Raw genomic sequence first — 48,295 nt, 5'->3', positions numbered from 1 at the left:
GTACAAATATAATACTTTTCATCGCCAAAAGCAAGAAGTGTTAAAACCGAAAAAGGGCGTTGGGTGTGGAAAAGGTTGTTCACCTCCTATTGCCATTTCCTGTTTTACGTTCGTCACGTTCGTTACGGACGATTCATTCGCGTTCATTCGTTCCATTCGCGAGATTCGTGTTCAAAAACAAAATGTAGGGTTTGTGTTCCGCTTCGTGTATAGTTTTGCGAACGCTCGCTGTGTAGGGTTTGTGTTCCGCTTCGTGTATAGTTTTGCGAACGCTCGCTGTGTAGGGTTTTGAACACTCGCTGTGTAGGGTTTTGTGCATGGTTCAATGTATAGTTTGTGTATAGTTTGCGTCTTAAACTATACATTTCGCAACGTTCGGAAAATCAACGAGATAAAGAGCAAAATGTAGGGTTTGTGTATAGTTTGTATAGTTTTTTGTTTCCCCTTTTATTTACGTATATGTACACTGTCGGAGAGTGGATGCACAGGCTCGGAGAAGTGAGAGCCAACCCAATGTCGGCGCATAGTTTTGAACGCTCCTAACCCCAAGATTTTTCAGAACATCTCTCACTGGTGACCGCGTCCCCGTTGCGATTTTTCGGGCGAATACTCGCTTCCATTTCCTCAACTCAGGGAGGGTGGGGGACGGCAATGTATCGTTAATGCCTTCAGATAAACCTCATAATTGGAAATAACTTTGTAGTTTTGTAGGCTTTTTCAAATACAAAGATAACATGGTGTCAAAGCGAATTGTGAAACTTGTGCACTCGCTGCGTCAGAAGAAAGGTCGCGAGAGCGAGCGTCTTTTTGTGGCAGAGGGTAAGCGTTTGGTGACAGATTTGGTCGCCGGCGGCATGCGCCCCGTCGCCTTGTTCGTGACGGAGGCTTCCCTTCCGCTTTTGCCCGTGTTGGCTCACTGCGGCGTGACGCCCGAAGTGTGCAGTGCTTCCGAAATGAACGCCCTTTCCGGTCTGGTTCATCCTCCCAAGGGAGAAGGTATGCTTGCTCTTTTCCCTCTTCCCGCCGATTCCGAAGACGCGCAGGCAGAAGCAAGCCTTCCTGCCCGCGAACTCTGTTTGGCTTTGGACAGCGTGCAAGATCCCGGGAATCTCGGCACCATCCTTCGCACCGCAGATTGGTTTGGCATCCGCCACATCTTTGCTTCCACCGAGACAGCCGATGTCTATGCCCCGAAAGTCGTGCAAGCCACGATGGGCGCAGTGGCAAGAGTGCGGATGCACTATGTCAATCTCCCCGCCTTCCTGGACAAAGTGTCCGAAGAGGTGCCCGTCTATGGCACGTTCCTTGACGGAGACAACCTCTACGCTCGTTCCCTTCGCTTTGAAGACCGAGGCATTTTGGTCATGGGAAACGAAGGGCGCGGCATCTCCGAGGAAGTGGCAGCGAGGGTGACGCACCGTCTGCTCATTCCGCCTTATCCTGCTGGCGGCACCGGGGCAGAGAGTTTGAATGTCGGCGCTGCCACGGCGATTCTTTGTGCCGAGATGCGTCGTAGCCTTATGTAAGGGACATTCTATGAATTACGAATAAAATAACCGCCTTTCAGTCATTTGCGCGAGATGGAAGAAATGTTTCACACCTTGAACTGTTTTCAGTGGTCCGCCGCCCATTGTGTGTGGTGGGGCATTTGGTTCGTTTGTGTGTGTCTGACGCTCGTGCTTCTGTGGCGTTTGTTCCGTTCGGTGCCCGTTTCGGGACAGCCGTCAGTTCCTGCGGAGTCAGAAACGAAAGGTTTGAGCGTCATTCTTTTGGCAGAACATTTGCTGGAAGAAAACGATGCAGAAGACTCATTAAGAGCCTTTTTGAATCAGGAAATAGAAGGGTTCTATGAGGTGATTGTGGCAGATGCCCGCGTTTCGGAAGCACAGTCTGACATGCTGTCCGCTTTGTGTGTCCGTTTGCAAACTTCGTTCAAGCGTTTGCGTTTGGTGAGTGTTCCGCCCACCACGCGCCACATCATTCCGACGGCGCTTGCGCGTATGTTGGCAGTGAAGGCAGCCTACGCTCCATGCGTCGCGGTTTGCGACATACGGATGCGTCCCCACGACACGGGGTGGGCAGCACGTTTGATGTCGCGTGTTGGCGATGGCGTTCAGTTTGTGCAGTTCTACTCCAATCACGAAGGAGACACTGCCGTCAGCCGTCGTGCCGCTGCACGTCGCTTCGTCCGTTTCTCCGCTTTGTGGCGCAGTGCGCGCCAGGGCGTACCCTCCGCTTTTTTTCGGGACGGTTTCGTGGTGAAACGCGAGTGGGTTCTTTCCTGCGGCACGCAGCGAGAAGATGTTGTGCGTCAGTGGGATGACGTGGTTTGGATGTCGGCACTTTCCGATGCGGCGTCCGGCGGAAGCGTTTGTGTCACCGCCGATGTGGACACCCGTCTTTGGCTTCATGGCGAACCCGAGCGTCGTCTCCGCGACAGAGGGAGCGACTTTGTGAAACTCCGTTCCTTTTCCGACCGATCGGCGAATCTCGTTTCCTTCCTGCTTTGGCTCACGCTTTTTCTTTCGTTGGCTTTGTTCGTTGTTTCGTTCAGTCGTGCCGTCTTTGATGAGATGTGGCTGTCACTTCTCCCCGCTATTCTGTCGCCGGTGACCTTCTTGTTCTCCGTCGGTCTCGAGTTGAAAATCATCGGTAAGAAAAGCGCACTCGCTCTGGGCGATGCCCCCTATCCTTGGTACGTTCTCTTGCAGACCACCTTGGCTGCGCTCCCCGCCGCCTTTGCCTCCCTTTGGCGTCGCCACCGTCCGCAGATTCCTGCCGACAACCGCCCCTTGCCTCGCTAAAGTCGGGAAACGATTTGCTTCGCTCAGTTCTATAGTAAAAATATTTAATACATTAAATCATAGAATTATACTAAACTTTCACATAGCCTTATGTTGCCCGTTCAGTTCATCACTCACGAAACTCCCACCTGCACCTACGAAGAGTCTGCCCTCCTTGCGCTTCGTGGCGGTTGTCGTTGGATTCAGTTGCGCGTGAAGCACGCCGGCGATGAAGAGGTTCGTCCTCTCGCCGAAAGACTTCTGAAAGCCTGCGGCGAGGTCGGTGCGGTCTTCGTGATTGACGACCGCGTCGAACTCGTGCGCTCCCTCGGAGCCGACGGCGTGCATCTCGGTGCCAACGACATGCCCGTTGAAGAAGCAAGGAAACTGCTCGGTCCGGCGTTCATCATCGGTGCCACCGCCAACACGCCCGAACAAGCATTGGCAGGAGCACGCGCCGGTGCAGACTATCTTGGCGTCGGTCCCTTCCGCTTCACTCGCACGAAAGACAATCTCGCTCCGCTGCTTGGCGCAGAAGGCATCGGCGAAATAGTGAGAAAACTGCGCGAAGCGGGAAGCGACATCCCCGTCTGTGCCATCGGCGGCATCACCCCCGACGACGTGCCCGCCCTGGAAGCCGCCGGTGCGGACGCCATCGCCGTTTCCGGTGCCATCCTCCAATCGCCCGACCCCGTGGCAGCCATGCGCCGCTTCCTCGGGGAAGAATGAATCCACTTGGTCAAACAAAAGGCAACGAACCGCCTCCTCCGTGGTCTCCATGACCGACAATGCGGTTTCGTTCGCCGTCTAATCATACCTATATATTTACTATGCAACAACATTTTCAGATTAAGTATCCAGCCAGCGATAAGGTCTATCTCCCCGGCCGTCTTTTTCCTGATTTGAAAGTAGCGATGCGCCGCGTGCGCCTCACTCCCACCGTCACGCGCACTGAAGACGGTGGCAGAAACGTGAATCCCAATGAGCCCGTGCTCGTCTATGACACCAGCGGACCCTATTCCGACCCCAATTTTGAGCACGACCTCCACAAAGGACTTCCCTCGCTGCGAGGCGCATGGATTGAACAGCGCGGTGGAGTGGAGCGACTCAGCGAATTCACTTCCGACTTCAGCCGCCGCCGTTTGGCTGACCCCGCCACCGAGTCCATCCGCTTCCCCCAGCCGCCGCTCCCGCTACGGGCAAAGGGTGGGGCAGGCATCACCCAGATGTACTATGCGAAGCAGGGAATCATCACTCCCGAGATGGAGTATGTCGCCATTCGCGAAAACATGGACTGTGAGGCGCAGGGAATCCCGACGCGCATCACTCCCGAGTTCGTCAGAAGCGAAGTCGCTGCCGGACGCGCCGTCATCCCTGCCAACATCAACCACCCCGAGGCTGAGCCCATGATCATCGGACGCAACTTCCTCGTCAAGATTAACACTAACATCGGTAACTCCGCCACGACGTCCGACATCGCCGAAGAAGTCGAAAAAGCCATTTGGAGTTGCAAGTGGGGCGGCGACACCTTGATGGACCTCTCCACGGGCGACCACATCCACGAAACCCGCGAGTGGATTGTCAGAAACTGCCCCGTGCCCGTCGGCACCGTGCCTCTCTATCAAGCCCTCGAAAAGGTGAACGGAAAGGCTGCCGACTTGACGTGGGAACTCTATCGTGACACTCTCATCGAACAGTGCGAGCAGGGCGTTGACTATTTCACCATCCACTGCGGCATCCGACTTGCCAACATCCCCCTCTCCAAGAACCGCCTCACCGGCATTGTTTCGCGTGGCGGAAGCATCATCTCCGAGTGGTGCAGGATTCACAACCGCGAAAACTTCCTCTACGAACACTTTGACGACATCTGCGAAATCTGTGCCGCCTATGACACCGCGATTTCCCTTGGCGACGGCTTGCGCCCCGGTTGTGTCGCCGACGCCAACGACGCGGCACAGTTCGCGGAACTCGACACCATGGGCGAACTCGTCACCCGTGCTTGGGAACACAACGTCCAGGCATTCATTGAAGGACCGGGACACGTCCCCATGCAAAAGATTCCCGAAAACATGCAGCGCCAAATCGAGAAGTGTCACGAAGCACCGTTCTACACCCTCGGTCCTCTCGTCACCGACATCGCTCCCGGCTATGACCACATCACTTCTGCCATCGGCGCTGCCAACATCGGTGCGCTCGGCACAGCCATGTTGTGTTATGTCACTCCGAAAGAACACCTCGCGCTGCCCAACCGAGAAGACGTCAGAGTCGGTGTTGTTTCCTACAAAATCGCTGCCCACGCCGCTGACCTTGCCAAGGGACATCCCGCGGCGCAGATTCGCGACAACGCCCTCTCCAAGGCGCGCTATGAGTTCCGCTGGAAAGACCAGTTCCACCTCAGCCTCGACCCCGACCGCGCTGAAGAATACTACCGCGAAGGACATCTCGACGGCGGAGAATTCTGCACGATGTGCGGACCCAACTTCTGCGCCATGCGCATCTCCCGCCGCCTGCAAGGAGAAGGTGCCGTGGTCAATGGCGAACACGCCGAAAACTGCGACGACCTCATCGGAAAAGATTGTTAAGTAATCCTCAAAAAATAACCTGCATCATCTTTGAAAATCTTTTCGGTCCATATTTCCTCCCTCATCAGTCACATAGTTACGGCTATGCTCCTTCTTCGGGTGAAAATCTGACCTCGAAAATGTCATTCAAATCTGACGCAACTTATTATTTTCATATTACTACGCGGCAGAGAAAGACTGCTTAGAACATTCCATAAATAAGAACTCCTTAATATAATAGGTATCCTCATGAAGAAATATGTTTTCCTGCTTCTCTCTCTCCTCTTCTGTTTCACCGGAGAACTTCATGCACGAAAAGAAAAGACGACAAGACCGGAGAAAACTTCGGCTGAAAAATCAAAAAGCGGACTCTTCGATGTCTTCCAGAAAGACGAAGAATGGTTCTTCGCTGTGCACGACAGTCTGCTCGGGCGCGAGTTTCTCGCCAGTGTTCGCTTCACCGGCACGCCTGCTTCGGTGGGAAAATATGGCGGCGAGTCCGTCATCCAGCAAACCGTCTATTTCGAGCGGGTCGGAAAAGACAAAATGTTGTTGCGCTCCCGCATCCTCATGAATGATGCAGACAGCGTGGACGCCATTGACCGCGCCGTCAGAATCAGTAACGTGAACCCCATCATCGGTGCCTTCCACATCGAATCCCGCGCAGACAACAAGAGTAAATTCAAGGTGACGTCCTTCTTCCTGGAGGACAACGGCGCCTTTGGCATCAACAGCCGCACCCGTCAGCAATACGGTTTGCAGTCTCCCATGAGAGACGCTAGTTTCATCGAAAGCATCAAGACCTTCCCCACCAACACTGAGGTACGCATGGTTAAGACTTGGTACTCCTCGGGCACGGCAACCGCAGCCGGAGCACGCACGGGGAAAGTGACCATTGGTTTCAACATCTCTTTCATCCTGCTTCCCAAAACGCCCATGCTGGCACGCTTGTTCGACCCGCGCGTCGGCTACTTCTCCGACCGTTTTGAACGCTACACCGACGCACAGCAACACGTCGAGTCCAAGCGTTTCATCACTCGCTGGCGTCTGGAGCCGAAGGACAGTGCCGACGCCGCCCGCCTCGCTCGCGGCGAACTGGTCGAACCAAAGAAACCGATTGTCTATTACATCGACCCTGCCACCCCCAAGCAGTGGCGACCCTATCTCATTCAAGGTGTGAACGACTGGCAAAAAGCATTTGAGAAAGCCGGTTTCAAAAACGCCATTCGTGCGGAGGAGTGGCCCGACAGCATTGACAGCATGTCCATGGAAGATGCCCGATTCTCCGTCATCCGTTATCTCGCTTCCCCCATCCCCAACGCCTACGGTCCTCAGATTCACGACCCACGCAGCGGAGAAATCCTTGAAAGCCACATCTGCTGGTATCACAACGTCATGAAGCTTGTGCATCATTGGTATATGATTCAAGCCGGCAACCTTGACGAAGCAGCGCGCAAGATGAAGTTCGACGAGGAACTCATGGGACAACTCATTCGTTTCGTCTCCTCCCACGAAGTCGGTCACACTCTCGGCTTGCGCCACAATTTCGGCTCCTCCTCGCTGGTTCCCGTGGACAGTCTGCGCAGCCGCAGTTTCGTGGAATGCTACGGTCACACGCCGAGCATCATGGACTATGCCCGTTTCAACTACGTCGCACAGCCCGAGGACAGCATCTCCCGCAGCGGTATCTTTCCCCGCATCGGCGACTATGACGAGTGGGCGATTGAGTGGGGCTATCGTCCCATGTTCGGAGCCTACGATTCCGAAAGCGACCACTGGGAATTGGAGAAAATCACCTCCGAGCGTCTGAAAAACAATCCGCGACTCTGGTTCGGTGACGGAGAAACCAACGCCACCCACGACCCGCGCTGTCTCACCGAAGACCTCGGCGACGATGCCGTCAAGGCTTCTCACTATGGCATCCTCAACCTGCAGCGCATGATGAAGCAACTGCCGGAATGGACTTACGAAAGCAATGACATCTACGGACGCAACCTTTCAGACATGTACTCTGAAGTGGTTAACCAGTTCTATCGTTATTGCATGCACGTCGCCAACCAAGTCGGAGGAACGTTTGCCGACTACAAAGCACCCGACCAGGAGGGCGTCACCTATTCCTACAATTCTCGCGCCGCCCAGCAGCGCGCCGTAGATTTCCTTCAGCGCGAAGTCTTGACCCTGCCGCGTTGGCTGATTGCACCGAAATGGATGATGCGTTTCTTGCCTGACCCCGACCAAAGTGTTCAATCCATCGGCATCTCTGTGGTGAAAAACCTCTACGCCCCCAAACTCCTCAACCGTCTCAATCCCAACTGGACGGCTGAAGACTATCTCGCTCATCTCACCCACCTTCTCTTTGAGAGGAGCATGCCTTCCGATGCCTCCGGTCGCGGCTATGCGCAAGCCTTGCAGCGAGAAGCCGTCACCTCACTGATTACCCTTGTTTCTTACGGTACGTTGTCTGAGGCTTATGCCGCCGCACTTGCTCAGTTGCAGCGCATTCGTCGCATCTGCCAAACCCGCAAGGGAGATGCACACAGCGAGTCCCTCGTCTTTGCAATTGACAAGGCGTTGAGCGTGAAGTAAGTAGGCTCCTCCTTCCTTTTCAGGGATGTTCTGAGAATTTAGGTTGATTTGTTTTTACTTTGTAGAGACACAACCTAATTTTTGGAACATCCCTGAACTTATTTCGGAAGATATTAAACGCCTTAGGAACGTCTCATTTTATTCTGAACCTTTCGTGTTCAATGCTCGTGATTCGTGTTCCCCAAAAAGAAACTAATGTCTTTTTGATGAATCAATTTTGACGAATCAATTCATGAACATGCGTGTTCCCCAAAGTCCCATGCACGTATTTGCTTGTTTTCAAAAAATAAAGTAATTTTGCGGGCGTTTTCCATGGTCTCTTGAAAAGAGGCTGTGGCGACATCGATTTAATCCTAAACATTTTCTTCATGTTCATATCCTACAACTGGCTGAAACAATATGTGGACTTCGACCTCACCCCCTCTCGCTTGGCCGAAGCTCTCACTTCCATCGGTCTCGAAACCGACGGAGTGGAAAAAACTTATAGCGTGAGAGGAGGACTCGAAGGGCTCATCACTGCCGAAATCGTGGAGTGTACGCCCCATCCCGACAGCGACCACCTGAACGTTTGTCGCGTTCGCACTTCCGACTCTCCCGATGTGCCTCTCCTGCAAGTCGTTTGCGGCGCGCCCAATGCTGCGGCAGGTCTGAAAGTCATCCTCGCTCCCGTGGGCTGTGTGCTCTATGCGCCCGACGGAAAAGCCTTTCCCATCAAACGCTCTAAACTCCGCGGCGTGGTCAGCGAAGGCATGTTGTGTGCTGAGGACGAAATCGGTGTCGGAACATCTCACGCAGGCATCATCGAACTGCCTTTGGACACCAAAGTCGGAGTGCCCGCCAATCAGATTTATGATGTGGGTGAGGACTATGTCATGGAAGTCGATATCACTCCCAACCGTGCCGACGCCTGTTCTCACTACGGTGTGGCACGTGACCTCTATGCTTATCTCGTGCGTCACGACATACCGACCTCTCTGCACCGTCCCGAGATGATTTCACTCGAAACTTCGGAAAACAAAGGTCCCGAAGTGACGGTGGAGAAACCCGAAGCTTGTCCGCGCTACTGCACCATCGCACTGAGCGGTTGCAAAATCGGCGAAAGTCCCGAGTGGCTCAAGCAAAGACTGACCGCCATCGGACTCAGACCGCTGAACTCCGTGGTCGATGTGACAAACTATGTTCTTTGGGCATACGGTCAGCCGCTCCACTGCTTCGACGGTGCTCGTCTTCGTGGCAACTGTCTGCGTGTGAAGACCATGCCCGAAGGCACCCCCTTCGTCATTCTCGATGGCACAGAAAAGAAACTTGACAGCAAAGACCTGCTCATCTGCGATGCGGAAGGACCTGTCTGCATGGCAGGCGTCATGGGTGGTCTGAACTCCGGCGTGACAGAAGAAACCACAGAAGTGGTGTTGGAAAGCGCCTACTTCGACCCGACTTGGGTGCGCAAGACCGCTCGCCGTCACGGCATCTCCTCCGACTCTTCCTTCCGCTTTGAGCGCGGCATTGACCCCGTTGGACAAATTTATGCCTTGAACCGCGCTGCCGCACTCATCATGGAAATGACCGGTGGTCACCTCGTTTCTCCGGTGCGCGAAGTCAGTGCCGGCACGTTGCCCGCCTCTTTCCCCGTGGATTTGAGTTATGACTATGCAGACGAACTCATCGGCAAGAAACTTGACCGCGGTTTGATGCGTCGCATCGTCGAAGCGTTGGAAATGAAAGTCGTCGAAGCAAACGAGGAAGGCATGAAACTCAGCGTTCCTTCCTATCGTGTGGATGTGCAGCGCCCCTGCGACGTCGTTGAAGACATTCTCCGCATCTACGGTTACAACCACGTGGAGATTCCCTCTGCCGTCACCTCCTGTCTGACACTTGCCACCAAGGAAGACCGCAAACATCGCATGGAGAACCTCCTCTCCGAACAACTCGTCGGAGAAGGCTACCGCGAAATCATGAACAACTCCCTCACCCGTGAGGCATATTATACTCCGCTGAAGACCTACGCTGCAGAGCGGCTCATCCGTCTGCTCAATCCGCTGAGTTCTGACCTCGGCGTGATGCGTCAGTCCTTGCTCTTCGGAGGCTTGGAAACCATTGCGCGCAACATGAACCGCCAGTCTCCGAACCTGAGACTCTTTGAGTGCGGCAACTGTTACTGCGTTTCCTCCAATCCCGAACTTCCTGCCGACGAAACACGCCAGATTGGACTCTGGCTGACCGGCAAGAAAGTGACGGGGGCTTGGGCACACGCCGACGAGCCCACCTCGTTCTACGTGTTGAAAGCCACGGTGATGAACCTCCTTCGCCGTGCCGGACTGAGTGGGGATGACGTGGTTTGCGAAGCCGGCGAAAACGACCTCTTTGCCCAGAGCCTGGCGGTGAAGAGTGCGAAGGGAGTGCTCCTTGCTGAGTTGGGTGCCGTCAGAAGCGACCTGTTGCAGAGTGCCGGCATCAAGCAGGCAGTTTATTACGCTGAACTCTCTGTCTCTGCGCTTCACGAAGCCGCCTCCGGTGTGCATCGTGAAATCCGCGACCTTCCGCGCTTCCCGGCAGTGAGCCGCGACTTGGCGTTGCTCGTGGACAAAGGCGTTGAGTTTGCTCAGATTGTCAAGGCAGCCCGCGGTGCTGAGCGCAAATTGCTGAAGCGCGTCGAACTGTTTGACGTCTATGAAGGAAAAGAACTTGAGGCAGGCAAGAAGAGTTATGCCGTGAACTTTGTGCTGCAGGACGAAGGCAAAACCATGAACGACCGTCAGACCGATGCTGCCATGAAGCGCATCTTCACCGCGCTTGAAAAAGAAATTGGTGCGAAACTCAGATGAGAAATGCTCCAACGAAAATCAAAATCATACAGCGAGAATCATAATCATACATATAATATATAAACACAAAACACCATGGGAAGAGCTTTTGAATACAGAAAAGCTGCGAAATTGAAACGCTGGGGTCACATGGCCCGCACGTTCACCAAACTTGGCAAACAAATCGCTGTCGCTGTGAAGAGCGGCGGCCCCGAACCCGAAAACAACCCCGCACTCCGTGCCATCATCGCTACTTGCAAGCGCGAGAACATGCCGAAAGACAACATCGAACGCGCCATCAAGAACGCCATGGGCAAGGACCAAAGCGAATACAAAGTGATGACCTACGAAGGCTACGGACCTCACGGCATCGCCATCTTTGTGGACACGCTGACTGACAATCCCACCCGCACCGTGGGCGACGTGCGTTCCGTCTTCAACAAATTCAACGGAAACCTCGGCACGATGGGATCGCTCGCCTTTCTCTTTGACCACAAGGCTGTTTTCACTTTCAAAAAGACCGACGGACTCGACATGGACGAGATGATTCTCGACCTGATTGACTATGGCGTTGAAGACGAGTTCGATGAGGACGAAGAAGAAGGCAGCATCACCATCTATGGCGACCCGAAATCCTTTGGTCAAATCCAAAAACACCTGGAAGAGTCCGGATTCGAGGTGCTCGGCGCTGAGTTCACCTACGTTCCCAACGACCTCAAAGACGTCACTGCCGAAGAGCGCGAAAGCATCGACAAGATGGTGGAACGACTCGAAGAATTCGACGATGTGCAGACCGTCTATACGAACATGAAACCCGCCGAGGAATAAAAATTTGTTCCCCATCAATTTATCTTCATCTCCTCATTACCTGTTTGTCAGTTCTGTTTCTTAAGGAAAGAAGCAGAGTGGCGAGCAGGATGTGACGGAGAAGGATTCTACACCTAATCAATGTCAGAATATCTGAACAATGACCAGCGAAAGGTGACTGCAAAGCGCCTTTCCGAAATGAAAGCCGAGGGCATTCGGATTTCCATGCTGACCGCCTACGATTTCACCACTGCCGGTCTGCTTGATGAAGCGGGTGTCGATTCCATCTTGATTGGCGACAGCGCTGCCAACGTGAAGGCAGGGTTTGAAACCACTCTTCCCATCACGCTCGACCAAATGATTTATCATGCCGCCTCCGTGGCTCGAGCCGTGAAACGTGCCTTCGTCGTTTGCGACATGCCCTTCGGGACCTATCAGGTCTCTCGCGAGGAAACCTTGCGTAACGCCATTCGCATCATGAAGGAGACCGGAGTCGATGCCGTCAAACTCGAGGGCGGAAGTCATTTGGCTGACACCATCCGCACGCTCGTTCAAGTCGGCATTCCCGTGGTGGGACACCTCGGACTGACACCCCAGAGTATTCATGCGTTCGGTAACTACGGTGTACGAGCGCGCGCCGAGGCAGAAGCCGCACAACTGCTCCGCGACGTGGAGGTGCTGACCGAAGCCGGATGCTGCGCCATCGTGTTGGAAAAAATCCCTGCTGCACTCACAGAAAAAGCCGTCAAACTGACACCCCTCCCCATCATCGGCATCGGTGCCGGTGCTGCCGACGGACAAGTACTCGTTTCTGACGACATGTTGGGCATGAACAAAGGTTTTTCACCCAAGTTCCTCCGACGCTACGCAGACCTCCACGATGTAATTACCAAAGCCGTCGGACACTATGTGGAAGACGTGAGAAGCGGTGACTTCCCCTCCGAAAGTGAGTGTTATTGATTCTTGCCTCCTTTCGTTGATGACCAATTATACTTATATAAAGAATCCATCTAACTCAGTCTGCCCGGGCAGACACTTGTCATATCTATGTCTTCATTCAAACAACATCAGAATTTGAACCTCAGTGAAGTGAACCAAGACGTGCTCAAGGCGTGGGACGAACAGGATTTGTTCCACCGCAGCATGACGGAACGCGAGGGTTGCCCCTCCTTCGTCTTCTTCGAAGGTCCTCCCTCCGCCAACGGACACCCCGGCATTCACCATGTCATGGCGCGCTCACTCAAAGATGCTTTCTGCCGCTACAAAACCATGAAGGGTTTTCAAGTGAAAAGAAAAGCAGGATGGGACACGCACGGACTGCCCGTCGAACTTGGCGTGGAAAAAGAACTGAACATCACGAAAGAAGAAATCGGAAAGAACATTTCCATCGCTGACTACAATGCGCACTGCCGTCGCAACGTGATGAAATATACCCAGGAGTGGACGGAACTCAGCCGTCAAATGGGCTACTGGGTAGATATGGAGAACCCCTACATCACCTACGACAACTCCTACATCGAATCCGTTTGGTGGTTGCTCGGACAACTCTATGAAAAGGGGTTGCTCTACAAAGGCTACACCATTCAACCCTATTCTCCCGCCGCAGGTACCGGACTCAGTAGCCACGAACTCAATCAGCCCGGCTGTTACAGAGATGTGAAGGACACCACCGTGACGGCGCAGTTCCGCATCGTCAATCCGAAACCCGAGATGCAAGGGTGGGGCGATGCCTTCTTCCTCGCTTGGACCACGACTCCTTGGACCCTGCCCTCCAACACCGCACTTTGCGTCGGTCCTTCCATTGATTATGTCGCCCTCCGCACTTTCAATCCCTACACGGGACAACCCATGACTGCCGTCATGGCTTCCGTTCTTGTGAACTCCTACTTCAACAAGGAAGGAGAAAATGCAGATTTTGAGGCGTATAAGCAAGGTGATAAAGTCGTGCCTTATCAAATCGTCGGCTCCTGGAAAGGCAGTGAACTCGTTGGCATGAACTACGAACCCCTCATGCCGTGGGTGAAACCCTGCGAGAAAATCTCTGACCAAAGTTCCGCCGAAACCGTGCGCTTTGCCGAGGCGCATCCTGAGAAATGTTTCAGCGTGGGCGATGACCGTTTCGTCGAACTCGCCGAGGCTGCCTTCAGAGTTATCCCGGGCGACTATGTCACCACGGAAGACGGTACGGGCATCGTACACATCGCCCCGACTTTCGGTGCGGACGACGCCAAGGTGGCGAAAGCCGCCGGCATCCCCTCGCTCTTCCTCGTCAATCAAGCCGGCGAGACGCGCCCCATGGTTGATTTGACCGGAAAATACTATCTCATTGAAGAACTCGCTCCCTCCTTCCTCGAGACCTGCGTGGATAAAGAACTCTACGCTCACCACGCCGGTGCCTTCGTCAAGAACGCCTATGCACCCGAGTTCAATCAGGGAGGAAAATATGACGAAAAAGCAGCCCAGAAAGCAGAGGACCTCAACATCATCCTCTGCATGGAACTCAAACAGGAGGGCAAGGCTTTCAAGATTGAGAAACACGTCCACAACTATCCGCACTGCTGGCGCACCGACAAACCGGTGCTCTACTACCCGCTTGACAGTTGGTTCATCCGCAGTTCTGCCCTCAAAGAGCGCATGATGGAACTGAACGAACAGATTCAGTGGAAACCTGCTTCCACCGGAACGGGACGCTTCGGCAAATGGCTTGAAAACCTCAACGACTGGAACCTCAGCCGTTCCCGCTACTGGGGAACGCCGCTGCCCATCTGGCGCAACGCCGACACGAAAGAGGAAATGTGCATCTCCTCTTTGGAACAACTCTATGCAGAAATCGAAAAGAGCGTGCAGAGCGGATTCATGAAATCTAATCCTCTGAAGGAGAAAGGTTTTGTTCCCGGAGACTTCAGCCGAGAGAACTATGACCGCATTGACTTGCACCGCCCCTACGTCGATGAGATTGTGCTCGTTTCTCCCTCCGGTGCTCCCATGCGCCGCGAGGCTGACCTCATTGACGTATGGTTCGATTCCGGCTCCATGCCCTACGCTCAGTTGCACTATCCGTTTGAGAACAAGGAAGAATTTGACAAGGGCAACCTTTTCCCCGCCGATTTCATCGCAGAAGGTGTGGACCAGACCCGTGGTTGGTTCTTCACGCTCCATGCCATTGCCACCATGGTCTTTGACCAGGTCGCTTTCAAAACGGTCATCAGCAACGGTCTCGTGTTGGACAAAAACGGTAACAAAATGTCCAAGCGCCTCGGCAATGCCGTTGATCCGTTTGAAGTGATTGCGGAACACGGTTCTGACGCCGTGCGCTGGTACATGCTCACCAACTCCTCGCCTTGGGACAAATTGAAGTTTGACGTGGACCGCGTTCGTGTGGTGTCTCGCTCCTTCTTTGGCAAATTGTTCCAGACCTATTCCTTCTTCTCGATGTATGCCAACATCGATGGTTTTGACCCCAAGGCACCCGCCGTGCCGATGGAGGAACGCTCCTCGCTTGACCGTTGGATTCTCTCCGAACTGAACAGCCTCATCTTGGACGTCACCCGCGACTTTGATGAATATGAACCGACACGTGCCGGTCGCCGCATTCAGAACTTCGTGACCGTGCATCTTTCCAACTGGTTCGTGCGTCTCTCCAGAAAGCGCATCTGGGGCACCGGTCTCACGACGGACAAACTCAGTGCTTATCAGACGCTCTACACCTGTCTGCTTGAAGTGTCCCGTCTCATGGCTCCCATCGCTCCGTTCTATGCCGACCGTCTCTATCTTGACCTCACGGCAGAGAACCACCGCGCCGACAGCGTCCACCTCGACTCCTTCCCCGTGGCTGACGAGACCTTGATTGACAAAGACGCAGAGCGCCGCATGGAACTTGCCCAGCGCGTTTCCTCCATGGTGCTCTCTCTCCGTAAGAAGGAACGCATCATCGTGCGCCAGCCCCTGCGCTGCGTCGCCGTGCCCATCACCGAGCCGAGACTCAAAGAAGACCTTGAGTGCTATCAGCACATCATCCTCGAAGAGGTCAATGTCAAGGAACTTCATTTTGCTGACGCCAATATGTTGGAAAAGAAAGTGATGTGCAACTTCCCTGTCATGGGCGCTAAGTTCAAAAACCTCATGAACTCCGTCAATGCTGCCGTCACCGCACTTTCCACCGACGAAATCAACCAACTTGAACGTGACTCCCGCCTCTCTGTCACTCTTGCCGACGGAGAAGTGGTGGAAATTGAACGTGGCGATGTGAAAATCATCACCAGCGAGATGCCGGGTTGGGCTTTCGTCACCGATGGCAATTTGACCGTGGCGCTTGACCTCACCGTGACGCCCGAACTGAAAAACGAAGGTGTCTCCCGCGAGATTGTGAAGCGCATTCAGAACCACCGCAAAGAAAGCGGCTTTGAAATCACCGACCGCATCCGCGTCACGCTCTCCAATCATCCTGAAATTGAAGAGGCTGTGAACAGTTTCCACGACTACATCGCCGCTCAGGTGCTCGCCGACGAACTCCGTTGTGCAGAAATCCCCGCAGGCACGGATGGTGCCGTCACCTTTGACTTTGGCGACTTCACCATTGAAGCGGTCATTGAACGATAAGACAAAACGGTACACCGTGAGTAGTTACCACAAACGTAATTGCTCACGATGTACCTATTATTATATCGTATATACCTTAACCTAAAACTTACGGCTTTGCCGTTTTCGACCATGGAAGAAAAACCTCGTTATTCCGATCAAGAATTGGAAGAATTCAAGCAAATCATTCTCTCTAAACTCGAACTGGCTCGTCGCGACTACGAACAACTCATGGATGCCATCTCCGGCAAGTCTGCCACCGGTGCCGATGACACCATGCCGACCTATCATGTGCTGGAAGAGGGTTCGCCCACCCAAAGCAAGGAAGAACTCACTGCCATGGCTCTCCGCCAGCAGAAGTTCATCACCGCGCTTCAGGCTGCTCTCGTCAGAATTGAGAACAAAACCTACGGCGTCTGTCGCGCCACCGGTAAACTCATTCCGAAGGAACGCCTCCGCGCCGTGCCTCATGCCACTCTCAGCATTGAAGCCAAACAAAATCGTCGCTGAACGGCAGTTCACCTCTATTACTCATGACATTCAAGAATCCTTTCATCGTGCGCAGCCTCACCGCTTGGGCGGTTGCTCTCCTCATTGTGGTAGCAGACCAAGTGGTGAAGTATGTGGTAAAAACCAACTTTTCGCTCTTTGAATCTGTGAAGGTCACACCGTGGTTCCACATTTTCTTCACCGAAAACACCGGCATGGCATTCGGCATGCAGTTCATGGCAACCGCCTTCCTCGCTGTCTTTCGGGTCGTGGCGATAGCCTATTTCTCCATTGTCCTGCGCCGCATCATCCATTCCCAACTGTCGTGGGGCATCCTCGTCTGCTTCTCCCTCATCATTGCCGGTGCTGTGGGCAACCTCATCGACAATGCTTGCTACGGTCTCATCTACACCGAGAGTCTGCCGTTTGGTGAACCCGCCGCGCTCACCGCGTGGGGAGAGGGATATGGCAGTTTCCTGTCGGGCAGGGTAGTGGATATGTTCTACTTCCCGTTCTTCACCTGGCCCGAACAGTTGCCTTGGATTGGCGGTCAGACCTTCTTTGGCGCTGTCTTCAACTTGGCGGATGCCGCCATCAGCGTTGGTTTTGTCTGTCTTTTGTTTTATCACAAGACCATCCTCGAACATCACCTTTTTCGTCTGCCGGCATTCCGCAAGACTGAGGCTTCCTGATTTCAGAACATCCCCCTTAAAAAAGTCCCCTTTGACTTTCTCAATTCATTCCTTCCGCAAGATGTTTCGTGCAGTTTTCTGCATCTTCTTCCTTTCTCTTTTGTTGCAGGCACTCTTCTCCTGCCACTCCGGAAAGGAAGAGAAAGTGTTGTCGGAAGGAGTCATGGGTGAAGTCTTGTATGACCTTCAGTGGGCAGACGCCATGGCTCGTGTCAAAGGTGGGAACTCCGTGGACAGTTTGCGCCTTCGCTATCGTCAGGCTGTGTTCCTCAAACACCATGTCAGCGAGGAGGATTTCCGTCGCTCCATGGAATGGTATGGTGCTCACGCCGACAAACTTTTGGCTGTCTATGAGAACATGGAGAACGACAATTCCGGCTCAGGAAATTCTGCGCAGAAAGGCGTGGATGCCCAAAAAGCAGACAGCAACCTCTTGTGGAAAGCTCCCGATGCCATCTTGCTCACCTCCAACGGAAAAGCTCACTACAGTTTTTCTTTCATACCTCCTCCCAACGACTCCATAGCAGATCGTGTTCTCACTTGCAGTTGGTCCTCCTCTTGGCACAGCGCAGAGGGACCGCGTCAAGCCACCGTCCAACTTTCAGTCTGGCTTGAAGGAGATTCCGTTCTCACCGTTCATCAAACCATCTACGGAAAAGGCGACGGAAAAATGTTCCTAAATGTTCCCGGCGATAGAAAAATCCTGAAAATCACCGGCTTCTGCTATCTCCGTATTTCACAAGCCATCCGTCCCCGCCTCCTCTGTCTTTCCCGGCTGCGCTTGACTTGCGACTACCGTCCCGCACGTTCACTCACGCCGGAAAACGAAGGCACGCTCATCCGTCCCGACGGTGCAGACTCCATCTCGGGAGAGCGGCGTGTGCCTCGTTCATTGCTGCACTCCATGCGTGACAGTCTTCACGCAGCAGATGCCATGCGTGAGAAAGCACCGCATTTCAAATGATTATTTGCGTGTTCTTATAGAATTACGGGATGTCCTATAATTTGCTGTTTGTTCTTATTATTATGGAATAAGGAACATTCGCTCCCACTTCATGTCTTTATCCTCCTTTCCTCCCTCACATTTTCGCCGCGTTGTCTTTTCCCTTGTCCTTCTTTCTGATGGCACGGAATTGCCTCGTGAGATTGTCGTCTTTGACCGTCTCACGAACCGTCCCGTTGCCCATTTTCCCTTCTCGGGCATTGAAGAGCCTTTTCTCGAGTGGCGCGATGAATCCTTTGTTTTTTTGGAGAAGTAGTTTGGTCTGCGTGGCGATGCTCCATCACGTCAGCAAAAGATTTTGGACGGCAAAGAAAATGTAGGGTTGCGCGCGGTTCGTTTTTATCACTATATACGTATATAAAAGGGAAAACGAAAAAAAATATACAAACTATACACAAACCCTACATTTAACCATGCATCTCGCTGATTCTCAGTCAGTTGCAAAATGTATAGTTTGCGGTGCAAACCCTACACAAACTATACACAAACCCTACATTCAAACTATACACAGATCCCAACACAACGGCGTCCAAAACTCTACACAGAACCCAACACAACGGTGTCAAAAGCACTGCGCAAAACTATACACAAACGATACATTCTTTTGTTGAATACTTGCTGTCCGCTAAACGCAATTAAGGAGAACAGCCCTTCCCTTTAGAGAGGGGTTGGGTAGGCTTCCACGGAGGTATCATAAACCCTCATATATAACCTCATATCAAAGTTTGAAAAGCCCTTCCCTTTAGGGAGGGGTTGGGGTAGGCTTCTTAGCCTGGAAGGCTGTACGCCAGCGAAGATGGCGGCGGAGCCGCCGCGCCGGAGGCGCACACACTCCTAAAGATGAAGCAGACGGCATGCACCTCTACCGAGAAAAGGGGTTGTCATTCCTTCAAAGTGCCTCCAAAATTTTCCACACCCAAGGCGGTTTTTCGGTTTTAACACTTCTTGCTTTTGGCGATGAAATGTATTATATTTGTATAGAGATATGGGAGGAGCCTCGGCTCCCCCCTTTTTTCGTCACTTTCCCTTTAAAATCGGGGTTTTAGAAGCGCTTCCGGGAAAAATTTGCCTTCCTCTAATTTTTCTTTGCCTTCCTCTAATTTTAATTTGAGGAAGGCAAAGGAAAACTGCACGCCGAATAGGCAAAATTGGGAGGCGGAAAGTGTTCTCGAAAGTTAAAAATGTTAATGTCGAATCGCTGAAAAAACGCTCAAAATTGTTGGATTTTTCGGCTCGCTCTTTCCTCTTTCCTCTCCATCAATGCTCATGAATGGGTTCATCAAAGCGGCTTTCATTTTTTGGGGGGCACGAATTGTTTTTGTTGGGGAGACACGAATTGATTTTGTTTGAACTTGAATTGTTCACGAATTGTTCAGAAATAACGAGACAGTTAATGGGAATTAATGGAGAAACATTTCTTCCTAGGAGAGCACCTAAGTAAAACTGGGAGCGCACCTAAGTAAAACTGGGAGCGCACCTAAGTAAAACTGGGAGCGCACCTAAGAAAAACTGGGAGCGCACCTAAGAAAAACTAGGAGCGCACCTAAGAAAAACTAGGAGCGCACCTAAGTAAAACTGGGAGCGCACCTAAGTAAAACTAGGAGCGCACCTAAGAAAAACTAGGAGCGCACCTGGTTAAAATTTGCCTTCCTCAAAAAAGCGACGCTAAACCCTACTCAACGACGCAATGTACCCTACACAGGCAGCGTTCATCTCCGCCGTCGTGTAGGGTCTGTGTAGAGTTGCAATGTATAGTTTTGTGTATAGTTTGTGTATAGTTTGTGTATAGTTTGAGGCGCAAACTATACATTCCGTAACGCGCGGTAAATCAGCAAGATGTAGGGTTTGATGTAGGGTTAGTGTATAGTTTGTATAGTTTTTTCTTTCCCCCTTTTATTTACGTATAGTGTAGGGTTGAAACGCTGTGACAGTAAACGCTACACAGCGGCGAATGAGACTCCGCGAAAGTCTTATCGTTCACTAATATCTAAGAAATTGTTTTCTGCTTAGGTGCTCGCTTGCAAAAAATCCGGTTTGGAGTGTGGGCTCCAAACCGGATGAAGTGTTTCCCCGGATGCAGATTGAATTCTGCGGGGGTGAGGTCTTGTTTAGTGATGTTCGCGGCGGATTAGTTGAACCAGCGAACGTAGCACATGTCTTGACGATTGGCAAGCTGCGGGTGCTTCGGATAGAGGCGATAAGCCACCTTGTAGCTGCCGGCGAGGTCGATGCTTGCGGTGAGCTCAAAGGTGTGGAGGTTTCCTTCACGAGAAACGAGTTTCATCGGGAGCACTTCGCTGACATGTTCGTTGCCATCGGTGCCGGTCATGACCACGAGGTCGATTCCGACTGCATCGTCAAGTCCTTGTTCGTCCACCACGTGACGCACGGTGAATTCCTTACCGCTGATGAGGGATGCGCTCTGGAGGTTTTCGCTGCGTGTGCTGCTGACCACCTTGATGCTGTCCCAACGTTCTGCCACGCTTTCCTTCCAGGCTGCGATGTCGCGAGCGATGCGGTTGTTGTCAGCGGAGATGGCGTGGAAACGTGCGGCGAGGGGATTGTAGAAGCGGGTGTAGTAGTCGTCGAGCTGACGCTTCATCGTGTAGTGCGGAGCGATGTGAGCGATGGAGTTCTTGACGGTGCGCACCCAGTTCTCTGAGAAGCCCTGACGGTTGCGAGCGTAGTAGAGAGGAATGATTTCCTGCTCGAGCATGGAGTAGATGGTGGAGGCGTCGAGTTTGTCCTGATGGTCTTGGTTTTCGTAGGTGCGACGGTCGGTGAGAGCCCAACCTGCGCCTTCGCGATAGCCTTCATACCACCATCCGTCGAGTACGCTGAGGTTTACGACACCGTTCATGAGTGCCTTTTCACCGCTAGTACCGGATGCTTCGAGCGGACGGGTCGGCGTGTTCATCCAGATATCTACACCGGAGACGAGGCGGCGTGCGAGTTGCATGTCATAGTTGTCCAAGAAGAGGATTTTGCCCATGAACTCGGGACGCTGAGAGATGTCGTAAATCTTCTTGATGAGACCTTGACCTGCACCGTCGGCGGGGTGAGCCTTGCCGGCGAAGAGGAACTGAACGGGATATTTCGGGTTGTTGACAATCTTGCTCAGACGGTCGAGGTCAGAGAAGAGGAGGTGTGCGCGCTTGTAGGTGGCGAAGCGGCGTGCGAAACCGATGAGCAGGGCGTTGGGGTTGATTTTGTCCAAGAGGCTTACGACCATGGAGGGGTCACCCTGATTTTTGAGCCAGTTTTCGCGGAAGCGACGGCGGATGTAGTCAATGAGTTTGTTCTTGAGTTGAACGCGTGTGTTCCAGATGACTTCATCGGGCACTTGGAGAATCTTTTCCCAAATTTTCTCGTTGCTCTGGTCGTGATAGTACTCAGCACCGAGATATTTTTTGTAAACTGCCTGCCATTCCTTGGCACACCAAGTGGGGAGGTGAACACCGTTGGTGACGTAGCCGACGTGGCTTTCTTCGGGGTTGGGATTGTAGATTTCTTCCCATTCGTCGTGTGTGCGTTCAGCGTGGTCGAGTCGTTCGGGAGAGGGCAGGTAGCCCGGCCAGATTCCGCGGAACATCTGTTGGCTGACACGTCCGTGGAGCCAGCTGACGCCGTTGACTTCCTGGCAAGTTTTGCAGAGGAAGGTGGACATGCAGAACTTCTCGTTCTTATCACCGGGGTTGGTGCGTCCCATTCCCATGAAGTCGTCCCAACTGATGCCGAGGCGTGCGGGGAACTGGTTCATGTACTTGTTGAAGAGACCTTCGTCGAAGTAGTCGTGACCGGCGGGCACGGGAGTGTGAACGGTGTAGAGAGAGGAGGCGCGAACGAGTTCGAGAGCCTGGTTGAAGGAAAGTCCGCTTTCCACGTATTCAGCGAGGCGCTGCACGTTGCAGAGGGCGGCGTGACCTTCGTTGCAGTGGTAAACGTCCTTCTTGATGCCGAGTTTGTTGAGCGCGAGCATACCGCCGATGCCGAGGAGATATTCCTGCTTGATGCGGTTTTCCCAGTCACCGCCATAGAGGCTGTGAGTGATGCGGCGGTCGTATTCGGAGTTGAGTTCGTTGTCAGTGTCGAGGAGGTAGAGAGAGATGCGACCCACGTTGGCTCTCCAGAGTGTGGCGTGCACCATGAAGTTGGGGTAGGGCACATCCACGATGACCTGATTGCCGTCGGCGTCGAGGACGCGTTCGATGGGGAGACGGTCAAAGTCCTGGGGTTCATAGTTCGCAATCTGCTGTCCGTCCATGGAGAGAGACTGAGTAAAGTAGCCGTAGCGATAGAGGAAGCCGACAGCCACCATGTCCACGTTGCTGTCAGAAGCCTCCTTGAGGTAGTCACCGGCGAGGATGCCGAGACCGCCGGAGTAAATCTTCAGCACGTGAGAGAGACCATATTCCATGCAGAAGTAAGCCACGGAAGCGCGTTTGGGATCGGGCTTCACGTCCATGTACTTGCGGAAGTCTGCATAGACCTTGTTCATCTTGCGAATGATCTCCTCGTTTTTGGAGAGTTCGATGAGACGGTCGTAGTCAATGCTGCGGAGCAGGTCGATGGGGTTACGACGCACCTTGTGCCAAAGCTCTGTGTCCAAGGAAGAGAAGAGGTCAAGTGCTTCTGTGTTCCAGCACCACCAGAGGTTGTGGGACAGTTCGTCAAGTTTCTTGAGCGCCTCGGGAATGTGGCTTTTCACGTTAATCACTTTCCATGAGGGCTGGTTAGAGTTACTGATTGTGACGTTCATTGTTTTTTATGTGAAATAATGAATGATTTTTCGATTCTCGGTAAATTTGTTTTCTCGTTATTAACGTTTCTAACGTTCCTAACGTTTCTAACGTTACTTACGTTTTTCTCGAAAATTCCTTTATATATTATATATGTCTCGTTTTGTTCACGCCTGTTTTTTGCGCAGTGCGAAGTCCCAGGCTTGATAGTAGTGTCGGATGAAGTTTGTCCAGCGCGCTTTGTCAGACAACTCTGCGGCACGGCGGCGCACTTCGGTGCGGCGGCGCGGCGCGAGGGCAATCATGTCAAGGATGACGTCGCACATGGCTCGGGTCACCTCCCAGTAGTTGCTGTCGTCGCGGTGAAGCACGCTGACGCCGTCTTCCAATTTGCCTTCATGTCCGAGTGTCTCGTTCACCCACTGTCCGAAACCGCTCAGGTCGGTGGTAACACAGGGGGTGCGGAAGGCACAACTCTCCAGCGGCGTGTAGCCCCAGGGCTCATAGTAAGAAGGATAGAGCGCGAGGTCGTTGGCGGCGAGGAGGTGATAGTAGGGCATGTTGAAGATGCCGTCGTTGCCGTCCAGATAGCACGGCACGAGAAGAATCTTCACCGGGTCGCCGGGCAGGTTACGGAAACCGAGTTGCCAAATCTGACGCACGATGCGGTCATCGTTGAGATTCCAAAGGTCGTGGGTGATGATGGGATTGGGCAGCGGAGTCTCCGATTTTTCTTTGCCACTCAAACGAGTTTGCAGGTCTTCACGCGGACCTTTCAGCCAGCAGGGCACTTCAATCAGTGCCAACACTGAGGGCGACTTGCCGTCTTCGCAGGGAAGGGCAGAGCGGAGTTGGGAGATGGTGTCGAGGAACACGTCAAACCCTTTGCAACGATAGTCGTTGCGACCGCTGGTGGAGACTATCAGTGTGTCGTCGGAGAGTTCAGAGCCGGTCAGAGCCGATGCCACTTGCAGAATTTGCTTGCGGGCGGCGCGGCGCACGGTGTTGAACTTGTTTCCGACAGGTACGAAGTCGGGTTCAAAGCCATTGGGAAGCACCACATCGGCGGGTTTGTCAAGCAGTTGTTTGCATTCTCTGTCGGTGAAGGTGCTGACGGTCGTGAAGCAGTCGGCACGATGTGCGCTCTGCTTTTCGATGCTGTGTTTGGCATCCATGTGGAGTTCCTCAGCCATTTGGTCTCCGTGATAGCCGGAGAAGTAGGCGTAGAGTTCCTTGTTGTTGCCGGCGATGGAGCGTCCGATGCTCGTGGCGTGGGTGGTGAAGACGGTGGCGACTTCGGGGCAGGCATCTTCAAGGAAGAGCATGCCGAGACCGGACATCCATTCGTGAGCCTGATAAATCACCTTTCCTTTCACCAAGCCTGCTTTCACCCAGGCTTCCACGGCGCGTCCGGCACAGACGGAGAACATGGAGGCTTCGTCATAGTCGCCGTAGGCACGGATGGAATCTACGCCAAACTTTGTCCAAGCATCAGCGTAGATTTGGTCTTTTTCTGCAAAAAGTGGGGTGAAATCAACCAAGACTGCCACAGGGTTTCCGGGCACGTTCCAGCGTCCGATGCGACAATTGATGCCGCGTTCAGCAGCAGCCTTCTTCCAGCGTGGAAGAAGTTTCTGGTCTTCAACAAAATCAAGGTTTTTGTGGTCAGAAAGAAGGTCGGGACCGATGAAAACGTTTTTATCGCCGAACTCTTCTTGAAGGGTCTTTGCCCGAGAAGATAATACAGTGTAAATACCGCCGACCTTGTTGCACACCTCCCAACTGGTCTCAAAGACATAGTCGGGATGCAGCAATTCGGTCGTCACAGATGCTTCGGACTGTGATGCCGAAGTGTTTGTTTTCTTTGCCATAAAATTATTTATCCCCTGTATTTCGGTGAATCCATCGTCGTCAAGATTCAGAAGGGGCGTTTTCTCTTTGTTTCGGGTGCAAATTTAGTGTAAAGTATGTAAAAATCAAAACACAAGGTGCGAAAACCGACTGAAACGAGCGCTTGCGGCAATGACTGTGAAGTCGGTGTGACAAAATTGCTGCTTCACCGCGGTTCGTTGCATTCTCATCGCTGTTCGTTGCACTTTTTGTGCGGTTCAACGAGATTTCATGCGTTTCATTTGTGAATAGGCTTGTCGGATGCCGAGTTGTCCGGCGCGGCTAAAGTCTTCTCCGGCACCTGTGCGATCTCCGCTTTGGAGGCGGAGCAATCCGCGGTTGTAGTATGCCTCTGCCAAATCGGGGTCATTTTCAATGGCCTTGCTGAAGGTTTCCATGGCTTCTTTGGAGGCATTTCCGGCGGCAAGCGCGCAGCCGAGGTTGTAGAGCAGGCAGGCGTTGCCGGGATGGGTGCGGCAGGCATTTCGCAGCAGGTTTTGACAGAGTGTCAATTGCTGGTTGCGCGGTGTGGCACTTTTCTCTCCGCTCATTTCTTCGGATGCAGAGGTGCGTGAGACGAGGAAGAGGGTGTGAGTGTATTGCAACAGGGGGAGCAGTGCCTCCGGTGCGGCAGCGTGTGCTTTGCGACTCAGTTCGAGTGCGGTGTCAAAGTCATAGTTCTCCACGGCGACCACGGATTGCAGCACGAGATTGAGCACGGAGTCCGTCGATGCTTTGAAATCGGGTGTTTTCTGCACGATTTTTGCGGAGTCCGCGGTGGAGGTGGCAAGGGAGAGACGACGAACGGAGGTCTTTGTGGCAATTTGTTTGGAGAGTTTTTCCACTTCGGGAAGATAAGCCCACCCCGTGGTGCTGCCCGTGACGGTGTTGCGGAAGGCAAGGGAGAACATGGGGAAGAGGCGATCGTTCACTTTGACGTTTTGCACCTTCCCGTAGAGTGTGCCAAAGATGTTTCTGACAGTGTCTTCCTTTTCTTCGACGGGTGCTTTGTAGTTGTCCAATTCATGGGCAGAGCCTCTGGGCACTTCCCTTTTTCGTGTGGTTCGTTTCTTTCCGAACGCCATGTCGAGTTCAAAGCGAGCGATGACAGTTTCGTCGTTCTGTGCACCTCTGATGTCGCCAATTTTTCTGCGGCAGAGTGCGCGTTGCTGATAGCCGTAGAGAAAGTCGGGATAGGCTTTGAGCAGAGCGGTATAGTCTTTGATGGCACCTTGATAGTTTCCAACGGCAGCACGAAGTTCGGCACGATTATATCTTGCCAAGACGTTTTCCGGCTCTTTCTCCAAGACAAAGTCAAAGTCTTCGATGGCGCGGTTCAAGTCGCCGGTGAAGGAGCGGAGCAAGCCGCGATTATAGTGTGCCACAAAATGCTCGGGGCAGAGTCGAATGACCTCGTCATAGTCATTGGTGGCATCTCCGAAGCGCCCCTGGGCGTGTCGGATGGCTGCTCTGAGCAGGTGGGAGCCGTAGTCTTCCGGCTGTTGTTGAATGGCAAGTGTGGCGAAGGAGTCCGCCGCGGCGTAGTTCTCTTTGTTGAAAAGATGTCGTGCTTTGAAGGAAAGGGCGTCAAAGTCTTTGGGCACGTAGGTCAGCCATTTATCTACAAAAATGATGGCGCCCGTGGTGTCTTTTTGTTCAAGGCGTGACTGCGTGGAAGCAGAGAACGCTCTGACATAGACATCGGGAGGCGTCATCAAGGTTTGCAGGGCAGAATCCGCCTGCTCATAGCGTTTGAGTTGGAGAAAGCAGAGAGCCTGATTGTAGCGCACGCCTTGGTCGTTGGGCTCTTCTGCAATCACGCGGACATAGTCGTCCACAGCGCCTTCATAGTTTTCGTTGTGGATGCGACAGATGGCGCGGAGTCGATAGACATCCGCAATGAAGGGGTTGCGTTCGATGCTGAGGTCGCAATCCTTTTCTGCTCCCACGAAGTCTTCGAGCGTGAACTTGGCGTAGGCTCTATAATAATAAGGTGCAGCGAGAAAAGGCTTTGCGTCAATGGCGTGGTTGAAGTAGCGAACGGCTGCAATGTAGTCGTCCGCACTGAGGGCATTTCTGCCCATTCGGACGGCTGCATCAGCATTCACCTGTGCCCTCCCTTGAAGGAAGAAAAACGCACAAGCCATCCACAGAAGCAGACCTTGCAACCGGCTCTTGTCCATTGATTAATTTTTGTGTTTGAATCGTTTCTTTCCGTGGAGTTCGGGAAGAAACTTTATTTCGGACTTTTCACCTTGTAGGCGCAACGGAACTTTCCTTTCAGCAGATTGGAAGTTTTGCTGCGTGACATTTGTTTGCGCAGAGGGGAGATGCGGTCGATGAAGAGTTTGCCTTCAAGGTGGTCAAACTCGTGTTGCATCACTCGGGCAAGATAGCCCTCCACCCATTCCTCGTGGGGAGTGAAGTCCTCGTCAAGATAACTGACTTTGATGCGGGTGGGGCGACGCACAGGCTCGTGGATGCCGGGCAGACTCAGACACCCCTCTTCGGAAATGGCTGTTTCAGAGTCGTCATATTCCAAAATGTGGGGGTTGATGTAGGCACGGTTGAAGTCAGCATATTCGGGAAAGTCGTCTTTCAGCACGTCAAGAGTGATGACAACCACGCGAATCGCCTTGCCGATTTGTGGGGCAGCGAGTCCGACTCCGTCGCTGTGGTACATGGTCTCAAACATGTCGCTAATCAACTCCTTGAGGTTGGGAAAGTCGGGGGTGATGTCTTCCGCTTTTTTGCGGAGCACGGGCATGCCGTAGGTATAAATGGGTAGAATCATATTTCTTGTTTTTGGGTTCTATGACCTCTCACAATCCGGCTGCTCCGAATTGTTTGCTGTCCATGTAGGATTGCAGGATGATGCAGGCACTGATTTCATCGACCAGCCCTTTGTCCTTTTGTCGGCGCATTTTGGAGACTCCGCTTTGAAGGATGGCTTGGTGAGCAAGCACGGAGGTGAAACGCTCGTCCCATTGCACGATGTTCAGCGTTTTCGGTAGTTTTGCCTCAAGTTTTTGGATGAACTGCGTCACTCGGGTTTGGTTCTCTGAGGGCTGTCCGTTCATCTGCACGGGCATCCCGATGACCACCGTTTCCACGTCTTCTCGGGTGACATAGTTCACGACAAAGTCCAACAGTTCGTGGGTGGCAACGGTGGTCAAACCGTTGGCAATCAACTGACACACGTCAGTCACCGCCAGTCCGGTGCGTTTTTTTCCGTAGTCAATGGCAAGGATTCTGGACATGTTTTTCGCAGCGGGAATTTTTAGGTCAGCGAATCATGTCTGTGCCCATGTAGGGTTGCAGGGCATTGGGGATGCGGATGCCTTCGGGAGTCTGGAAGTCTTCCAACAGGGCTGCCACGATGCGGGGCAGGGCGAGGGCAGAGCCGTTGAGCGTGTGGCAGAGGTGAATCTTCTTGTCGTTGCCACGATAGCGACACTGGAGACGGTTTGCCTGATAGGTGTCGAAGTTGGAGACGGAGCTCACTTCCAGCCAGCGTTTCTGTGCTTCGCTATAGACTTCAAAGTCATAGCAGATGGCAGCGGTGAAACTCATGTCTCCGCCGCAGAGTCGGAGGATGCGGTAAGGGAGTTCCAGTTTCTTCAGCAAGCCTTCCACATGGTCAAGCATCTCCTGATGAGATTCCTGAGAGTGTTCCGGCGTGTCGATGCGAACGATTTCAATCTTGGAAAACTCGTGCAGACGGTTCAGACCGCGCACGTCCTTGCCATAGCTGCCGGCTTCGCGACGGAAGCACTGTGTGTAGGCGCAGTTTTTGATGGGCAGCTCGTTTTCGGAGAGAATCACGTCGCGGTAGATGTTGGTCACCGGCACCTCGGCGGTGGGGATGAGATAGAGGTCATCCATTTCGCAGTGATACATCTGACCTTCTTTGTCGGGCAGCTGTCCTGTGCCATAGCCGGAGGCTTGGTTCACCACGGTGGGCGGCATGATTTCAGTGTAGCCGGCGGCGCGTGCTTCATCCAAGAAGAAGTTGATGAGGGCGCGTTGCAGACGAGCACCTTGTCCGATATAGACGGGGAAGCCTGCTCCGGTGATTTTCACGCCGAGGTCAAAATCAATGAGGTTGTATTTCTTTGCCAATTCCCAGTGTGGCAGGGCGTTTTCGGGGAGCACGGTGTCGTGACCTCCGGTTTTCACAACGAGATTGTCTTCTGCGCAACTTCCTTCGGGCACGAGGTCGTAGGGGATGTTAGGGATGGTGTAGAGCAGTTCGCGGCGTTCGTTCTCTGCCGTTTTCATTGCCTCTTCTTCGACTTTGCAGCGTTCTTTAATGTCAGCCACTTGCTTCTTAGCCTCTTCTGCTTCTTCCTTCTTTCCCTGCTTCATGAGCATACCGATGCTCTTGGAAGTGGAATTGATTTGAGCGTTGAGGTTGTCGAGACGTGCTTGTGCTTCCTTGCGTTTGTTGTCAATGGCGAGCACCTGCTCAATCACCTGTTCCGCGTTTTTGAAGTGTTTTTTCTTGAGTCCGTTGATGACGGCTTCTTTATTGTCGATGATTTGTTTAATGGTAAGCATAGCGATTCAATATGTTAAATAATTCGGGAGATTTCGTCTTGAAGGTGCAGTTGTCAGGCTTTTCCTTTGTGACGATTCGCTCTCTGTTGTCTGATTTTGGCTTTTTTCATGGCTGAAGCAGAGCCGTGGGAGCCGGTGATGTAGGCTTTTTTCTTCGCAATGGTTTTCACTTTTTGCGTTTTGGCGGGTGCATTCAATTTTGTTCCGCTGAACTTGATGCCGCCCATCATGGCCTGCATGATTTCATCGTCTGATGCTTTGCGATTATCAGTCATAAGTGGTGGTCTGTTTAGTGGTGGAAGAGTCGGATTCCGGTGAAAGCCATGGCGATGCCATATTTGTCGCAGGTGGCAATCACATGGTCGTCACGCACGCTGCCGCCGGCTTGTGCGACGAACTCGACACCGCTGCGGTGAGCGCGTTCGATGTTGTCGCCGAAGGGGAAGAAGGCATCGGAACCGAGTGCGACTCCGGTGTTTTGTGCAATCCAGGCTTTCTTCTCTTCGCGGGTAAGCACTTCGGGCTTTTCCGTGAAGAACTGTTGCCAAGCACCCTCGGCGAGGACGTCATCGTGGTCTTCAGAAATGTAGATGTCAATCGTGTTGTCGCGGTCGGCGCGGCGAATCTTCTCCACCCAGGGGAGATTCATCACCTTCGGGTGCTGACGCAGCCACCAAATGTCGGCTTTGTCGCCGGCGAGACGAGTGCAGTGAATGCGACTTTGCTGTCCGGCACCGATGCCGATGGCTTGACCGTCCTTGACGTAGCAAACGGAGTTGGACTGCGTGTATTTCAACGTAATCATCGCTACCATCAGGTCGCGGCGTGCCTCGGGAGTGAAGTTCTTGTTGATGGTCGGAATTTGGCTGAAGAGTTCATCCGTGGCGAGGTCAATCTCATTTCTGCCTTGTTCAAAGGTGACGCCGAAGACCTGCTTGCGCTCAATTGGTGCGGGCACATAGTCCGTGTCCATTTTGAGAATGACGTAGGTGCCTTTGCGCTTGGCTTTCAGGATTTCAAGTGCTTCAGGCGTATAGCCCGGAGCGATGACGCCGTCGCTCACTTCGCGTTTGATGATGAGTGCGGTCACTTCGTCGCAGATGTCGCTCAGTGCGATGAAGTCACCGTAGGAGGACATGCGGTCTGCGCCGCGAGCACGAGCATAGGCAGTGGCGATGGGAGAGAGGGGGAGAGGAATGTCATCCACAAAGCAGATTTTCTTCAACGTGTCGCTCATGGGGATTCCGACGGCAGCACCGGCGGGAGAGACATGTTTGAAGGAAGCGGCTGCGGCAAGTCCTGTGGCTTTCTTCAACTCGCGCACCAACTGCCAAGCATTGAGAGCGTCAAGAAAGTTGATGTAACCGGGGCGTCCGCCCAGCACTTCCACAGGCAGTTCGCCTTCCTCCATAAAGATTCTTGAAGGCTTTTGATTCGGGTTGCACCCGTATTTCAGCGTCAGTTCTTTCATGGGTTTGATATGAATAATCTGATGTTTTTATTCAGGGGTATTCTATAAATTATGGAATAAGTAGCGTTCAAAAGAAAGCGTTCACGTCTTGGTGCAGAGTCTTCATGAGTAATTCAGTTCTTAGCGTACTCTTTTGTAAGTTTCGTAAGTTCCATAGTCCGCTATGCCCTTCCTTCACAGACCAGAGTACATCTCTAAGATTAAAAAATCAAATCAACTCAAACTGATTTTTAGGACACTCATTCAATGATTCCGCATTCCAGCCATTCGTTCAGCAGTTTTTGGGAGTCGGCAAGGGCATCTGCTTTGTCCACTTCATATTCTTGAAGCAGCAGTTCTGCCAAGGTTCCTGCGTCAAATTCCTTGTCTTGGATGTTTTCCCAGAGGAAGGCGGCGCTTTCGTTCAGGGAAATCATGCGACTGAAGTCAATGTTTTCAATGCCGGTGGCGATGATGACTTTTTCGCCGCACACGTCGCGCAATTCAAATCCGGTTTTGATTTTCATGATGAGTCTGTTTATTTTGGGGTAAAGGAGGTCAAAGGGGACTAAAAAAGGATGTTTCGGTTTGAGGAGTCGGAGAGGCTTTTGGGGAGGCTTCCCCCTGTTTCACACCATCACTCTTCGCCAAACGGCGAGGATGACGCGACGAAGAAGAGGAGAGGAGGGCCAGAGTCGGGAGAAGATTTTCCATTTCTTGCTTTCCACGCTGTCCGGCTTGTTCCTGCCTTTTCTGTAGAAGCCGGTGACGATGCCAATCACATCGGAAATCGTGCACTCTTCCGTGCCATAGACATTACCATCGCCTCGGAGTGTCAGTCTTTCGCCTTCTCTTTTTGTCACTCGGTGCAACACAAAGATGTCTTTGGAGATGGCTGCAAGCACCACATCGCCTGTTTGAATCTTTTCTCTTTGGGGCGGCGCCAGCACCACCTTGTCGCGGAGAGTTTCCAAGAAGGGGCGCATGCTCACTCCTTTCACTCGCAGTGTGGCGGTGTGTCCTTGTTGCAGTGCGTTTCTGATTTCGCCAATCAGAATTTTGTTAGGTATTTCCTTGTTCACCTCTTTCATTGTGCGTCCGTTTTTTCGGATGTGTGGTTTGCCACAGTTTCGTGGCAGAGGCGGGCTGCTGCTTCATCGGGCAGACAGCGGAGGAAGAACACCGACACCCTTTTCACGACCGCTTCGGAGGTACGTGTGATGGCGTCAAAAGAAGGTTTGTCCCAAATCATGGAAGAGCAAGAGGAAAGCACGGAAGAGAAGGCATGCAGCGGAGACAATCTGTTGATTTCGTTGCGCGGTGCTTGTTCCAGGCGCACAATGGCGCCGATGGGCAGTGACTTGTTCTTGTAGCATGGTGTTTTCCCGCTCCAGGGAGTTCCATAGACCATGGCACGTCCTTCATCGTCAATTCTCACGGCAGGATTGTCATCGTTCAGCAGTTCCGTGTTGGGAATGTGGCGCAGCCAGAGTCCGGAGTGCGTGCTTTTGCCTGTGCCGCTCTTGCCGAGGAAAAGATAGCCCTTTCCATCCGCCATGGTCACTGAAGCGTGCATCAGCAGGGTGCGGTGATAGGCTGCGGAGAAGGCGTAGGTAATCATCAGCGCATTGCCAAGTCCGAAATTTTTGTTGTTTTCCGAGCCAAAGAGTGACACGTCACATTTTGTGAAGTTCGCATCGGTCTTCATGGCACTGGACTGCACGTTTTCGGGGGAGGAGATGATGATTTTATAGCCTCCTTCTTTCAGACGATAGACGGCATGGTTCGTTCCGCAGCTGTCGAATTGTCCGATTTCTTCTCCTTCCGGTTCGAGATCACAGAGTCCGTCGGCTATGCGTGCTTCAAAAATCATTGAGGCATGTTCCGGAATTTGTCGGATATAGAAAGGAGCGTAGGAAGGCAGCCGTTGCTTGAGTTCTTCCGTGTTGGGAGCGGAAAGGCGGAAAAAGAGTTCTGCCACGCAGAAATCAAGAGAGTGGAGTTGCATGATTCAGAAGAGTGAGATGAGAGAAAGGTGTTTCCTCAGTTTGAAACATCAGTTTCTTCCGGAAGTTCCGGTTCGGGCTCCGGCATGACAGGACGGAATTCTTCAGCGGGAAGAATTTTGAGAGTTTTTCCGGGATTATCTTTAGCGAAACGGCGTTTGATTTTCACCAGTTTTTTCTCCAGTTTGTCCCGTTTCTTGTCGTAGAACGTGGTGGCGAAGAAAGGCTTTTTGTAGGTCTTCTGCATGTATTGTCTGAACTTTTCTGACAGTTCAGGCGCGTCGGAAAAGAACTTTCCTTTCTGTTCCAACTCAGCCTTTTCCATCCAAACCACGGTAGTGGTGTAGGCGGTGGAGTCAGTCAGACAACTGGCATAGTTGAAGACGTAGAGTCCTTTTGCCTTCTTACTCTTTGCCTGTGCTGATTGGACGGAGACTGCAAATGCCAGGAGGCAGATGAGCCATGCAAAGTGAAATTTGTGTTTCATGTTTCTGAGCGGCAGAGCCGCTGTTTAAAGTTTCAATTTTATTGGAAACAATGTCCTAATCTTCAGAGTTTCGGAGACACTGTCTCAAGTTTTAGAAGGAATGCTTCTCCTTGCTCTTTAGACACTTAGACCTTTTTGTTCTTCAATTAGTCCCATCTTCATGCCTTCTTCCAGGCGGCAAGGGAATCTCGGAGAGCAGCCATTTTGGTTTCGGTGTCTGCTTGTTTCTTGCGTTCCATTTCGACTACGGCAGCGGGGGCATTGTTGACGAATCGTTCGTTGGAGAGTTTCTTTTGAATGCCCTGGAGGAAACCTTCCAAGCGGTGAAGTTCTGCCTCAGCCTTTTCGATTTCGGCTTGCATGTCCACCAAACCGCCAAGAGGAACGGCAAACTCGGTCGTGCCCACCATGAAGGCGGTGACGTCATCGCCCTTGGAGTTCACGCTTTCAACAGCATCAATGCCTGCCATTTTCGCAATGATGGCATCGTATGCCTTTACGGGATTTTCGCCAACCACTTGCAGGTGGAGGGTCTCTTTGAGTGCGATTTGTTTCGTGTTTCTCACCGCGCGAACTGAGGAAACGACCTCGCGCACGATTGCCATTTCGCGGAGCAGCGCTTCGTCGCCGGCTTGCGGTTCTGCGATTTGCTGCGGACTCACCATGATGCTCTCTCCCTCTTTTCGCGTCTCGAGTTGCTGCCAGAGTTCTTCCGTGATGAAGGGCATGAAGGGGTGGAGCAGGTGGAGCAGGTGGTCAAAGGCTTCCAGCACGCTGCGTTGGGTAGCTGCATCGATGGGTTCGCCGTAGGGAGGTTTCACGAGTTCGAGGAACCAGCCGGAGAAATCATCCCAGAAGAGTTGATAGACCTCCATGAGGGCTTCGCTCAGACGGTATCTGGAATAGAGGTCTGCCATTGTGGCGGCACGTTGTCTGAGACGTGCTTCAAACCATCTCACCGCTTGTGCGGCGATTTCAGTTTGTGTTTTGTTTTCATCAACCTGCCAGCCGTTCACGAGGCGGAAGGCGTTCCAGATTTTGTTGCAGAAGTTACGTCCCTGTTCGCACAATTCTTCATCAAAGAGGATGTCGTTGCCGGCGGGAGCGGAGAGCATCATGCCCATTCTGACGCCGTCGGCACCATATTTCTCAATGAGTCCGATGGGGTCGGGGCTGTTGCCCAATTGTTTGGACATCTTGCGTCCGAGGTTGTCACGCACGATGCCGGTGAAATAGACATTGCGGAAGGGAACATCGCCGGTGTATTCCATGCCCGCCATAATCATTCGTGCCACCCAGAAGAAGATGATGTCCGGTCCGGTCACGAGGTCGGCGGTGGGATAGTAGTAGGCAAGTTCGGGGCTGTCGGGATGGTTGATTCCGTCGAAGAGGCTGATGGGCCAGAGCCAGGAACTGAACCAGGTGTCGAGTGCATCCTCGTCATGGCGCAGTTGCTCGGCGGTCACGTTTTCAAATCCGGGGATTTGACGAGCCTTTTCGAGTGCTTCCTCGCGACTCATTGCCACGACGAATTTCTCTTCCTGACCTTCAGCGGTGGGCAGATAGTATGCCGGGATGCGGTGTCCCCACCAGAGTTGGCGGCTGATGCACCAGTCGTCGATGTTTTCAAGCCAGTTGCGATAGGTGGTGACGTATTTTTGCGGGTGGAATTTGATGTCTCCGTTGAGCACGGGCGGCAGGGCGATGTCGGCGAAGTGTTGCATGGAGAGATACCATTGCATGCAGAGGCGGGGTTCCACGGCGGTGTCGGGGTTGCGTTCTGAGAAGCCGACTTTGTTCGTGTAGTCCTCTATTTTCTCCATGAGTCCGGCAGCCTCGAGGTCCTTGGCAATTTGTTTGCGCACGTCCATGCGGTCTTGTCCGACATAGAGTCCGGCGGCTTCGGAGAGTGTTCCGTCGGGATTGAAGATGTCGATGGTTTCGAGGTTGTGGGTTTTGCCGAGGTTGTAGTCATTGACGTCATGAGCGGGAGTGACTTTCAGACAGCCCGTTCCGAATTCAATGTCCACGTATCGGTCTTCAATGACGGGAATGACGCGTCCCACGAGCGGCACGATGACTTTGTGACCGCGTAGCCACTGGTTCTTCGGGTCTTTGGGGTTGATGCACATGGCGGTGTCGCCCATGATGGTTTCAGGACGTGTGGTAGCGACCACGGCATAGAAGCGTCCGTCGGCATCCTGGTGGAGCACCTCGCCTTCACAGCCGGTCGGTACGACGGGGTTGGTGTCGGCATCGGCGACATAGTAGCGCAGGTGGAAGAGATGACTTTGTTCTTCTTTGTAGATAACCTCGATGTTGGACAGGGCAGTTTGTGCTTTCGGATCCCAGTTGACCATGCGCAAGCCGCGATAGATGAGTCCTTTGTCATAGAGGTCACAGAAGACGCGCAACACACTTTCGCTTCGTTTCTCGTCCATGGTGAAGGCGGTGCGTTCCCAGTCGCAGGAAGCGCCGAGGCGTCGCAGTTGCTTGAGGATGATGCCGCCGTGTTCGTGGGTCCAGTCCCAAGCGTGTTTCAGGAACTCGTCGCGTGTCAGGTCTTGTTTCTTGATGCCTTGTTGTGCGAGACGGTTCACCACCTTGGCTTCGGTGGCGATGGAGGCGTGGTCCGTGCCGGGCACCCAGCATGCGTTCTTGCCTTCCATGCGAGCGTGGCGGACGAGAATGTCTTGAATCGTGTTGTTGAGCATGTGTCCCATGTGGAGCACACCGGTCACGTTGGGGGGAGGAATCACGATGGTGTAGGGTTCGCGACTATCAGGTTTGGAAGCAAACAAATGATGGTTGTTCCAATATTCATACCATTTGCTTTCGACTTCTGAGGGATTATAGTTCTTTTGGAGTTCCATTTGTATTATATATAATATGGTATAGTCTTTATTTGTTTTTGTTCTTGTTGATATCGAAGAGATAGGTGAATTTCACGATGATGGTGCCGTGATTGGAGCGTGAGAAGACGTCCTTTTTGGAGTTATTATAGATGTCTCCCAGCCCGTAGTAGTAGCGTCCTTCCAGCAGGAAGTGTCCGGCTTTGGTGCTGAGTTCGATGCCAGCGCCGCCTGTGATGCCGTAGTCAAATTTTCGGTCGATGGGCATGGAATATTGTGCCACCATGCCGTTGGGTCGGTTGGGCACTCCCTCTTCCGTGAGTGTGAACTCGGACTGTTTGGTGGTTTCGCTCAACATGAATCCCACTTGCGGACCTGCCACGATATAGCCCATCACTCCTTTCTTCTCGCGTCCCCAACCCAGTCGGGCGAGCAAGGGTAGTTGCAGGTAGTGCAGTTGACGTTCATATTGGTCGGGCAGGGGATTGGTGTTGGCGTCGATGATGTCTTCCTTCCATCCCAGCGTAGCGTAGTTGAGTTCCACCTGCAGGGCGCAGACCATGGTGAAATATTTCTCGCTGGTGATGCGCGCCGTGACACCGAAAGTCGGTGCCATCAGCATGGATTGTTTGATGGTGGGGTCAAACCCCACGGTGTTCATGGTCAATCCGACGTTTGCTCCCACGGCGAAGTTGTTGCGTGGTTCTCCAATCTGGGCGTGTGCTGCCAAGCCCGTTCCGAGCAGAACTGCCGTCAAGGCGAGGCGCAGACAGATGATGGATAGTGAACGTGAGTGGAACATGCGGGTGGTGCGTTGGAGACGCGGTTGTGGTTTGAGAAAACTTCAATCCTCGAGGGGAGGAAGATGATTTCTTAGAAGATGATAATAAGCTTCGGGGTGAATTATTTTGTGAGCCTTCATTTCTGCAAGGACACTTTGACGATGTTTCCGTCCGGTTTGAAGTGCACGAACAAAAGGCTCTTGTTCATGTAGCCGGCTCCATTGCCGACCTTCATGAATTGAATTTCGCTTTGCAGCGGTGTGGTGGCAGCCACGGTGCCGGGCATCGGTGTTTGTTCTCCGAAGTCGTAGCCATAGTCCCCCATACCTCCAATCACTCTGAGTGCGATGTCATAACCCAGCGGCGCCATGCGTGGTTTGGACTCAAGCAGGTTGGTGTTGAACCAGCGCTTATAGTCATTCATGAATTTTTGCGATGCTTCTGTCAGTTTACAGAACCAATCGGTTGTCATGATGTAGGCGTCAGCCTTGTGCATGGCTTGTCGTTCTGTGCTTTCGGCAGCTTCCATCCATGCGGAAAAACCCAGCATGGCGGCAGTTCCGGGCTTCTTTGCATTCAGCGCGGCAGCTTTTGCAGCCATGTCTTTCATCGTTTCCGGTTTGTCGCTGTCTGCGATGAGCAGCAGTTTCTTTGCTTTCGTTTTTGCTGCGATTTCATCGAGCGAGAGGGAAGCGGGAATGGAGGAGTAGGGAATTTTGTTGGCAATGAGATTCTTTTTCAGTGTCTCGGTGAAGGTGGTGCGGTTGGCTTGCCCATATTGAATAAAAACAAAATGGTGGGTCGGGGCAAGCGCGATTTGCGCCATGTTCACTGAAAGAGCCACTTCTTGTTCGGGCGAGGCATTGATGACAAACAAGTTGGGCACCCAAGCCACCTGAGTCACTTTTGAGGAGAAGGGAATCAACACTTTTGTTTCTCGCGTGGCGATGGAAGAGATTTCTCCGAAGTGTCCGGGATAGACGGGACCGATGACGAGGTCGGGCTTCTCTGCAGAGATTTCCTTTGTCAGTGTTGAAATGGAAGCATTCGGCTCCGGTTCGTTGAATGCCAGCACCTCTGCGTTCAGTCCGGCGTTTTTGAGTGTCTCGATGCCCATGAGCAGACCGCGGTAGAATTCCACGCTGCGCACGTTTTCCACATGACTTCCCGCGAAGGGGAGAACAAGCGCCAGTTTCACTGTGTGGAGACCTTGTCTCGTGGGAGTGGTGGAACGTTTTTTGATGGGGATTCGGAGCATCGTCCCCTTTTTGATTTTACTGGGGTCGGTCAGCACGTTCTTGTTCGCCTCCCACAGGTCATCGACGGTGCAACCGTGTTTCTGTGCGATGCTATAGACCGTGTCTTTCTTCTTAGTCTTGTATTCCACGTAGGTCACGACTTCGTCATAAACCGCCTCTTTCAGTCTTCCGCTGCTTGTGGTGCTTTTTGTTGCGGCGGGTCGTTGTGGTGTTTGTCCGGCTGCGGGTATTTTCAGTTTTGAGCCGACGGGAATCACGTTGATGTCTTGGATGCTATTGGCTGTGGCGATGGCATCGGGTGTGACGTTATATTTTCGTGCGATGGAGTAGAGCGTCTCTCCGGCAGCGACCTCGTGGATGACGGTGTGGCTTTGTGCCCATGTGGTGAGACAGGTCACGAAGCAGAACACTGCGGTGAGCAGGATGCGGCGAGAGATGCAGGATGCGTGATAAGTTCCGAACATATATATAAAGGTATAGGATTCGCTGGGGCGTAAGTGCCCTCGCTTCCATATTGCTGCAAAAGTACGATATTTTTGTGAGATACCGCTTTTCGTCTCTATTCTTTTGGCTTTTCGGGCATGGCTCTATCTTTCTTACAAGAAAAGTGGTTGCTTTTTTTGCAAGAAGAAAGGACTGTGGCGCGGGTGGCGTCACAGTCCTTGAAACGGAGAGTTTTCAGTTCAAAGCACTTATCACTTCAAAGCACTTATCAGTTCAAAGCAAAGAATGATGGGAGAACTGATGTGGTTCGGGGTTATTTCACGACGACCTTGGTGGCGTCTTCACCCACGGTCACGACGTAAGCGCCGGTGGGGAGGGTGAAGCGGGAGACACCGCCCACGGTCTTTGTCTTGCGGAGCAACACGCCGGAGGCACTGCAAATTGTCAGGTCTTTTCCGGCGGGAGCATTCACGACGATGCTGTTGCCTTCCACCTTCACACCGGAAGCGGTGGTCTGTGCATCGTGGATGCCGGCGGGAGGACCGGGGATGTTCATCAGCGGAGTGAAGAGCACGAGGTTCGGATAGAGCGGGTTCGTCAAGATGCAAACCACGTCGTTGATGCCCACAAGGAAGGTGGTCACACCGTTCTTAACCATATACTCATCGTCCACGTAGAGTTCCTCGCCGACGAGTTCGCCGTTTTCGTCATAATCCGGATAGTTCAGATACCAGCGATAGGTGGTGGCTTCGCCGCGCACTTCTGCTTCGGAGGAGAGATCCACGCGACCGTCGTTCACTGTGGCTTCCAAGGGATATTGGTCAGCGTAGGTGAAGAGCGAGAGATGGTCGCCCACGGGCAGCGTACTGAACTTGAACTTGTTGCGGTCGATGAAGAGCACGCGCAGGCTGTTCAGTTTTGTGATGTCAATGGAAGTGAGGAGGTTTCCGTCGATGGCAATTTGGTCAAGGTTCTTCGCGTTGGTGAAGTCGATTTCTGAGATTTCGTTGTCGCTTGCACTGAGAGACCACATTTTCGGGTTGTTCAGCGTGAGCGTCTTGATGTCATTGCCGATGAGACCGAGCACTTGCAGGTTCTGATAAGGTGAAGCATCGAAGGCTTCGAGTTTGTTGTTGTTCAAGGCGAGGAAAACGAGGTCGGGATATGCTGTGAAATCCACCGTCTTGAGGTTGTTGCCGTCGAGGTTGATTTCAATGATGGGTGCGTTCTTCGGCAGAATGATGTTGTTCAAGCCGGCATCGCGCACGGTGGCACAGATGAGATTGGGGAGGGGAGTGAGGTCCACTTCGGACATCTTGATGCCGGTGATGCTGAAGACGGTGAGGTCGGCAGAGGCATCGTAGGCATAGACCTTAGCAGTGGCAGCCTTTGTGGCGCTGACTTCAAAGCCTGTGGCAGTGTTGCCGACAATGTAGGAATGGAGTTCCACGCCGTCCCCCTTCCAGTCGATGAAGATGTTGGTGGCAGGCGACTTGGCAGTCATGATGAGCTGACCCTGGGATGCTTCGGTGATTTGCATGGTGGCGAGCAGATGGGTCGGCATGCCGGCAGCTTCGATGCTTGACGTGCGGAGCGTCAGTCCGGGGAAGGCAGCGTTGGTCATGAGTCCATAGACAGAAGTACCAAAGACGGGGGAGAGGAAGCGGGTTTGTCCTTTTTGCACCGTGTAGTCCGTGCCGAGTGTCAGTGAAGAGTCATCGGCGGTGCGTTTCCAAACGTAGTTGGTGACTCCGTTCAGGTTGTTGGTGCTGAGGTCAACGCCCGGTCCAATGCGCGGAATGACGATGTCGTTCTGCGGAGCGTAGGTGTAGGTGTCAGCCAGCGAGCGGGAAGGCAGTGTGCTGAAGTCAAAGGCGTTGGAAGAAACGTCAAGGTTTTCCAGTTTCACACCTTCGGCAAAGATGATGGAATTGATTTGGTTGCCTGCCACGTTGAGCGAGCGAAGTTGTGTGCTGTAGTTCAGGTTCAGTTCCTTCAGTTGGTTGTAGGACAAATCCAGTGTTTCCATCATGTCTGCATCCTTGAAGGAGAGTTGCGTCAGTTTGTTGTGGCTGAGGTTGAGGTGATGGATGGTGAAGTTGTCGTTGAGCGTCACTTCAGTCAGATTGTTGTCAGAGAGGTTGATGGTCTGCAACAGGTTCTTCTGGAAGGCATCGTTTACGCCGCGGATGTTGAGTGTTCCGAAGTTGTTGCCCGTCAGGGTCAGTTCCTTCAGAAGATAGTTCCATCCGAGGTCAATGGCTTTCAGACCGGTGCCCGTCAGAGAGAGGTTGGTGAGATTGCGTGAGTTGCTGAGGTCGATGCTTTGCAGTTTGATGCCATCTATGCCGAGGGAACTCATCTTCTGGTCTTCGGGCACGTAGATGGTGATGGTTTTGCCCTTGGCTGTTCCTTTGACATTCGCCAGATTGACGTTGTTGGAAACAAACGCGTTGAAGGCTTGTTTCACTCCGTCGCCGAAGTCCACATAGAATTTCTTGGGACTCGTGAGTTTTGCACCTTCCATGCCGACTTTGAGTTCCACGTCCAAGGGAAGTTGAGTGGTGGAAGGCAAGGTGATGACGGCAGCCACTTCGTCTTGTCCGAAGGTTGCTTCAGTCTTCACGCGGAATTTGTTTGTGCGCAGCGGCATGTAGTTCAGTGTCAGGTCGGGGAAGGCGTTGCAGGCGAAGGCGAGATAGACGGGGTGGGGGGTTGCCTTGAGCAGCGTGACCTTGCCGTTTTCAAAGGTGAAATAGGTTTCATCGAGCGCGGCGACGTTGCTCGGGTCTTCGTCGTTCACCATGAAGAGGGCACATTCAGTTTCGTAGCCTTCGCGCAGCACTTTGTCGCTGAAGTCAATGACGGAACCTTCCAGAATGCTCGTGTTGATGGCCATTTCTTTCTGGAAGTAGTCATACTGAACCCACGTTTCGCGGGGAAGCGGGAGGGTGGCGAAGGTGAAGCAGTTGTTGCGGAGAATGACGTTGTCAAGGTTGTTGTTGTTGTCAAGGTTAATCTCCTTGAGGTTGTTGTTGCTCAGATAGAGTCTGCTCAGATAAGGGTTGTTCGTGACGTCAATCTCGGTGAGGTCGTTGCCTGCGGCGAAGAGATACATCAGGTTCGGGTTCTTCGTCACGTCCAGTGAGGCGAGTTTCACTCCCGGGTTGACTGTGCTGGATTGGTGATCGGCATAGAATTGGGTGAGATTCGCGTTCTTGGAGAGGTCAATGTTTTTGATGCCCGTGTCGCTGATGTTGAGAATCATGAGGTTGGGATTCTTCGTCACGTCAAGTTCTGCCACCGGCGTGGAGTCGATGGAGATTTTTTGGAGATAGGGGCATCCCGTCGGGTCAAGTTTCTTCAGACCGCGGTTACTCATGGCATCAAAGGTGCGGAGCTTGGGATAGTCAGAGAGATTGAAGGACTCGTCCAGACCGTCCATCTGTGCCATTTCAAGAATGAGAAGGTTGGGTTTGTTGGCTCCGACGATGAGTGGTTTTTTGTTGAAGGGGTTGTCGTCCAAATAGAGCGCATTGAGTTTGGTGTGCTCAGTCAAGTCGAGTTCCGTGATTTCGTTGTGCGTAAGGCTGAGAATGGCGAGGTTCGTCAACTTTGAGATGTCAATGTCGGTGAAATAGCATCCGTCGCCCATGAGCACGTCAATTTTGGAAGGGTCGCCGTAGAGTTTCACCACTCCTTGTGAGGAGACGTTGCAGGTGATGAACGTGCCGTCCCAAGTTCCTGTTTCACTGTTCAAGGTGGAGGGCAGGACGTCATACTGTTGTCGTCCGTTTCCGCAGTCCACTTCAATGGTGACATCCTTTTCGGAGCTACCAATCAGAATGGAGATGACGTTGTTTTCTCCGTTTTGAATGTATGCATTGGTGTGGAACACCGCCATGGGCTCCTCTTCCTGGGCGAGTGCCGTGACGGGAAGAGAGCAGAGCAGGAGGAGGCACATCCATTGCCACATTCTTGCAAATAAATGGTTCTTCATTGGTTTGTAGTGTCTTTAATTTTGAATATAGGAATATTGTTATGAGTTCGTCAGATTCTTTGACTCGTCCACTTACTTAGTAATATGAAAATAATAAGTTGCGTCAGATTTGAATTAGATTTTCGAGGTCAGATTTTCACCCGAAGAAGGAGCATAGCGGGCTATGTGACTGATGAGGGAGGAAATATGGACCGAAAAGATTTTCAAAGATGATGCAGATTATTTTTTGAGGATTACTTAATCAGCACGCACTTGGACTGTTTGCCATTGACGTGCACGACATAGGAGCCTTTGGGCAGTCCGGGCAGTGTGATGTCTGCCTCTGCTCCGCTGACGGTGTTGTGACCCACTGCGGCGCCTGCCATGTTGTAGATTTTGATGTCGAGGGAGTTGGCTCCGGCGAGATAGACGCGGAAGGAGCGGTTGCCCGTCGGGGTGACGAGAAGTTCTTGTTGCTCGGTTTTCACGCAGTCGATGCCTTCAGCCATGCGGCGGAGCACTTCTTTCAGTCCTGCGTAGGCATCAAATTTTCCTGCTCCCGCTTTGACGGGGTCGGCGCGTTGCACGGCGTCATCGACCACGGCAGTCTCTTTGATGATGTCTTTCACATCGTACACGGTGAGGTTGGGGTTGGCTTCGAGCCAGAGTGCGATGGCACCTGCCACGTGGGGTGCTGCCATGGACGTTCCTGCTGCCCAGCCCCAGGTCTCGTTGCCACGTTCAGAGGTGGTGCGTGCTGTGACGACGGAGGGGTCGCTGTTGCCGGCGGTTTCATAGTGTTGGTTCACGGAGGAGATGATGGCAGCGCCGGGTGCGAGCACATCGGGCACGTTGCGACCGTCAACGAGTGTGCCAAAGGAAGAGAAAACAGTCACTTCACCTTCTTTCAGGTTATAGGAAGCGCGATAGACATTGCCGTCCAGGGCGGGCCAGTTGTCGGAAGTGTCGAAGGAGCCGACGGCAATGATGTCTTTGCCTGTGGCGAGGTCACTGATGGAACCGTTGTAAGAACCGTCCTGCCAGCCTTTGATGTCATAGTTGGTCAGTTCGGAGAAGACACCGTCACAGAATGCATCAACGCGCTGACCTTCCTCCCCGTTCACCACGAAGCCGAGGAGATAGTTCCCGTCTTTGTTGCTACCGGAACTGTTGCAGACGTTATAGTCCAGTGTGGCGTAGAAGCGATTGCTTGATTCATCCTTTGCCCAGAGAATGCCGACATATCCGGTGAAATACTGTCCGAAGTTGCTATCAATGATGTCGTTGTTGCTTTGTTGGAAGGCAGCGGAAGAAACCCAGTAAACGGCATCGGTCTCTTTTTCGGGATTGATGGTGATGTCAAAGGTTCTGGCGATTCTTGCGCGTGAGCGGTTATAGATGACTGCGCTGATGGAGAAGGGTTTGTCGTTGTTGCTGTAAACGGTGGTGGAGCCGGCGGTGTAGTTGTAGTAGATTGCGCCGTTGTTGTCCTGCGTGTCGTAGCCTTTGAGGAAGGTTTTGAACTCCTTGTCTGTGGCGGTGAAGGTTTTGTTGGCAGCGATTTTCATGTCACCTTCATTTCCCGCGGAGATGCAGATGATGGCGTTGTCTTTTTTGGCGCAGGCGTCAAAGAACTGCTGAACGGTTCCCATGCCGTCGTGTGAGCCTGTGTTGCTTCCGAGGGAGAGGTTGATGACGCAGCGTTTGTTCTGTTCGTAGGCATAATCCAAGATGTGATCCACGCCGTAGGCAATAATCATGTCTGCGAGGTCGCCGCAACCGAGGGCGAGGTCTGCATCGTATGCCACGCCGTAGTAGGGGTTGGGCTCCACTGTTTCCTTGGAAAAGGTGTCAGAGATTTTTTGTGCGCTGCGCAACGTGCCGCGATAACTGCCCGCCATGATGCCGAGGGTGTGTGTGCCATGATAGGAGGTGTTGGCATCGGTGGTGAACTTGTTCATGTTCGTTTTGTCATAGAATTTCTCAATGACAAAGTTGTCGAGCGAGGTGGCGTTTTGGTTTGCCTTCATGTAGGCAAGCATGCTGACGCGCAGGTTTCCGTTTTCGTCTTTGAAGTTGAGATGGTTGGGGTCCACTCCGGCGTCCACCGCACCGCAGATGATGCCCTTGCCGGTATAGGCTTGGGGCAAGCCGATTCCTTGGTGGATTTTGTCCACGCCGGTGGCTTTGCGTGCTTTTTTCAGTTTTTGCTGCAGGGGACGTGCGAGTTGGAGTTTTTTCACGAAGGAAAGTTCTGCGACTTTTTCCACTCTTTCCTGAGGCAGAGCCACGAAGCAGAAACCGTGGCGGCTGCGAAGCACTTTCACTCCGGCTGCGGTCAGCGAGTCCTCGGTGGCTCCGTCTTTCAGACGCACGATGCCGAGCATGTAGTCGCCGGGCGTCAGGCTCAGCGTCTTCAGCATCTTGGCTTCGCCTTCGTTGCTGCTTTGTTGCGCTTGTTTCATTTCCAGACGGTGGCGGCGGAGCAGGACTCGGCTTTGCAAATCAAGACCGGTTTGAGCCTCTGCCGGGGTCAGACTGCAAAGGAAGAGGAGAGATAAAACAATTTTGTTCATGGTGATTGGGTGTTTTTTTAGAAACGAGAAAAGGGTTTGCGGGCAGAAAAGAAAAATTGTTTTCTACTCGCAAACACCTTATTTCTTAGTTCGTTAGGGAAGCACCGGTTTTGGAAGTGCTTTCCTCACGTGTCTGATGTTCGGAAATGTCATTCCGGATTTAGTTCATTATTTCATGACCTTCTTGCCACCCACGACATAGACGCCGGCGGGGAGGTTGCGAAGCGCGTCAGCGCGGTTAGCGACTTTCACGCCCTGGAGGTTGTAAACGGCGTTCTTGTCGGCAGCGTTGTTGGCAGTCACTTCTTCGATGCCGGTGAGAGAGGTGGAAGAAAGAGTGAGTGCGGTGTCCTCGGTCACGGTGACTTTGTAGGTGCCATCTTCGGCGGGAGTCAGCACTTTTTCGCCATTCATCACGTAGATGGGAGTTTCTCCGGCGGGAGCAATGCTGAGGGTAGTTCCGTTCAGGACGGTCAGACCGTTTGCCCAGTAGTTGATTGCAGCGCCCTTGCCATCCACGCTGACGGTGGTGTTGGCAGCCACGCTCTCGTCGTTGTTGGTGAAGGTGACATTGAAGGGAGTGAATTCGGTGATGATGAAGACGTCAAGCACATCTCCGTTGGTGAAGTTGAGTTCATAGGAGTTACCTCCTTCGTAGTAGGGTTTGATTTTCACGCCGTTGAGGTAGGCTGTGGTGTAGCCGCGAGAATCATACCAACTCAAACCGAAGGGATTGTCAACAGAACTGAATTTCACTTCGTTGTCACCTTCATTGAGAGTGATTGCAGAGCGGTCTGCGCGAGCAAAACTGAAGTAGCTGATAACGTTCTGGTCGGTGGGGTCTGCGTCCACATTGATGGTGACCACGTCGTTGCGAACAATGGCGCTGGTGGTGACGGTCACAACCTGGCCTTCAGACAAGTAGATGTTGTAGCAGCCATTGTAGTCGGAAGAGAAAGAAGAACCCAAGTTGTCAGTGATGCTTTCAATCTTGCAGCCGGAGTTGGCTTTGATGGCAATCATGTTGGAATTTGACATCATCGTCAAGATGTTGTCGCCATCTTTCACGCTGATGACGTTGTTGTTGTAGGAGTAACCCTTATAAACAGTCACGTTCTCTGCGTGGTCGATGTTCAGAGTGCTGTTGAATTCAGCAAACTTCGTGGCATCGATTTCCAACAATGTTTCAGCGGTGGGGATGAATTGGTAACTGCCGTAGGTGGAAGTGTTTACGCTGTTCACCTTGAAACTATTGATTTGATAGTCCTGCATGTTGAAGGTGATGGAAACTTGCTTGCCTGCGGGAACGGTGAAGTCGGGGTCGTTATATTTTTCTGCTTCAATGGGTGCGCCGTCCACAGTCACTGCGGAAACAGCGTCTTCGGTGCCTTCGTTGACATAACGGAACTGAACGCGATAGGCAAGACCTGCGGGGAAGTTGGCTTTGATGTCAACCTTGCTGCCGTCCACGACATTCAAGCGATATTGCTGACCCTGCGCTTCTTGAATGACGTCATCGACTGAAACTTGATAAAGGACTTTGCCGTAGGTTGAGTGAGCAATCATGATGGGAGATTCCACGCCGGGAATGAATTTCACGGTGTTTTCACCGTTCACGAGACTCACTCTTTCGTTGGTGGTGCTGAGCACTGCGCTCACCTGACTGGCGTCGTCCACATTGACCGTCATCGTGGCGGTACGCAGAGCTTCCAACGTGTTGGACTTCACCTCATACTTGAGGTCTCCTTCAACAGAAGGATCCACATACACGTAGGCTTGTACCATGTTATCAATGTGGTAGTTTGTTCCGGTTGTGGTGCAACGAACAGATTCCAGAACGGCACCGGTTTTGGCATACGCATAGAAACTTCCGTATTGCGGAATTTCCACTGCGTTGTCGCCGGCAACAATGCCTTCTACACTGGTGTAGTTCACTCGGATGTCCACACGCTCGGGGTCATCCACATTGATGATGACGGTTCTCTGTGCGTTTGCGGAAATGGCAAACAGACTCAATACCATCACACTGAGGAAAGAGTAGATTTTCTTCATAAATAATTTTATTTAGTGATTAGATTAGTCTAGTTGTGCGTGAAAGCAAGCATGTCGTGCCCGGCGTGGACAATCTTTTGCCTATATACTTATATAATATGGTGTAGTCTCGTTTCAGAGAAACACCTGTCTATTGTTCATTCTTTTCTTCACTTTCTTCATGGGAAGACGTTCCGTGAATACCGAAAAATATACGGTTTTAGCGGTTTCCGTGTGAAGAAATGGTATAAAACGCTGCAAATGTAGTCCTTTTCTTCGGAAAATACAAAAACTTATTTTCAGAAATCTCATAAAAACCTTTCTTTTTTCTGTCCGACACCTCACCTTTCCTCGACGGACTTTGTGGTTCTGTCACTAAAAATCATTGAAACTTCTCTCGTTTTCCCCGTTTCGTCAAAAACTACAGGTTGTATCTATTTTTTCTTGTCAATGCTCATGATTTGGTTTGAAAATTTCTTTGATGTAGGCTCGCCTCAGATTTTGTTCTATACGTAAATAAAAGGGGAAACGAAAAAACTATACAAACTATACACAAACCCTACATTCAACCCTACATCTCGCTGATTTCCCGTGCGTTACGAAATGTATAGTTGGTGCTTCAAACTATACACAAACTATACACAAACCCTACATTGAGAGTCAAAGAGACTAAGAGACAAAGAGACTAAGGGCGAAAGACGAAAGGACCGCCTTTTTGAAACATTAATGTTCATGAATTTGATTCATTAAAAAGGCATTAATTGGTTTTGGAATACAACATGCGCGAAATGTTCAGAATTAATGGGACAATTAATGGGAAAATTAATGGGACAATTAATGGGCATTAATGTAGAAATTGAAAATCCCTTCCCTTCAGGGAGGGGTTGGGGTAGGCTTTTGAAAAGCCCTTCCCTTTAGGGAGGGGTTGGGGTAGGCT

32 protein-coding genes are annotated in these 48,295 nt (G+C 52.4%); 13 read left to right on the top strand and 19 right to left on the bottom strand.

From position 1 onward, the window contains the following. Both I6E40_RS03970 and I6E40_RS03965 read left to right on the top strand, forming a co-directional pair. The coding region (locus I6E40_RS03970) for a hypothetical protein (protein ID WP_235385612.1) at positions 1–292 on the top strand (292 nt) is incomplete at its 5' end. Positions 293–752: 460 nt separating this feature from the next. Then, on the top strand, positions 753–1,526 hold the full coding sequence (locus tag I6E40_RS03965; protein ID WP_317207397.1) for an RNA methyltransferase: 774 nt from the start codon (positions 753–755) through the stop codon (positions 1,524–1,526). An 86-nt stretch (positions 1,527–1,612) separates the two neighbouring features. On the opposite strand, the gene I6E40_RS03960 is transcribed toward I6E40_RS03965, so the two are convergent. Beyond that, positions 1,613–1,765 (bottom strand): hypothetical protein, encoded by a 153-nt coding sequence (locus I6E40_RS03960; RefSeq protein ID WP_235385610.1) that lies wholly within the window; start codon positions 1,763–1,765, stop codon positions 1,613–1,615. Between I6E40_RS03960 and I6E40_RS03955 the strand changes: the two genes are divergently transcribed. The 11 genes from I6E40_RS03955 to I6E40_RS03905 all read left to right on the top strand — a co-directional run bounded on the left by I6E40_RS03955 (position 1,755) and on the right by I6E40_RS03905 (position 18,264). Next, positions 1,755–2,804: a hypothetical protein gene (locus I6E40_RS03955; protein ID WP_235385609.1), complete on the top strand. Its 1,050-nt coding sequence runs from the start codon at positions 1,755–1,757 to the stop codon at positions 2,802–2,804. The two genes, I6E40_RS03960 and I6E40_RS03955, sit on opposite strands and share 11 nt — an antisense overlap. Before the next feature lie 90 nt (positions 2,805–2,894). Then, positions 2,895–3,512: a thiamine phosphate synthase gene (locus I6E40_RS03950; protein WP_235385608.1), complete on the top strand. Its 618-nt coding sequence runs from the start codon at positions 2,895–2,897 to the stop codon at positions 3,510–3,512. A gap of 101 nt (positions 3,513–3,613) precedes the next feature. Beyond that, positions 3,614–5,365, top strand: a complete 1,752-nt coding sequence (thiC, locus tag I6E40_RS03945) for a phosphomethylpyrimidine synthase ThiC (protein WP_235385607.1) — start codon at positions 3,614–3,616, stop codon at positions 5,363–5,365. Between the two features lie 228 nt (positions 5,366–5,593). Then, a complete protein-coding gene (locus I6E40_RS03940; protein WP_235385606.1) occupies positions 5,594–7,930 on the top strand; it encodes a zinc-dependent metalloprotease in 2,337 nt (778 codons plus the stop codon). A 368-nt stretch (positions 7,931–8,298) separates the two neighbouring features. Continuing rightward, positions 8,299–10,755 carry a phenylalanine--tRNA ligase subunit beta gene (gene pheT / locus I6E40_RS03935; protein WP_235385605.1) on the top strand — a complete coding sequence of 819 codons (2,457 nt, stop codon included), beginning with the start codon at positions 8,299–8,301 and terminating at the stop codon, positions 10,753–10,755. 75 nt (positions 10,756–10,830) lie between these two features. Then, positions 10,831–11,562, top strand: coding sequence for a YebC/PmpR family DNA-binding transcriptional regulator (locus I6E40_RS03930; protein WP_235385604.1), 732 nt, complete (start codon positions 10,831–10,833; stop codon positions 11,560–11,562). Between the two features lie 120 nt (positions 11,563–11,682). Next, entirely contained in the window at positions 11,683–12,501 is an 819-nt protein-coding gene (gene panB / locus I6E40_RS03925) for a 3-methyl-2-oxobutanoate hydroxymethyltransferase (RefSeq protein WP_235385603.1), read from the top strand. Between the two features lie 87 nt (positions 12,502–12,588). Beyond that, positions 12,589–16,140: an isoleucine--tRNA ligase gene (ileS, locus tag I6E40_RS03920; protein ID WP_235385602.1), complete on the top strand. Its 3,552-nt coding sequence runs from the start codon at positions 12,589–12,591 to the stop codon at positions 16,138–16,140. A 111-nt stretch (positions 16,141–16,251) separates the two neighbouring features. After that, a complete protein-coding gene (locus tag I6E40_RS03915) occupies positions 16,252–16,629 on the top strand; it encodes a TraR/DksA family transcriptional regulator (RefSeq protein ID WP_235385601.1) in 378 nt (125 codons plus the stop codon). 23 nt (positions 16,630–16,652) lie between these two features. Continuing rightward, on the top strand, positions 16,653–17,300 hold the full coding sequence (locus I6E40_RS03910; RefSeq protein ID WP_235385600.1) for a signal peptidase II: 648 nt from the start codon (positions 16,653–16,655) through the stop codon (positions 17,298–17,300). Positions 17,301–17,361: 61 nt separating this feature from the next. Beyond that, complete coding sequence (locus I6E40_RS03905) at positions 17,362–18,264, top strand: DUF4296 domain-containing protein (RefSeq protein ID WP_235385599.1); 903 nt, start codon at positions 17,362–17,364, stop codon at positions 18,262–18,264. Positions 18,265–20,431: 2,167 nt separating this feature from the next. Here the strand turns inward: I6E40_RS03905 and glgP are convergent. The 18 genes from glgP to I6E40_RS03815 form a co-directional block, all read right to left on the bottom strand. Continuing rightward, positions 20,432–23,062, bottom strand: coding sequence for an alpha-glucan family phosphorylase (gene glgP / locus I6E40_RS03900; RefSeq protein ID WP_235385598.1), 2,631 nt, complete (start codon positions 23,060–23,062; stop codon positions 20,432–20,434). 147 nt (positions 23,063–23,209) lie between these two features. Beyond that, positions 23,210–24,868, bottom strand: coding sequence for a glycosyltransferase (locus tag I6E40_RS03895; protein WP_235385613.1), 1,659 nt, complete (start codon positions 24,866–24,868; stop codon positions 23,210–23,212). A 282-nt stretch (positions 24,869–25,150) separates the two neighbouring features. Then, positions 25,151–27,115 (bottom strand): tetratricopeptide repeat protein, encoded by a 1,965-nt coding sequence (locus I6E40_RS03890; RefSeq protein ID WP_235385597.1) that lies wholly within the window; start codon positions 27,113–27,115, stop codon positions 25,151–25,153. Positions 27,116–27,168: 53 nt separating this feature from the next. Continuing rightward, positions 27,169–27,726, bottom strand: coding sequence for a peptide deformylase (gene def / locus I6E40_RS03885; RefSeq protein ID WP_235385596.1), 558 nt, complete (start codon positions 27,724–27,726; stop codon positions 27,169–27,171). 28 nt (positions 27,727–27,754) lie between these two features. Further along, on the bottom strand, positions 27,755–28,192 hold the full coding sequence (gene ruvX / locus I6E40_RS03880; protein WP_235385595.1) for a Holliday junction resolvase RuvX: 438 nt from the start codon (positions 28,190–28,192) through the stop codon (positions 27,755–27,757). 25 nt (positions 28,193–28,217) lie between these two features. Further along, positions 28,218–29,492, bottom strand: coding sequence for a serine--tRNA ligase (serS, locus tag I6E40_RS03875; protein WP_235385594.1), 1,275 nt, complete (start codon positions 29,490–29,492; stop codon positions 28,218–28,220). Between the two features lie 53 nt (positions 29,493–29,545). After that, complete coding sequence (locus I6E40_RS03870; RefSeq protein ID WP_235385593.1) at positions 29,546–29,767, bottom strand: hypothetical protein; 222 nt, start codon at positions 29,765–29,767, stop codon at positions 29,546–29,548. Positions 29,768–29,781: 14 nt separating this feature from the next. Beyond that, entirely contained in the window at positions 29,782–30,963 is a 1,182-nt protein-coding gene (locus tag I6E40_RS03865) for a phosphoribosylaminoimidazolecarboxamide formyltransferase (RefSeq protein ID WP_235385592.1), read from the bottom strand. Positions 30,964–31,202: 239 nt separating this feature from the next. Further along, the gene (locus I6E40_RS03860) at positions 31,203–31,469 is read right to left on the bottom strand and encodes a PqqD family protein (RefSeq protein WP_235385591.1); all 267 of its coding nucleotides are present in this window, start codon (positions 31,467–31,469) and stop codon (positions 31,203–31,205) included. Between the two features lie 102 nt (positions 31,470–31,571). Then, positions 31,572–32,033, bottom strand: coding sequence for a S24/S26 family peptidase (locus tag I6E40_RS03855; protein ID WP_235385590.1), 462 nt, complete (start codon positions 32,031–32,033; stop codon positions 31,572–31,574). Next, positions 32,030–32,950: a hypothetical protein gene (locus I6E40_RS03850; RefSeq protein ID WP_235385589.1), complete on the bottom strand. Its 921-nt coding sequence runs from the start codon at positions 32,948–32,950 to the stop codon at positions 32,030–32,032. The genes I6E40_RS03855 and I6E40_RS03850 overlap by 4 nt, the downstream gene beginning before the upstream one ends. A 35-nt stretch (positions 32,951–32,985) precedes the next feature. Next, positions 32,986–33,435 (bottom strand): hypothetical protein, encoded by a 450-nt coding sequence (locus I6E40_RS03845; RefSeq protein WP_235385588.1) that lies wholly within the window; start codon positions 33,433–33,435, stop codon positions 32,986–32,988. Between the two features lie 158 nt (positions 33,436–33,593). Further along, complete coding sequence (locus tag I6E40_RS03840; RefSeq protein ID WP_235385587.1) at positions 33,594–36,308, bottom strand: valine--tRNA ligase; 2,715 nt, start codon at positions 36,306–36,308, stop codon at positions 33,594–33,596. 28 nt (positions 36,309–36,336) lie between these two features. Then, a complete protein-coding gene (locus I6E40_RS03835) occupies positions 36,337–37,089 on the bottom strand; it encodes a porin family protein (protein ID WP_235385586.1) in 753 nt (250 codons plus the stop codon). A 116-nt stretch (positions 37,090–37,205) separates the two neighbouring features. Continuing rightward, positions 37,206–38,792 carry a LysM peptidoglycan-binding domain-containing protein gene (locus I6E40_RS03830; RefSeq protein WP_235385585.1) on the bottom strand — a complete coding sequence of 529 codons (1,587 nt, stop codon included), beginning with the start codon at positions 38,790–38,792 and terminating at the stop codon, positions 37,206–37,208. A gap of 293 nt (positions 38,793–39,085) precedes the next feature. Continuing rightward, a complete protein-coding gene (locus I6E40_RS03825; protein ID WP_235385584.1) occupies positions 39,086–42,772 on the bottom strand; it encodes a hypothetical protein in 3,687 nt (1,228 codons plus the stop codon). Between the two features lie 233 nt (positions 42,773–43,005). Beyond that, the gene (locus tag I6E40_RS03820) at positions 43,006–45,327 is read right to left on the bottom strand and encodes a S8 family peptidase (protein ID WP_235385583.1); all 2,322 of its coding nucleotides are present in this window, start codon (positions 45,325–45,327) and stop codon (positions 43,006–43,008) included. 168 nt (positions 45,328–45,495) lie between these two features. Next, positions 45,496–47,379, bottom strand: a complete 1,884-nt coding sequence (locus tag I6E40_RS03815; protein WP_235385582.1) for a hypothetical protein — start codon at positions 47,377–47,379, stop codon at positions 45,496–45,498. Positions 47,380–48,295 lie beyond the last annotated feature (916 nt).

Origin of the sequence: Prevotellamassilia timonensis (genome assembly GCF_021531665.1) — a bacterium.
Taxonomy (GTDB): Bacteria; Bacteroidota; Bacteroidia; order Bacteroidales; family Bacteroidaceae; genus Alloprevotella.
The sequence above is the reverse complement of the archived record's forward strand: the minus strand, read 5'-3'. Positions and strand labels throughout refer to the sequence as shown.

Bases quoted from the DNA above. Each gene is read 5' to 3' on its own strand.
- ruvX (WP_235385595.1), bottom strand. From the start codon at position 28,192: ATGTCCAGAATCCTTGCCATTGACTACGGAAAAAAACGCACCGGACTG.
- I6E40_RS03890 (WP_235385597.1), bottom strand. From the start codon at position 27,115: ATGGACAAGAGCCGGTTGCAAGGTCTGCTTCTGTGGATGGCTTGTGCG.
- panB (WP_235385603.1), top strand. From the start codon at position 11,683: ATGTCAGAATATCTGAACAATGACCAGCGAAAGGTGACTGCAAAGCGC.
- I6E40_RS03905 (WP_235385599.1), top strand. From the start codon at position 17,362: ATGTTTCGTGCAGTTTTCTGCATCTTCTTCCTTTCTCTTTTGTTGCAG.
- I6E40_RS03865 (WP_235385592.1), bottom strand. From the start codon at position 30,963: ATGAAAGAACTGACGCTGAAATACGGGTGCAACCCGAATCAAAAGCCT.
- I6E40_RS03950 (WP_235385608.1), top strand. From the start codon at position 2,895: ATGTTGCCCGTTCAGTTCATCACTCACGAAACTCCCACCTGCACCTAC.
- I6E40_RS03870 (WP_235385593.1), bottom strand. From the start codon at position 29,767: ATGACTGATAATCGCAAAGCATCAGACGATGAAATCATGCAGGCCATG.
- glgP (WP_235385598.1), bottom strand. From the start codon at position 23,062: ATGAACGTCACAATCAGTAACTCTAACCAGCCCTCATGGAAAGTGATT.
- I6E40_RS03850 (WP_235385589.1), bottom strand. From the start codon at position 32,950: ATGCAACTCCACTCTCTTGATTTCTGCGTGGCAGAACTCTTTTTCCGC.
- I6E40_RS03930 (WP_235385604.1), top strand. From the start codon at position 10,831: ATGGGAAGAGCTTTTGAATACAGAAAAGCTGCGAAATTGAAACGCTGG.
- thiC (WP_235385607.1), top strand. From the start codon at position 3,614: ATGCAACAACATTTTCAGATTAAGTATCCAGCCAGCGATAAGGTCTAT.
- I6E40_RS03820 (WP_235385583.1), bottom strand. From the start codon at position 45,327: ATGAACAAAATTGTTTTATCTCTCCTCTTCCTTTGCAGTCTGACCCCG.
- I6E40_RS03915 (WP_235385601.1), top strand. From the start codon at position 16,252: ATGGAAGAAAAACCTCGTTATTCCGATCAAGAATTGGAAGAATTCAAG.
- I6E40_RS03830 (WP_235385585.1), bottom strand. From the start codon at position 38,792: ATGTTCGGAACTTATCACGCATCCTGCATCTCTCGCCGCATCCTGCTC.
- I6E40_RS03940 (WP_235385606.1), top strand. From the start codon at position 5,594: ATGAAGAAATATGTTTTCCTGCTTCTCTCTCTCCTCTTCTGTTTCACC.
- I6E40_RS03845 (WP_235385588.1), bottom strand. From the start codon at position 33,435: ATGAAACACAAATTTCACTTTGCATGGCTCATCTGCCTCCTGGCATTT.
- I6E40_RS03960 (WP_235385610.1), bottom strand. From the start codon at position 1,765: ATGACGCTCAAACCTTTCGTTTCTGACTCCGCAGGAACTGACGGCTGT.
- def (WP_235385596.1), bottom strand. From the start codon at position 27,726: ATGATTCTACCCATTTATACCTACGGCATGCCCGTGCTCCGCAAAAAA.
- I6E40_RS03835 (WP_235385586.1), bottom strand. From the start codon at position 37,089: ATGTTCCACTCACGTTCACTATCCATCATCTGTCTGCGCCTCGCCTTG.
- pheT (WP_235385605.1), top strand. From the start codon at position 8,299: ATGTTCATATCCTACAACTGGCTGAAACAATATGTGGACTTCGACCTC.
- I6E40_RS03860 (WP_235385591.1), bottom strand. From the start codon at position 31,469: ATGAAAATCAAAACCGGATTTGAATTGCGCGACGTGTGCGGCGAAAAA.
- serS (WP_235385594.1), bottom strand. From the start codon at position 29,492: ATGCTTACCATTAAACAAATCATCGACAATAAAGAAGCCGTCATCAAC.
- I6E40_RS03840 (WP_235385587.1), bottom strand. From the start codon at position 36,308: ATGGAACTCCAAAAGAACTATAATCCCTCAGAAGTCGAAAGCAAATGG.
- I6E40_RS03910 (WP_235385600.1), top strand. From the start codon at position 16,653: ATGACATTCAAGAATCCTTTCATCGTGCGCAGCCTCACCGCTTGGGCG.
- ileS (WP_235385602.1), top strand. From the start codon at position 12,589: ATGTCTTCATTCAAACAACATCAGAATTTGAACCTCAGTGAAGTGAAC.
- I6E40_RS03855 (WP_235385590.1), bottom strand. From the start codon at position 32,033: ATGAAAGAGGTGAACAAGGAAATACCTAACAAAATTCTGATTGGCGAA.
- I6E40_RS03815 (WP_235385582.1), bottom strand. From the start codon at position 47,379: ATGAAGAAAATCTACTCTTTCCTCAGTGTGATGGTATTGAGTCTGTTT.
- I6E40_RS03825 (WP_235385584.1), bottom strand. From the start codon at position 42,772: ATGAAGAACCATTTATTTGCAAGAATGTGGCAATGGATGTGCCTCCTC.